The sequence below is a fragment of the Bacillus sp. EB106-06-01-XG163 genome, from assembly GCF_058791615.1.
Map to the genome: position 1 here is coordinate 56,564 of NZ_JBYTDS010000012.1, position 54,798 is coordinate 111,361.

The following is a 54,798-nucleotide window of genomic DNA, read 5'->3' on the forward strand; positions in this document are numbered from 1 at the left end:
CATCTTCATTGCGGCAATATAACTCAAATCCGTCTTCACCGGTATAGCCTGTTCTTGAAAGCAGGACTTGTCGTCCGGCAACGTCCGCCCCATCAATAAATGTAAACGGCTTTAAGGAGGACAAATCACATTCAGTCAGCTTCGTAAGAACCGACTGAGCATTCGGCCCCTGAACAGCAAGCAGTGAAATCCCGTCAGACTGATTCGTCAGCGTGACATCGCCTTCCGCATGTTCCGTCAGCCAGGCGATGTCTTTTTCAATATTAGACGCGTTAATCACGAGCAGATAGCAGCTCTCGCTTTTCTGATAGATCAGCAAGTCATCCACCGTACCGCCGTCAGGATAACACATGGCGGTATAGAGCGCGTTTCCCGGCTTTAAATCGGCAACGTCATTTGTCATCATTTTTTGCAGAAAAGACAGGGCGTCTTTACCGGATACTTCAACTTCCCCCATATGGGACACATCAAACAGGCCCGCTTTTGTGCGGACGGCTTCATGCTCCTCTTTAATAGAAGAAAATTGAACCGGCAGCTCCCATCCTCCAAAATCAATCGTTTTTCCGCCGTATTCTTTATACACGTCATAAAGCGGTGTTCGTTTCAGCATCATCTTCCCCCTTCAGTCATTGGCGCATGGTAAAAACATATAAAAAAGGACAGAGAAACACCTCATGAAAATGAAGGTTTCTCTGTCCCGGCACCTGAAAGTTTACTTTATGAACATATCATAAAGACGTCCCCTTTGGTGGTCTGCTGCTTCTAAGTGCAGACACTCTCCAGAGTTGCGTCGAGCAAGAGTTCTTTTGCCTGAGAGATTCACTCCGCAGTTTGCTCCTTCGGCGCCCGGACGCCCATCTTTCGTCCGAGTCTCTCCCCTTGCTGTCATTCGCTCATATTTACCAATTTTATGGACATACTAAAGCAATATCTTTTAGTGAAATCATTACTTATATCCTACCACCCTCATTTACGTCCGGCAACAAAAATTATGATAAATCAGTTTTTTAAAAGAAAGGCGGTTTTGTTACATATGACAGCAGAGATCATATTTGATGCAAACTGGCCGGGAGAGTTTTCTGAGCGGCTGAAAACGGACGGTCCCTGGTCAAATTGGGAGATGTACAAACTGTCGGCTGAAGTCCAGCAGACCCTTGCCATTCCTGAATTTGAAGGATTGAGGGCTCCTTTATACCTGCCCGATTTCACTCCGCTTCCCCATCAGCTTGAGGTCGCGCAGAAAGTCGTTGAAAAAATGAACGGCAAGGCGATTTTGGCTGATGAAGTGGGGCTCGGAAAAACGGTGGAAGCGGGCCTGATTTTAAAAGAATATATGATTCGCGGGCTGGCCAAAAAAATCCTGATTCTTGTGCCGGCATCACTCGTTTCCCAGTGGGTGAAAGAACTTCAGGAGAAGTTTTTAATACCCGCTGTTGAACAGAAGAAAAGCTATGTGTGGGAACAGTGCGATATCGTCGTTTCTTCTATTGATACGGCCAAACGCTCGCCTCACAAAGACATTGTCCTTTCTATTCCGTATGATCTCGTCATTATTGACGAGGCGCACAAGCTCAAAAACAGCAAAACGAAAAATTATGAATTTGCGAGAAGTCTTGTGAAGAAATACTGCCTGCTTTTGACGGCAACGCCGATTCAAAACCGGATCGAAGAAATCTTCAATTTAGTGTCACTGTTAAAGCCCGGCCATTTAGGAAACGAAAGCGGATTTCAAGAAACCTTCAATCAGAAGGACGGGATTGACGCTCATGAGCATTTGAAAGAGCTCGTCAATAAGGTGATGATCCGCAACACGCGGAGCGACACCGGCCTTACGTGGACGAAGCGCCACGTGGAAACAGTGCCGATCACCTTTTCACCGACGGAACAGGCGCTTTACGATGACATCGTCGCACTGAAAAACGGCACGGAAAAGCCCGCAAGCGCATTTTCCATTATGACGCTGCAAAGAGAATGCTGTTCAAGCAGGGAAGCCGTGTATATGACGCTCAAAAAAATGCTTGACCAAAAAGACAAACAAGCGCCCGCATTCGATGATCAGACGATCGCTAATTTAATGGACCGCATCAATCAAGTCACGCAAAACTCAAAAGCGATTCAAGTTGTTGACTTGATCCAAAAGATTAATGATAAAGTCATTATTTTTACTGAATACAGGGCGACACAGATTTACCTGCAATGGTTCCTTCAGCAGAACGGCATAAGCTCCGTTCCGTTCAGAGGCGGATTTAAACGCGGAAAAAAAGACTGGATGAAGGATCTCTTCCGCGGCAAAGTGCAGGTGCTGATCGCTACAGAAGCCGGAGGCGAAGGGATCAACCTGCAATTCTGCAACCATATTATCAATTATGACCTCCCGTGGAACCCGATGCGGCTTGAACAAAGAATCGGAAGGATTCACAGACTCGGTCAGGAAAGAGATGTCCATATCTACAATATGGCGACAAAACATACGGTGGAAGAGCATATCTTAAAACTTCTGTATGACAAAATTCATTTATTTGAAAATGTCGTCGGAGAATTAGATGACATCTTAACAAAAATCAAAGTGAGCAATTTTGAAGACCATTTGCATGATATTTTATGCCATTCGCTGACAGAGGAAGAAATGAGAATCAAAATGGACAATCTCACCTCTTTTCTGTCGTACGGTACGGAAAAGCCCGCCAGAAAAAAAGGATCTTAATCTAAAAGGAGGAAGCGCGACATGAGACAGCAGGAGGTTCACGAATTTTTACTGCGCTTTTTTGAAGCGAACCACTGTCCGATTACAGAACACGGGCCGGGTTTTATGACGGTTCAGTTGACGGTCGAGATGGACAAACAAATTATGAACCGCCCGTTTTATTGGCATTGGCGTGAAAAAACGGGCGGCGAACCGAACCCGATGAAGATCACGTTCATCACTGATAAAGAAACGGCTCCGGAGGATATGGACGGCGAATTTATTTACTTTGGAGCCCCGCGCCTCTTTCAAATCTTTCAAGCAGTTAAACAAAATGGGAGATTTACAAGAATATATGAGAAAATTGTATCAGCCGGAGCCAGAGTGCCGCTTCAGCCCTGGCTTGGATTAAATGTAGTGATTTCATACCAATCCGACATGAAAAAAGACAGACTTTTGTCTTTAGGCCTGCATCTTGTATCTGGAACAATTATAGAAGGGTTTCAGCAGAAGCTTGCACCGCTTCCGCTGACCTCGCAAATATCAGACTATTGCTTTACCATATCGCCGATGATTAAGCCGGAAAGCGGAATTAAAAGAATGGAGCATTACTTAAAAGACGCTGCCGCCAAAGAGCCGTCAGACTGGGCTGACAGCGCGATCGCCAGATGGAAAAAGGACCTCAGGCTGCTCGATCAGTTTTATGAGCAGACAGAGGAAAAACCTGAGGAATACCATTTGGAAAAACAAGCGCTGAAAGCCTTATATCAGCCGAACATTCACATTCAGATTGAAAACGGCGGTTTATTTTTCCTGCAAAGTAATTTTTCTGGATAAGCGTTATCCATTCGACACCTTTCCCGTTTTTTCTGGAAATTCTATATTATAATAAAAGTATATAGAAAAAATTTCTGGCGTTTCGCATGCGATGAATCACTTCCAGACATGTAAAGATAAGGTCATGGGCGGATTGGCTGAAATACATAAACAAGTATTTTAGGAGGAGAAAATGCATGAAAAATGCAAAAATGGAATTTTCGCAATTAGATAAGGAATGGGTTGAGCTGATATTAGAAGCCCAAAAAGCAAATATCAGCCTAGAAGAAATACGCAAATACCTGCTTTCGCATAAAAAGTCTTCTCAACATATCCAGGCAGCCAGAAGTCATACCGTAAATCCTTTCTGAATGTGCTATAATATCACAAGGAAGGTGATGACATTGATTGGCCAGCGTATTAAACAATACCGAAAAGAAAAAGGCTACTCACTATCAGAACTAGCTGAAAAAGCTGGGGTAGCGAAGTCTTATTTAAGCTCAATAGAACGAAATTTACAGACGAACCCCTCCATTCAATTTCTCGAAAAAGTCTCCGCTGTTCTGGACGTCTCGGTTCATACTTTACTTGATGAAAAACATGAAACCGAATACGATGGTCAATTAGATAGTGAATGGGAGAAATTAGTTCGCGATGCGATGACATCCGGGGTATCAAAAAAACAATTTCGTGAATTTTTAGATTATCAAAAATGGAGAAAAGCGCAAAAAGAGGAGTAGTGCCGCCATATGTGCACAACTCCTCTTTTAACTGTCCGACTTTCGGATTAGTTTTTATCCTCACTGTGAGCCTTTTCATTTTCCTTGACGTAACCGTCTTTATCCGTATGATCTTTCGTAATGGTCAAGCCGTTCCATTGCGTTGCTTCAAAAGAGAATTGAAGAGAAATCGCATTGCCTTGGAACTTGTTTTGCACACTTAATCCGTCCGCAGTTTTTGCGGTGTCATTTTTAAATTGGATTTCCATTCTCACCTGGTCATAATCAGCAGGCGTTTTCGGAACTCCGTCGTACTCAGGAGCTGTTTTGCCGTTAATGGTTGCTACATTGACTTTTCCGCTCTCACTCAGGAATTTCGGATCAATGTGCTTGCTGATCGCTTCGGCAGCTGCTTTATCCTGTTTTGTTGACATTAAGTATAAGTCTTTCAGGCTGGCCGCCTTCAAAATGATATTTTTAGGATAGCCGTTGCCCCCTTCTTTACCGACTGTCAGAACCGTAATTTCAAACTGGCTGAGGAAATCCTCCGCAGATTCATTTCCTTTCTTTGCTCCTTTAAAGTCAGTAAAATTCAAAGCCATCAGCACTTCTTTAATGGCAAGTGAACCGTTGTTTCTGAATTCAAAATCTTTCGTCAATTTATCACCTGGTTTTAAGTTTGACAAATTGACATTGGCTGATTGTTCTTTAGCCGATAAATCAAGTGTTCCTGACGCAAATGTAGCGTCTGTCGACTTCACATCATTAAATGCGGCCCATGTGCCTCCTCCTACTAATGCTAAACCGAGTGCGGCTGAGGCAACGCCCAAGCTTAATTTCTTTTTCATACCCATGTTTGTACTCTCCCCTTACTTTTTATTTTTGTTATCAAATCCTGTCGCCAGGTTGCAACCGTATTCATGTGGAGATGGTTCCCTTTTTCGCATGTTCTTCCAGCGCTTTCGTTTTCCGCTCAATATCGCGGAGGGCGCTGACAATGACTGTTATTGAGTAAATCAAAAGCATGACGCCGGGAACGATTAACAGAATCGCCGTTCCGATCGGCTGGCTGGCCAAATGGATGACATATCCGGCATACGGAAGCTGATATCCCGTATACTGGGCCGCCACTTTTTCAGCTTGAACGGGTGCGGCATCCGGGGCGGCATTATGGTCCCCTTTTGTCTCAAACAGCAGGTTCCCGTCCTTTTTTGTGATCCCGATTATTCTGTGTGTGACGGCTGTTCCGTCATCTTGCGTAAAGGTGATCACATCCCCTTTTTCTAAGTCATTCACGTCAGAAATTTTCTTTACCGCTATGAGCGAACCCGTCTTAAATTCCGGGTCCATTGAACCCGACAGCACGGATTTCAGCGTATAGCCGAAGATGGCCGGCTCACCCCCGGAAGCCCGGGTCGAAATCACCGTTAACGTCAGCACAATAATCAAGCTGAAGATGACGGCATACAAAATATTACTGATCAGTTTCAGCGTTTTTTTCATGTTCTTCCCCGCTTTCTTTTACCGGCTCAGCCGGCTCTTTCTCCGTTTTCTTTAGATCGGAAACGGTCGCCTGTTCCCGGCATTTGACGAGTTTCATCGGTTTTGACCACTCAAATTTTTCTTCGTCCGCCGGATACCCTTCAGGCTTGTAAACCTTGAATGCGTATATGCCCGGCTGCAAAGACCGCTTTGACTCAATTTTATAAATCGTTTTGCTTTTTTTATCAGTAATAAGCCCTTTATCCACAACATTGCCGTTTCGTAAAGGCTGCTGCTGAGAAGCAATTTTATGGAGCTCCCATTTCCAGTCAGAAACAGTCCGCTCTTTTCCCTTATTCTCCAGCTCGGCATAGAGCTGAAGCGGCGCACACACGGTGCCTGACGTATCAGTTTGATTTGTTATATGTAAATCACTTTGATCCCAGCGTTCGTCATAACGGCAATCGTCATCCGTATATTGAAAATCTCCGCACGTTTGAACCCGGAGACTGAAGCTTTTCACATCATTGAAGGAGGAACTTGTATCACCTGTGAACTGAGCACATATCGTCACGGACAGGCAAAAAATGAACGAAAGCCGTAAAAATAGCATCATCCGCCATCTCACCTTGCCCTTTTTTTCCATTCGCAACAATCGGAACATGCCTTACCCCCTGTAAAACTGTTAATAAATATGACAACCGTTCTCTTTAAAGAACTGTATGAACAAAGTATAATCAAGGATTATCGTCTTGAAAAATGTCAAAATCGGTCAAATTGTTCGTTTTTGAGAATGGTATCTTTTAAAAACAGCGTTTTGCTTCAAATTACACACCTTTTTGGAATTTTTTCTAATAAAACGTGAGAAAATAACGAGGTGCCTAGAACAAAATGGAAAGTATATACAGCGAAAGGACGAAGAATGATGATCAAACAAAGTCTGATTTGCCTTTCTCTTCTTGTTTTCGGGGTTTCAGGAACAGCTCAGGCGGAAACGGTGCCTTATTATGCTGTTCACCATAAATCAAAATGGGAAAAGTTAGCAGAAAAGGAAGCTAAAAGAAGATATCCGCTCGCCCAAACGTTATTTATTCAAAAGGTGTGGGATCGGAAAAGAACGGACGAAGCAGTCAAGCAATACCACTTGACATTGCGGGATGGCGAAAAAGAATTTGGCGTGTTTGTTACGATTTCTTTTAATCCCTACAGCCAAAAGGTAAATAAAATTGCCGTCATTGAGGAATACCAATAAGGCCCTCCTGTATCAGGAGGACCTTTCGTGTGATTCACTTTATTTTTTCCGCTGCATCCACAGCTTAAAACTATACGGCAATATTCCGAACCAGTGCTGAGAAGCCGGCACTTTCTTTTCTTTCCGCACTTCTTTTCGCTCTCTCCGTTCCTGTTTCGGCGTATCGAAATATTTAACGAATTGCTCAGTCATATATTTTACATAATCATTTGTTTTCACGGCTCTCACCTCATAGTGCTGTCTTTACTATGAAGTGTTGTCCCGCCGCCTCTTTTTTATACTTCCGTCCATTGAATCAGCTGTTTCTTCTTCTGATCGAACAAAAGGTGAGCCTCCCGTCTCGTTCCTGTCGTGGTTTCCGCCTGAATTGTAACCTGAACCGTTTCCCGCCGATCACTCCCCGTGATGTGAAAAGAAACGGTGCCATACGGAAAACGCTGTGTACCAGTTTGGACCCTTTGTCCCTGTGTCATATGGCGGCTTGACAGCAGCGCGCCGTTTTGGAGCAGGTTCTCTCCGGTCCAGTACTCCCCGGCCTCTTTTGCAAATGTTTTTCGGGTGATGAAATCAGATGTAGTATAGCTGATGACAAGTAAAACTGCGGCAGAAACAAACAGAACCGCGGGATATATAAAACCGTCAGATTTGTACATTTAATCACCTTTAAAAGAGCTGTAAACCGGAATGACCGCCTGATTCTTTTGACCTGCAACGCTTGAAATCTCTAATAAGAGCAGGCCGTTTTTCACATCAGCCGTTAATGATGCCGCGTTTTGCAGGATCGGCACGTGGCCTTTTCCGTTTACTCTTTTCCTTATCATCTTATGATAAATTTCAAAACGCACTTCTTCGCCTCCGGTTTTCCGGCATGCTAACGCCCGTCCGCCGTCTGCCGGCTTCACAGCCTCAGCCTGTTTACATTCGTTCATGATCTGCTGAACGGCAATTTGATGCTCCCGGCTGTCTAATCCGCCGTTATCGGTCCGGTTTGATAAAAACAGATGTAAAATCGGGCCCAAGGTGCCTGATAGGAAAAGACAGACTGCCAAGGAGAACAAAACATTAAGAAGCGTAAAGCCAGTCTGTTTTGAGAATGCTGAGGCACATTTCTTTTTCGCTGCGGTCAGCCGTACACACTTTGTAATACTCACCATCCTCCTTCCACTTCACACCGGGAGACGGCGGCTTTTTTCCGGTCATCATATAAGTGCTGATATGTTTCTGAAGAAGCTGGTACGCTTCATGGCGATCTTCTATTTTCAGACCATCAGTCAGCATGCCCGTCCAGACCGGAATGATAGACGTCATAAGGAACAGCCAAATGGCCATTGCTGATAGTGTTTCAATAGTAGAGAACCCCTTATTTCCGTTTAGCATGGACATTTCCGCTCCCTAAGTAAACTGTGATCTCATAGGTGAACCCGGCGCTCTTCAATTGAATCTTTCCTCCCGAATTCGGATGGCCTTTTTCGTTAAATTCAAGGCTCTCCGGTAAAGTCACAAGTGTAATGTGAAGCGAATCAAAGGAACGCTCGACAATCCTTCCGCCTGACTGCAGTTTGTATTTATGCTCTTTTGGAAGAAAAGTGATTTTTGTTCTTTTATGTTCTGCGATAGCCGTTTCCTGAGCAAGCTGAATATCTTTTTGGAGCTGTTCTGTTTTTTGCCGCACGGCAAGGTGGGTGTAGGCCGGCGGAACCGTCGTGAACAAAACCGTCAGCAGGACGGACGCCAGGCTTAACACAATCAGGCTTTCAAGAAGGGTAAACCCATTTTCTGTCCGCCTGTTATTGTTCAACTGTAACTTCTCCGCCACTAATTAAGATCTGTTTACCATTCGGGCAGGCTGTATTCTTTTTGATATACCCCTCTGATTGTAAATCGTTCATATCCGGCATTTTACCTTCATGATCGATTTCGTACGCCGTCACTTGGGCTTTCACCATATTCTGCAGTCCTTCACAGCCTTTATGCTGAATGCTTTGATTATGTTTTGTAACGTTAGGAATGGTGATTAAAAGCAGAATGGAAACGATAAATAAAACGATCAGCATTTCAATTAAAGTAAATCCATCTTGATTTTTCAGACGAAGCACTCCCTTACATTTGGTTCATCATCTGGTACATCGGCATCAGCATTGACATGTAGACAATTAAAATCATACCGGCCACAACACCGTAAATGACAGGCTGGAGAATGCCGGTATACTTCGCCGCGTTTTGTTCAAGACGCTCCATCATAAACTGGCTGTACGTATAAAGTTCGCGGTGAAGCAGGCCGTTTGCCTGTCCGTGGCTGACTGCAGCCGCAAGGTCTTTTTCATAACACGGATGCCCGGAAAGAGCGGATTCTATGGTTTCTCCGGCTTTCAGACGTGTAATGAGCATCTCTGCTTCTTCACGATAAAAAGGCAGAAAAGATTGTTCTTTAAAAGCTGTTAAGCTGTCATAGATAGAAAGGCCGGATTTCAGAAGACTGCTGAGCTGTAAAGAGAAAAAGTAGCTGTTAAAAAGAACGGCCGCTTTTCCTAAGAGGGGTATTTTCACAACAATCAGCATTTTATCTTGCGGGGATTTTTTTTTACATAAGAACCAAACGTACAAAAACAAGCAGAAAGCGGCGGACAGCGCCAGTGCGCAGGCTTCATGAAAATGCCGAAAAAACGCAAAGATGAAAGCAGTCGTACCGGATGTATTCATATTCATTGATTGATAAATCCCAGCAAACTGCGGAATAATTAAACTTTGCAGAATATAAAACATGACACAGACGGAAGATATTAAAAACATCGGATACCGGAGCATTTTTTTGATTTGATTCGTCTGCATGAGCTTTCTCTGTAATAATTCGCCGCTTTGTTTCATCGCCCCCGGCAATTCCCCGTGTTTCTCCGCGAAATAGCAGATAGAGACGGCTTCTTTATGAAAAGACAGTGCCTCAAGCACTTGGTAAAACGCATCACCTTCCCTCAGCCGGCGGATTCCGTCCGTCAGCTCTGCAAGCTGACGTTTATGCAGCTGGAGTTGCAGCAGTCTGAGCCCTTCAATCAGACTGTATCCTTTTTCCGTCATTTCACCGAGCCTTTTCAAAAAAGCCGCTTGATCCTTCAACGGCCAGGTTCGTTTAATCCGCTTCATGATACACCCACCGATCGTAATTGTCGGTCGTGACATAGCCGAGCGCGATTCCTTTTCTGATCAGCCTGCGGAGCGTCTGATATTGAAAATTGGCGTGCTCTCCCTTTGCTTCCTGAAAGCATTGGGTGAGGTTTTTCCCGTAGAGCAGTTCATAAATGCCCGCACGGCGTGTCTGCCTGTACATCCGGCAGTACACGGAACAGTTTTCCTCTTTGCAGAACGGACATGTTAAATCAACCAGACGCTGAGCGGCAATGGCAATGACGGTTTGTTCAATTTCTGTCATGTTCACGCCGAACTCCAGCAGCCTGTATATGGCGCCCTTAGCATCTCTTGTATGCAGGCTTGAAAGAACGAGGTGTCCCGTCATGGCCGCGCGGACTGCGATTTCAGCCGTCTCGGCATCCCTGATTTCCCCTAAGATGATCATATCGGGATCATGTCTTAAAATCGCTTTTAAACCGGCGGAATATGTGACTCCGGCTTTTTCATTCACCTGAACTTGCAACACATCCTCATCTCTTGTTTCTACGGGGTCTTCAAGCGTGACAATACGCCGGTTGAAATGCCTTTTTGCATAGTTGACAAGCGAGTAAAGAGTGGTCGTTTTTCCAGATCCGGTGGGGCCGGTAAACAGAAGCAGGCCGTGCGAATGCTTCAGAAAGGACAATAGTGCGGCGCCCGCCCCCCGAAATAAGGACAGTTTATCCAGAGGGGGAATCTGCCGCTTAGGCAAAAGCCTGATGACAAGACTTTCATCATTCATTGTCGGCAGGGTTGACATTCTCAAATGAACGGTTTCCGTCGGAAGCGGCAGAGACAATGACCCGTTTTGCGGCTTACGTCTTTCTCCTATATCCATGGCCGATAAAAACTTAAAATGAGAAATTAGCCTTACGCATTCCTCTTTTTTTAAGACTCTTTTTTTCACAAGAGCATGGCCGATGCGAAAATGAATGAAAGCATCCCTTTCTCTCGGCACAATGTGTATATCTGAAGCCCTTGCCGTATAGGCCTCGTTTATGATGTTCCTGCTGTATGTTTCTATATTTTTCACAAGACTTCCCTCCTTCCGCACGTATTGTAAATCAGATACACAAAAGCCGGCAAAGGAGAGATTATGCGTTTTACAGTGTGTAAAACGTAAAAAAATAAAAATAAGCCCCCTGACATTGATTTACCGAATGAAATCCGGAACCATTCGGCCATTTTCAGCCATCAAAAAAAGCAGGCGTATGCCTGCTCTTCTTAGCGTTTCTTTTCTTTCCGCAAATATTTTTTTTGATGCTCCCTCAAAATGTCCCCTGTCCAGCCTTTCTGCCGCAGATAAATATAAATCAGCAGGGTTGATACAATAATGAGCACGATGGAACAAATATACGCATATTTCCAATGAAGCTCCGGCATGTTATCAAAGTTCATCCCCCAGAGAGCTCCAAGCGCCGTCATCGGTGTAAAGAGAGTTGTAAAGATCGTCAAGGCTTTCACAATTTCATTTCCTCTTTGGGAGGTAATGACTTCCTCGGCGTGCAGCAGATTGCTCAGTTCCTGATCAAACTCATTGATATATGTAATTCCTCTTTCCATCTTTTGATGAGCTCTGAGGTAATCTTTCTGCCTGTCATTTTTCGGGAGAAAAGCTTCTTTTAAAGCCATTTCCACTTTTTGAGCCCCCAGTGTAAGGCCTTTCCAAATGAACAGCTCATGGCGCAATTTATGCACATTTTCCAAGATTCCTTTGCTGTTGTCATCATGAATCTGCCATTTCAGCGTCCGCTGCTTGACTTCAAATTCATCCAGTCCGATCAGATAGGAATTCATCAGCTCTCCCAGCAGAACAAAAAAGCCTTCAATCGGATTTTCACAGGTTTGAATCTGCTGTGTGGCATGCTTTTCTTTTACACCGCGCAGCAGCGAAAAATCAAAATTAATCGTAAAAAAGAAGTCTCTCGTAATATAAAAGTGAAATACGGTATGGTTTTTTTCATCATCTAATCCTTGATGATAGATTAAAGAACCGAAAACCGCTTCATTATTCTGATCATTTGTATCTGAGCGCAGAAAGTTTATATGATTTTCATGTTCAAACCACTTTTCGCATTGCGGCCAGTGATTGTGATGGATCATTTTTTTCGCTTCCGTTTTTTCATGCGGACCGAGCTGGTACCACAGCCAGTCCGCTCCCGAATGTACCTTCATCTCTTGTCATCCTCCAGTATCGCTTTCTTGTTTTATTACCGTAAATGAGGCGGGCTAAACCAGGCTCGATGTTTGAGCAGCTTTCTACAGTGGTATTATTCCGAAAAAAGGGAGGTGCAAGCCTTCCTTCGCGGAAGGCGTTACATTGTATATCATCAAACTATCTGCCATCGTACTATTTATTTTATTAACGGCGTGTTTTGTCGCCATAGAGTTTTCAATCGTTAAAGCAAGGCGCTCCCGCATTAATCAGCTCATTGAGGAAAATGTAAAAGGAGCAAAAGCAGCCAAGCATGTCATTACACACCTCGATGAATATTTATCGGCGTGCCAATTGGGCATCACCGTCACCGCTTTGGGGATCGGCTGGCTGGGTGAACCGACAGTCAAAGCAATGCTTCAGCCGTTATTTTTAAAAACCGGAGTTCACGAAGCGGTTGCCCAAGTCCTGTCATTAATCATCGCCTTTCTGCTGGTTACATATGTGAATGTCGTCATCGGCGAACTCGCCCCGAAAAGTTTTGCTATCCAAAAAGCCGAGCGGATTACACTTTTATCTGCCAGACCGATGATTTTGTTTTATAAGTTAATGTTTCCGTTCATCTGGCTGCTCAATCATTCCGCACGCCTGATTACAGCCATGTTCGGCTTGAAGCCTGCTTCCGAACATGAAATGGCTTATACGGAAGAGGAATTGCGGGTGCTCCTTGCCGAAAGCTATCGAAGCGGCATGATCAAAAAAAGCGAGCTGCATTACGTAAATAACATTTTTACATTTGATAAGCGCACTGCCAAAGAAATTATGGTGCCCCGGAATGAAATGGTGAGCCTGCCGTTAGACAGCGGATCGGGACATATGCTCCGGGACATTATCAAAACAAATAAATATACCCGGTATCCCGTAGTAAAAGGAGATAAAGATCATGTAGTCGGCATCATCAATATTAAAGAAGTTTTATTCAGATTCCTGTCAGAAGGAGCGGCGTTTACAAAACACGAACTCAGCCCTTACATCCAGCCGGCGATCCATGTGATTGAGACGATTCCGATTTATCAATTATTCGTTAAAATGCAGCGGGAACACGCCCATATGGCCATTCTCATTGATGAGTACGGCGGAACCGCGGGATTAGTAACGGCGGAAGATATCATTGAAGAGATCGTCGGCGAAATCCGCGACGAATTTGATACGGACGAAACACCTTCCGTTCAAAAGCTTGGGAAGAACCGCTATCTCCTGAACGCCAAATTGCTGATCAGTGACGTCAATGATTTACTCGGAACAGAGATTACGGCTGATCAAGTCGATACACTCGGAGGCTGGTTTCTTACTCAGCATATTGACGCGAAGCCCGGAAGCACCATTGATTTTGAAGGCTACACATTTACGGTAAAAGAAATCGACAGCCATCATATCATTACGATTGAAGCTGACAAAGCTGAATAGCTGAGGGAGAAATCCCTCCCGGCCATTCAGCTTTTTATCATCTTAATGATTCTTTTACGATAAATCCGTTTTTTGCCAGCGCTTTCGCCAGACTCTGCTCCGTTTTCACCTGAGAAAAATCGATGCCGAGCTTCACGACGGTCTGCGCGATTTCCGGCCTGATGCCTGAGATTGTCGTTTCTATGCCAAGAAGTTTTGTGCTGTCAATCACTTTAAAAATCTGATAAGCGACCATCGTATCCACAATCGGCACACCTGATATATCTAAAAATAAATAAGAAAGACGGAGTGAAGAACATTGGTCAAGCACCGATTCCAAAATCATTTTTGCCCGGTAGGTGTCAATTTCGCCGACGAGCGGCAAAATTCCAATACCGTCGGCAATCGGCATAATCGGCGCACTTAGTTCGTTAATCATTTCTTTTTGGGCGTTTAATTGTGTAACCGTCACTTTATAATATTCCTCTGTAAATACTTCAATCATATGGTCAATTGCTTTGTTCAGCTTCTCTCCCCAATGGAATACCGCATTCGCCCCAGGCTTCTCAGACATTGTTTCACAGCACGTCTGTATGCGGTTCCAGACCAATCTCCGGAATTCTTTAAAGCTCGTGACGCTTTCATAGACCGGTACTTCATGGACGGCCCGGTCCCTTGCGAACTGAAGCGCCCATTTTGTCAGCTCCTCTTCCCCGCCGTCTTTTTCCGATAAAATGCCGGCAACGATTTCAATTAACAGACGGTGCTGCATTTCCGCTTTCTGATCATCTGTAGGCCGCCCCGATTTTGGTATGAGCAGCCACTGGCGTGTGATTTCACCTGATTCTTCAATTAAGGTTCGAGATAATGTTTCACTCAAATGTTTCACGGGTCTCCTCCATTCAAATTCCTTTGTATGTATAAATCGGCGCCGGACGCACATACTGTAATTACATCCGATGGGCTATAGCCAAGCGGTAAGGCAATGGACTTTGACTCCGTGATCGTTGGTTCGAATCCAGCTAGCCCAGTCCCGCAACCGCAAAAAACGAAGATTAGCTGATAAATTTTGATCAGCGGATCTTCGTTTTTCTCTTATGATACAGATTGATGTACCGTTTTTTTCTTCGTCAGCTTCATCAGTTCTCCTGGATTGTATCCGATAACGAGCTTATTTCGATCGATCAGAATCGGACGCCGCAGCAGTTTCGGCTTCTCAGTCAAAAGCTTCAGCACTTCATTTACAGTCATTTCTTCAATGTTCAGGTTGAGATTTTTAAATGTTTGACTTCTCGTCGCCAATATTTCATCAATTCCTTCAGTCGTTAATGATAAGATCTGCTTCAATTCATCAATTGTCGGTGTCTCCCTGAATAGATGGCGCTCTTGAAAGTCAACATTGTGGGCTTTTAACCAATGTTTCGTTTTTCGGCATGATGTGCAGCTCGGGTATGAATAAAAAATAAGTTCTTTCATTTTTAAAAATTCCTCCCTCGGATAATCCGTCTCTTTGTTAACATAAGTACCCTGAACTTTTTTTCATTAAACATATTTCAAAAAGATTTTTCGGATCTTTTTCAGAGGGCGGCATAAGATATAAAACACAGGGAAAGACATAAATTCCACAATAAATATAATCATGAAAATGTTTACATTTCGAGTGCCGATCTATTATAATAAACTTCAGATAGACTCTCGGGAGGGGATAAGGAATGAATCGCATGTTCCGGGTGTTAGGATTTTGGACGGGGATATTTGCAGTCATGTTTTTTTTAGGGGGCATGAAAGACGCTTCACTTTTGTTTTTTGGACAGACGATCTTTTTCGTATTTCTTTCTTATTTGAATCTGACTGAGCGGATGTATATTTATATTTTCGGAGCTTACTTAACCGTATTTTTCGCCGGATTTACATATTACTCTATTTTTATTATGACACCGGGCGGCGGAACCCACTGACAGAAAAAGACAGACCGATTATGGTCTGTCTTTTTTCATTTACAGTGAAAAACCATTGATAAACGGGTTTCGCTCCTGCTCTGTCTGAATATCCGTTTCCGGCCCGTGCCCGCTTAACACAAGTGTATATCCGGGAAGCGTGAGCAGTTTTTGATGAATGGAATCAAGCAATACGTCCTGACTTCCGCCGTGTAAATCAGTGCGGCCGATGCCTCCCTGAAAGAGCACATCACCTGAAATCACCAGATCCGCGTCCTTCACATAATAAGAAACGCTTCCCGGTGAATGTCCCGGCGTAAACAATGTCTCCAAATGGAAAGGCCCGATGTCCAATATGCCGTCGCCTTCGATGAGCCGTTCGGCGGGCCGTGCCGTTACGGCGATGCCACGCAATATGCCCGATCCGTTTAAGGAAGAGTCCTCCAGCCACTTTTCTTCATTTTTGTGAAGATATACGGGAACATCCCATCTGTCTCTTACTTCGTCAAGCGCGCCGATATGGTCAAAATGGGCGTGCGTCAGTAAGATGGCCAGCGGCTTCAGATTGTTTTCTTTTATGTAATTGTTGATTTTGTCCGCTTCTCCGCCCGGATCAAAAATAAGACAGGACTGATCCTCACTGACAAGAAAATACGCGTTTGCCTGAATCGGACCGGCCGGCATTCGTCTCCATTTCACTTTCATCACCTCTTTATGTATATGCCCTTATTATGAAGGTTTTCTGCGGAAGATTCAATGAATGCGGCCGGGAAAACGCTATCGACAAACAAAATGAAAACGGTTAAAATGAAATGGAAAGATTTTCAGGTTCCAATGACAAAGGAGGAGCATGATGTTACTTGTTGTAATCTTCGGCCTTGTCGCATTATTAGCTGTATTAGGAGTCCTGCGGGCTGTCAGACAGAGAAATATCCTGGGATTTTTGTTAGCCGCCGCCACGCTGGGCGTGTTTGGCTGGTTTACCGTAATGACCGTTGTAACCAGCGGCTATCCGACTGCACATTAAAAGCCTGTATCCAATGGATACAGGCTTATTTTTTATTGCTGCAAATGTTTGCTGACACTTTTGATTTTGCTCTCCAGTGTCGTTTCTTTATCACGTCTGTCATCAATGCGGATATTTGTCGCCACTCTGTGCAGCCCTTTTTGGAACGGGGCTTCGTGAATGTCCTGAATGACTGCGAATAAGTCGCTCAGCTCACCTTCAATCAAAGTGTTCATCGGCGTGAGCTGAAATTTGATCTTGCCGGCAGCTTTGTAACCCTCCAAAATGTTTTGCACATCCGCTACATACTCACTGACGCTCGGTGTTTTTGTTCCGATCGGAATGATTGTCACATCTGCAATTGCCATTTGGTTCAAACTCCTTTTTCATTTGTTATGATTGGTTCTGTCATGCCTGTTTTCAGTGAAATCAGACGGTCATACGTAAAGCCGTATAAAGCGTATTCCCCGTTCGGAGAGATCTGAATCGGCTCCATTTCCGTGTTTTTGAGCACCGTCCGCTCCCGTTCGTCTCCTAAGTCAAAGCTGATCAGATTGTAAGAGCGGCCTTCAGGCTTGAATATGTAAAACCGCTTGTGTGTCTGATCGTAATCATATTCCATCGGCGCAAAGCTCTGATACTTTTTTTGGAGAGGAAAGCGGTGCGTCACGGATGCCGGCTTTTGGAAAAGGAACTCGCCGTCTCCGTCCGATTGATCCGTTTGTCTGACGGCAATCGTCATGCCCGGGCGGGAATCGGCCCAGATGACGTGATGAAGCACTCTTTTTTCTTTTTTTGTCTGCAAGTCATAAGAATATAAAGGACCCTCTTCCTCCGTTTTTCCTTGCTTGATATATTGGAATTCATCAGTGGAGGTCCAATGGACAAAAGGAGCCTGAACGGGACTCTTTTTTAAAATGCCGTTGTTCATATCGGCCGTATAGGCAGTGAAATCCCATGTTTCAGTAAAAACGGTAATCATCATTTGATACGGGTCATACGGATTCCAAGCCGTCTCCAGTTCATAAGAGTTAAAGGCTTTGTGATAAAGTCTTTTCCCCTGCTTGTTCATAAGCACAAGCTCAGTCTGACCGCTGCTTGTCACCTGTACGAGAATCAGCTGTTTTTTCCGGCTGATCTTTACATTGACAATATTGCCCTTTGTTTCATAGAGCCGTTCGGATTTTCCGCTGAAAAGATCATATTTCATCAGCTGATGATGTGCTGTATACAGGATCGTTCTGTTATCCAGCCATCCTTCCGTTTTCTCCGCTTCCTTTTTACTGAGCGGAACGATTTTCTGTTCTGCCGATTTTGCCGAAACGCCTGTGTCTTGCTGCTGATGAGATGGTTCACAGGCCGCTAAACACAGAACGAATGCGGACAGCAGAACACAAACCAAGTATCTCACCAGCCTTCCCTCCATTCTTTTCTATTGTCCCATATTTGTTTATGTAAACAAATGAGAAATTTCACAGATGTCTCAAAAAACAAGCGACCTCCACAAAATACCTTCCGTCGCTTGATAAATATCAGCAAACTGATGAAAAGGCAAAGGGTTTTTTCCCTTCCCGAGCTCAATGGTATAGCCCTCTTTTCCATACTGCTGTATAAACCAATCCCTAAAACCCGCATGGCTGTCAATGGTTTTAACGCCTTGATAGCGGTTTCCGCTTATCGCTTCAAACTCCCGAATCATCCGGGATGATTGCTCCGGTTCACATTCTTCGTATCCCCAATAAATCTCTTCTCCTTGCGTATGAAGAGCGATCAGCCGGTCAGGCGGCTGCTCCGTTATCAGCCGGTGCATCGCCTGCGCCTCCGGTTCAGTGAGCGGCGCCGTCCCCGGAAAATCACGGTATGAAGGGGCTTTCGGTTTGCGCCTCTGTTCAATATCCCAATTGGATGGGAAATGTTTATTTAAATCCACACCGTTTATATTTGCCTTCCATTCGCGGAAATCCCGGCGGTGTTCATTTAATCGATTAAGAAATTCATTTTTTTCTGATAAATCTTCACATCCGTAAAGTACGAGATCAACACCGTCGGGATTTACGAGCGGAACGAATGACAATGATGTCAGGCTGAATATATCAAGCGCAGAGTGCCCGAAAACGGTTTTATTTTCGCATAATGCCGCGCAATATTCTTTACACCATTTAAGCGCGACCGTGGTGGTGATCCATTCATTGGCATGAAATGAGGCGTTTACATGGACTTTTCTTTCAGCCGTATCCGCACCTATTTTCAGCTCATAAAGCGGCTTTCCCAATACGGAACTGCCGATTTTACGGCACGTGACAAACGGAAAGACATCCGTTATTTTCTCAATTTCTTCATAAACCGATTCGGAGCCGTACACCTTTTCTTCCTTCACCCATTGATCAGCGGAAAGAATCCTTTCACAGTGCCGGATGTATCGCGAAAGCCCGCTCAGCGTCTCAAGCGGCGGACCCTCTGACTGCCCGCTCACGGCAAAGCCGGGACAAAATAATTCATCGTTTTCCGCCGTTTTATCAGCGGCTTTCAACAGTTTTTCATCAATTGAAAGCACCTTTGCAATATCTTTCATATGCTGTTTCAATTCAGGTTTGACACGAATTCCCGCCATGTTCATCCCCCTTTTTTAAAAACTATATGACTGGGGAGATAAAAAAAGAAAGCCGCCCGCGATATGGGCAGGCTGACTTTCTTCAGCAGTTTTGATGTTTGAGCCATTCATTTTTGGCAATCCACGCCCCGCCGATGACTCCGGCGTCATTTCCAAGTGCCGCAATCGAAATATCGGCCGCTTCCGCAGAACGCGGGAACGCGGTGATTTTGAAAGTCTCTTCCACTTTTGACCGCAGGATTTCACCCGCTTTGGAGACGCCTCCGCCGAGCACGATTTTCGTCGGATTCATGGCGCTTGCCAGATTTCCGAGCACGAGGCCTAAATGTTTTGCGACATAATCGACGACTTCAAGCGCTGTCTTATCCTGCTGTTTAGCCGCTTCGAACACGTCACGTGCTGTCAGATCGCGCACTTGTAAGAGCGAAGAGTCGGAAACCGCCGCAAGCTTTTCTTTCGCGATGCGGACGATGCCGGTTGCGGACGCAATCGTTTCGATGCAGCCGGATTTTCCGCAGTTGCACGGAGCTCCTCCTTCCGGAATACTGCAAATATGACCGATTTCTCCGCCGGCCCCGTTTTTGCCGTGAACGATTTCTCCGTTGACGATGATGCCTCCGCCGACTCCGGTTCCGAGCGTCACTAAAATGACATCTTTAGCCCCGTCACCTGCACCCTTCCACATTTCTCCGAGCGCTGCGATATTGGCATCGTTTTCAATGACGGCCGGAATACCCGTTTCCGCCTCGAGATGGTCTTTCAGCGGATAGTTTTTCCACCCCATATTTGTCGTCTCATAGACCATCCCCGTCGTCATTTCCACGGGTCCGGGCGCTCCCATTCCGATCCATTTTACGATCCGTTTCGGCTTGTTCAGTTCTTCCAGCTTCTGGTCAAGCGCTTTGGCGATCGTGACCGTAATTGTGTTTCCTGATTTATCGGTCGGAACTTCCCATTTATGCTGAATTTCACCGTACATGTTGATAAAGGCCAGCTTGATGGTTGTTCCGCCAAGATCAATCCCCGCAAACCATGTATCTTCCATAATAATCTCCTTTTCTTATTAAAATCCTGCTGTGTTATCTGCCTTTGATCCGCTCCGATTCTCTCTGAAGAACTCTGGCGGCTTTTTGCCATAATTCTCTTTCAATCACGTTTGACAAGTACATTTCCTTTAATTCATCTTTCATAAAGTCAATTTCGGCTTGTCTGTCACCGAAATAAACGATATGTCCGAATGACTTAAACAGCTGCTGCACGTCATAAAATGAATTCATCTTCTTCACCATTTCTATTCTTCTTAGTATAAGCGTATTTCATCACTGATCCGGGCGTCAAGCAAAAAACGATTGGAGAAAATATCCTTGTATTATTTTCATAAATTGTATATTCGCAATTGTAAAAAAACACTCATTTATGCGTTTTTCTGTTACAATACTTTCGTGCCCAAAAGCACAAAAGGATTAAAGTTTGATGGGGTGTTGTTTTGAAACAAGAAAAAAGGCTGACGTTCATCTCAGCCATCAGTTTATTTGTCTTGATGTTAGCAGTCATTATTTCCTGCCTGTTTTTCTTTCATACAGAGCCGCATATGCCGCTGTTCTTTTGCGTCATTATTCTGTCTCTGGCAGGTTTGTGGCTCGGTTTCTCGTGGGAGAGTCTTGAGAAAGGAATTGTCAGCGGATTGAAAAACGGTGTGCAGCCGATTATCGTGCTGGCTTTGATCGGTGTGCTGATCGGCGCCTGGATGTACAGCGGCGCCATTCCCACCGTCACCGTTTATGCTTTGTCAATTATACAGCCGAGTCAGCTGCTTTTGACCGCATTATTTTCCTGCATGATTATCAGCACGCTTGTCGGCTCAAGTTTGACAACTGTCAGTACAATCGGCGTCGCGCTGTTAGGGGTAGCAAGCGCGGCGGGAGTTCCGCTCGAATGGACGGCGGGAGCAGTCATTTGCGGGGCTTGTTTCGGTGATAAAATGTCACCGATGTCCGACACAACGAATTTTGCCGCCGGAATCGGCGAAATTCCGATTTTTAAACATATTCGCCATATGATGGGCACTACCGTTCCGGCACTGCTGATCACGATTGTTCTTTTTTATATTCTCGGTTCATCGGTTTCAATAAATGCCGCTTCAACGCAAAATATTGAGGCGGTCATTTCCGGAATAAAAGAGGCCGTGCACGTTACGCCTTGGTCGCTTCTTTCACCTCTGTTGGTGATCATTTTAGCTGTGAGACGGGTTTCCGTGATTCCGGTGCTTACCGCCGGTATTATTTCCGCAGGGCTTCTGACTGCTGTTTTTATTCCTGACAGCAGCATTCAAGGATTTATATCCGCCCTGCAAAGCGGGACGGCGTTTAAAACCGGCGACCAGGCTGTGGCCAGCATTATCAACAGAGGCGGGCTCCAATCGATGATGGGATCAGTCTCTCTGATCATGATCGCCTTTGCGCTCGGCGGCCTGATGGAAAAAACGGGCCTGATCGCGGCGCTGCTTCAAGGATTGATAAAAGGCGTGCATACGAAAGGACGTCTTGTCATGGCGACCGTCTTCTCAAGTATAGGCGTAAACCTTGCGACAGGTGAGCAGTATTTGTCGATCTTAATTCCGGGTCAATCTTATAAACCTTTATATGACAAGCTCAGCATTAAGCGGATTCACCTTGCGCGGTCGCTTGAGGACGGCGGAACATTGATCAACCCGCTGATTCCCTGGGGAGTAAGCGGCGCTTTTATGGCAAGCGCATTAGGGGTTTCCGTCATCGACTACCTGCCGTTTACCTTTTTCCTGTACATTTCTCCTATGATCTCAATTCTGCTTGGTTTCCTGAAAAAAAGCTGACAATACGAGACAACCTGCCGTTTTTTACCGGCAGGTTTTCTTATGCAAAAAATCCCGCTGAAAAACGGGATTTGTTTAAAATGCCTGCTGAATGAATTTGTTTCTGATAAACGGTATTTTTAAAAAGAAATGAATGAATGACCGTCTGATCCCCGGCTGGCTGAGCACGCTGTTCATCAGACGGTAGCGGTTTTGGTAAACGGCTAAAACAGATACGGCGCATAATGAGTAGATCAACAATTTTTTCATCTTATCCCTCCTGCCCCTATCGTTTGTCAAACAGCGAGAATTATTCCGGTGCAAGAAGTTTTTATGCGATTAAGCGATGGTTTCAGATTCAGTCACGATCATATCGACCGGAATATCGTGGGGCATGCGGGGAATGCGGTCTGTCAGCTGGCAGTCAAAGAGAAGCGACACGGTACGGCCTTTATAACCGGAGAGGTACCGATCATAATATCCTCCGCCGTATCCGATTCTGAAGCCTTCCCGGTCAAAAGCCACGCCGGGCACAATCACAAGGTCAATGTCTTTTTGGGCGGCTTTTTCCGTCAGGGTCTCGATCGGTTCACTGAGGCCCGCATATACGGTTTCCAGCTGATCATACGCAGAAAATGTACGGAACTCCATCGCTCCCGTCTGCGGAAAGCATTTTGGGATACAGACTTGTTTTTTCTCTTTCCAGGCCTGTTCAATAATCGGCTGTGTCGGAATTTCCAGGCGTGTCGAGATGGTAACGGCAATCACGCGGGCCTGTTTCCATTCTTTTAAAGAAAACAGCGTTTCACGCATGCTGCGGCATTTTTTTTCCCATTCACTTTCTGTCATGTCAGAAAGCTTTGCTTTGATATCGGTTCTGATTTGTGCTTTCACGTTTCTCAAACCTCCCTGAAAGACAAAAAAGCCAGAACTTTATTGAAAGCTCCAGCTTTTTCCGCTGTTTTAAACAGCTTATTTTGTTTCACGGTGTAACGTAGATTTTTTATCACGTGGGCAATATTTTTTAAATTCAACGCGGTCCGGATTGTTGCGTTTGTTCTTTTTAGAAATATAGTTACGCTCACCACATTCAGTGCAAGCCAAAGTAATATTAACGCGCATTATTTTCCCTCCAAACTAAATATCATTTACTTATTCAGACTTATATATAATACCACTATAATGGACGGAATGCTAGAGTGATTTACATGAAATGTTGTTTAAGTGCAGAAAACATCAGTTTATGCTTCTGATCCTCTGAATGAGCTTGCGTCAGATGAAGGGAAAATATGACGAAACAGGACAAAAAAGGACTTTCTGATACGATATCTATAGAGAAATAACCGTTTGCTCCCCGAATAAAAAAGATTTCCCGACAAAATTCCGTTTTTTTCTCTATTTCCTTTAGAATGGCGGCGTTTTATGGTATAAAAAAGAAGGGCAAATTAATAATAGAAGGTGATGAAACGTGGAAATTGCTATTATTGCGTTGTTTATCGTCAGTATAGCGCTTATTGCATTCTCATATTCTCAAAGAGATCCGATGAAAGACGTGGAACAGGAGCTTGAAACGCTTCAGCTTTCCGCCATGCAGGAAATTTACAAGTTGAAAAAGAAAATGACGGTGCTTGAAGAAGAATTGCTGGAAACCAACCTCGTGATCCGCAAAGCCAAAAGCAGCGGCATTAACCAAAAAATCGCCAAACAAATCATTTCAAAATATAACAACGGAATGTCTGCGGAAGCCATCGCAAAAGCGGAGCACGTGTCTGTCGAGGACGTCAATACCATTATTAAAGATAATGAGAAGGTGCTCGTATGACAAAACGGGGCATTCAGGCTTTTGCAGCAGGCATGATTTTAGCGACGGCCGTCCTCGCCGCTGTCTTCTACTTGACTGACCATGACCAGGCAGCCGCCGTTAAAACCGAAAAAACAGCATTGACAGAAAAAGAAGTAAACAGCTACCTCGACGATCAGCAAAAAGTCTCCGTCAACCGGGATGACTATCAAAAACTGCTTGATTCTAAAGAAAAATCGTTAAACAACGACCAAAACACAGACGCCAAAAAGAAAAAAGTAACATACAAACTGACGATTAAAGACGGAATGAGCACTGCTGATGTGTCATCCATTCTTGAAAAAGAAGGGATTATTCCTTCAGCGAAGGACTTCAATGATTACGTCATTGACGCAGGCTACCATAAAGAAATCCGCGCCGGCCATTTCAAAGTCGACTCAGATATGAGCTTTAAAAAAATCGTCAAAACATTAACCCGCTAAAAAAGCTTGCAGGCATCGTCCATTCAGATGGATACGGCCGGCAGGCTTTTTTAATAGACAGTATAAAACGGACCCAGTCAATGGCCGGGCCCGTTTATTTCATCCGAATTTTCCGGTGATATAATCATGTGTTTTTTGATGATCCGGCTGAGAAAATATTTTGCCCGTATCGCCCCACTCTACCAGTTCGCCCATATAGAAAAACGCGGTTTGATCAGAGACCCTCGCAGCCTGCTGCATGTTGTGCGTCACAATGACGATTGTATACTTTTCTTTCAATGTCAAAATCAGCTCTTCTATTTTCCGCGTGGACACGGGATCAAGAGCGGACGTCGGTTCATCCATCAGAAGGACGTCCGGTTTTGTGGCGAGCGCCCTTGCGATGCACAGCCGCTGCTGCTGACCGCCTGACAGTGAAAGCGCCTGCTGGTGAAGGCGGTCTTTCACTTCATCCCAGAGCGCTGCTGCCTTTAAAGATTCCTCGGCGATTTCAAGCAGTTTCTTTTTATTTTTTTCGCCGTGAATTCTCGGACCGTACACGACATTCTCAAATATTGACTGGGGAAATGGATTGCCTTTTTGAAACACCATACCGATCTGTTTTCTTAATTCTGCCGCATCCGTCTTTTCTTTCAGCAGATTGCGCCCGTTATAGATCATGTCGCCTGTCACTTTGACATTCGGGGTCATTTGCAGCATTAAGTTTAATGTCTTAATAAAAGTGGATTTCCCGCAGCCGGACGGACCGATGATCGCAGTTACCTTCCGCTCCTCAAAACCGATCGTAATGTCTTTTAAAGCCTGGTGGGCTCCGTACCATACGTTCATGCCGTGAATATCAAATAAATTCTGTGTGTGCACCGCTTCCTTCACAAGGCTCACAGTCCTTCCCCCTATCCGAACTTTCCGTTAATGTAGTCATCTGTCTTTTGCGCTTTAGGACTCGTGAAAATTTGTTCTGTCTGCCCGTATTCCACCACTTCCCCGTTTAAAAAGAAAGCCGTTCGGTCAGACACCCTAAGTGCCTGCTGCATGTTATGCGTAACGATAATAATCGAATAATCTTTTTTCAGTTCTGTCAAAAGCGTCTCGATTCTGGCGTTTGAAATAGGGTCCAGAGCTGAGGCCGGTTCATCTAAAAGTAGCACGGCAGGTTTCATCGCAAGCGTACGGGCGATGCAAAGACGCTGCTGCTGGCCGCCTGATAACGAAAGAGCCGATGAATGAAGCCGGTCTTTGACTTCATCCCAAAGCGCCGCCTTCGTTAAGCTTTCCTCGACCGCATCATCCAAAACGGCTTTCCTGCGTTCCCCCGCATACTTCAGCGCATGTGTGATGTTATTGTAAATGGATTTCGGGAACGGATTCGGTTTTTGAAACACCATACCGATCTCCCGTCTGAGAGACACGACATTAATCGCTTCCCCCAAAATATTCAGCCCTTCATAAAGGATCTCTCCCTCGCTTCTTGCAAAAGGGATGGCATCGTTCATTCTGTTAATCTGTCTCAAAAATGTTGATTTCCCGCAGCCGGACGGACCGATCAGAGCCGTCACCGCATGTTTTTCAATATTCATGTTCACATCTTTAACCGCTTGTTTGTCACCGTAATAAATTGATAAATGCTTCACTTCCAAAATTGAAGACTCCGGCGAACGCTTTGTCTGTTCCGCATGTTCCCTGATGATGTGATCAATCATGTTTTCGCCTCTTTCCGATTAATTTGCCGTAAGCTTTTTATAAATGACAGATCCGAGCCATCTTGCACAAAGGTTAAACAAGAGCACCGAAATCACCAGCACCGCCGAGCCGCCGTTTGCAATCGCTTCGGCGTCAGGGATGATTCCCTGCGTATTGACACTCCATATATGAACCGCCAGCGTCTCAGCCGGCCTGAAAATGTTGAAAGGAGATGATTCAGAAAACGGGTTCAAATCCGTAAAATTCAGCCGCGGCGTTGTCAGTCCCGCTGTAAATAACAATGCGGCCGCTTCTCCGAATACTCTTCCTGATGCGAGAATGGCTCCGGTTAAAATCGAAGGAATCGCACTCGGAACCAGCACCGTTTTGACGGTATGCCATCTCGATACGCCTAAAGCGAGAGAAGCTTCTTTCAGCTCCTTAGGAACTGCAGTGAGCGCGCCTTCCGTCACCCGGACCATAACGGGAAGGTTAAAAACCGTTAATGCGAGCGCGCCTCCGATAATCGTGTAACCCCATCCGGTCAGGTTTACAAACATCAGCATGCCGAACATCCCGATGACAATGGACGGAAGCGAAGAAAGCACCTCAATACACGTTCTGATAAAATCAGTGATTTTATTTTGGGGCGCATATTCAGCCATAAAGACGCCGCCCCCCACACCAAGCGGTATCGTGATCAGCATGGTGATAAACAGAATGTAAAAGGAGTTAAAAAGCTGATCCCGTATTCCGCCGCCTGACGCAATGGCGCTCGATTTTGACGTAAGAAAATGCAAGGAGATTTCAGAGACGCCGTGAATAAGAATGTACAAAAACAATCCTGCCAAAATCGCCGCGATTACAGCGGCGCATAACCCGAATACACCGGTGGCCAATTTATCCGTTATTTTCCGGTTCATTACACTTTCCTCCTAGACGACAAGTAGCGTATGAGCAATATAAACAGAAACGACATGATGAGAAGAACGAGCCCCATAGACCATAACGTATTATTTTCAATACTGCCGTATGTGGTATGGCCCATGTTTAACGTAATAATCGTCGTTAATGTTCCCGCCGTATCAAGCAGGCTTTCAGGCAGAAGCTTTGTATTTCCGATAACCATCTGTACGGCGAGTGCTTCTCCGAACGCTCTTGCCATCCCGAGCACGACAGCGGTCAGCAATGTCGGAAACGCCGCCGGGATAAGCACCTTTCTGATTGTCTGCCACCTCGTCGCACCAAGCGCATATGAACCGTCGCGAAGGTGTTTCGGAAGTGATGCAAGCGCATCAGCGGAAATCGATGTAACAGTCGGCAGAATCATTACCGAGAGCACGATCGTCCCCGCCAGAAGGCTGTGACCCGTTCCGCTTGATTTAAAAGAGCCGATAAACGGAACCAATACTGTAAGACCTATGAATCCATAAACGACGGACGGAATGCCGACAAGCAGCTCAATTACCGGCTGCAGCACTTTTTTTCCCCAAGTCGGCGCAATTTCCGTCATAAACACGGCACCCGCAATACCGAGGGGCGCTGCGATCAGAGCCGACAGAACCGTGACCGCAAATGATCCGAAAATAAAAGGCAGCGCGCCGAACTCAGGTTTTGCCTGGGTTGGATTCCAATTCAGACTTGTTAAGAACTCAATCGGGCTTACACCATTTACAAAAAAAGATTGCAGCCCCTTTATGCCGAGAAAAATTGTGATCGCCGCTGATGCCGCAATGATAATCGCGGCACACACAGACACAATCACCCTTCCGCGGACTTCATCCATTTGCCTGTTTTGTTTTGAGCTTATTAAGCGTTCGCTTACAGACTCTTTTTCTCTGTGATTTATCATTTGTTTACACTCCTATAAGGAAGAAGAGGCGGGGAGCCCGCCCTCCCCTCAGCTTTGCTTGCCGTTTGCGTCACGTGTGACTTTCATATCAGAGATCGGAATGTAGCCTTGATCTTTTACGATACTTTTCTGTACTTCATCGCTGTTCATATAGTCAAGAAACGTTTTTGTAAGGCCTGACGCTTCACCTTTCGTATAAGAGTGCTCGTAAGCCCAAATCGGATACTCGCCTGTGACGACGTTTTTCTCTTCCGGTTTGATGCCTCCGATCGATAAAGGCGTTACTTTGTCATCGTTTATATAAGAGAATGCCAGATAACCGATTGCTCCCGGCGTTTCCGCAATGATTTTTTTGACTGTATTGGAGGAATCCTCTGTGATGCCCTCTGCAGGCTCTGCTCCGTCAAGAGCATATTTGACGAACGTAGCGCGCGTTCCTGATGAATCAGGACGGTTCACAAGTGTAATTTTTTGATCTTTACCGCCAAGCTCTTTCCAGTTTTTAATTTTGCCTGTAAAGACGTCTGTCAGCTGTTTTTTGGTTATATCCTTTACGCCCGCACCGGGGTTAACCGCAGCCGCCATCGCCACTACCGCTACTCGGTGGTCTTTTAGGGCTTTCGCATCAATGCCTTCTTTTTCTTCAGCAAAGACATCTGAGTTGCCGATTTGCACTGCCCCTTCAGACACTTGCGAAAGACCTGTTCCTGAACCTCCCGCTTGCACCTGCACATCAGCATCCGGATGTTTTTCCATAAACTTTTCCGCCGCTGCCAGTACTAACGGCTGCATGGCTGATGAACCAGAAATGGTTAAAGAACCTGATGCTTTTTTATCCTCACTTGCAGATTGACTGTCTGTCTTGCCGCTTTCCTTTGCATTTCCGCATGCTGCAGCAACAATCATAACAGCAGCCATCAGAAGCATAAGCATCCATTTGTTTTTTTTCATTTCCTGAATTCCCCCTGCATTTAATGTGTAATTTGTCCTACAGGTCTAGAGTAAAGGGTTCTTGTAAAATGCGTATAAATCAAGTGTTAAGGTTTTGTAAATCCGGATGTTTTTTTGTATAAAAAAAACGCTCACAGATTGTGAGCGTTTTTCTATTAGTTGTTTGTATTGCCGTTTTCAGCGTCTTCCTGAATTTTATCTTCGTTTTTCTGCTTCGTATTATTATCTTCTTGCTTCTTTTTCAGCTCAAAGTATTTGTCCAGAGCTGCTTCCCCGATGTCATTAGTTATTGAATACCTATCATTGTAATTTTCATAAGCCCATGGAACCACTACCGAAATAGCAACTTCAGGATGATCTGCAGGAGCATAAGCCACCAAAGTTGTGTTATAAGTAGAAGCACCAGTTCTTGATTTTATAGGTCCATCATAGAAAGCTTGTGCTGTTCCAGTTTTACCGGCTGGGTGATAACTTTTATTAGCAAAATTTGCTCTCGCAGTCCCTTGAGCTCCATTCATAACAAGTTTAAAACCTTGTTGAACACGTTTAATTTCATTTTCCGTCATATCAAGACGGTTCATCACTTCCGGATTAACAGATTCAACGACTGCCCCGATACCTTTTTTTGAAGGTTTTCTTACTTCTTTCACGACTTGGGGCTTCATACGATAGCCGCCATTAGCAATGGTCGATACATACTGAGCCATTTGAAGCGGAGTGTATGTGTCATATTGGCCAATCGCAAAATCAAGTAAGAAACCTGACTGTCTTTTAGTTCCCACATATCCTGTAGCTTCGTTAGGCAGATCAATTCCTGTTTTTACCCCTAAACCGAATTCACTGAAGTAATAACGAAATTTATCAAATGCGCTGTAATCAAGCGGAAGTGAATGTCCTGATATATATTTACCCTTACCAATTGCAATCGCAGTTTTGAACATATAAACGTTAGATGAACGCTCAAGTGCAGTTAAATCATTTATCGGCCCCATTACACTTACCGATTTTTTAGGAGGGGAGCCTTTAATATTTAAAACTTCATCCGTAAATATATTTCCGATTTTAATAGCACCTGTTTGATAACCTGTTAACAATGTTGCCCCTTTTACAGCTGAGCCCATGTTATAAGAGGAAGTCATTGTTCCTAGTGCATAATCATCAATTTTATATTTGCCGCCTGCTTGTTTAATCTGTTTACCCGCCATTGTAAGCACTTCTCCATTACGGGGATCCATCATTACGACAAATGCTCTGTCAAGCAACTGTGTACTCGGTCTTGCCTTTGCAGCCCTTAAATTTTTCTCAATAATTTTTTCAACGTCTTTTTGCAATTCGGTATCTATAGTGAGCACTAAATCATCCCCGGCTTTACCTTTTGAAACCGTTTCTGTATCTGTTACGTTTCCAGAGGAATCTGTCACATTTCTCACTTTCTCTTTTTGGCCCTGCAGCAGATTTTCATATTGATACTCTAAATAACTTTTTCCTACTCTGTCATTCCTGCTGTAGCCGAGTGACAAATAATGCTCAAGAAGATTTGAAGGGAGTCCCTCATTGGAGCTCGAGACACTGCCGAGAACTGATTTTAACAACCCTTTATTTGGATAAGACCGTTCCCAGTCAGACGTCACGTCAACTCCCGGCAGTTCATCCAAATGTTCGCTGACGACGGCCATTTCTTTTGCCGACACCCCTTCATTTTTGATGTATTGAGGCGTCAGTGAGTAGCCTGAATCCATCTGCCTTTTGATCGCAAGGATCTGCATATCTTTTGAAGTGAGCTCATTCAGCTGTTTGTCTGTGATACGTTTCAGCTGAAGCTGATATAAATCATCGTCAGACAGTTTTTTGTCTTCAGCTTTTTGCTTTTCTTCGGCCGTAATCAGTTTTTTCGCTTCATCAGGCCTCGTTAACATCCAATAGTCTTTTTTATCCCGCTCAGTCACCTTTTTGGTGCTTACCTTAATCATACCCGACAGTTTTTTTGCGATTTTCAAACGCTGCGCCTGGGTGGTTGAGGCTGAACGTGTATATGTAATCGCATTTAATGCTTTATTCGTTACGATGGGATTTAGGTTCCGGTCGTATATTTTCCCTCTCGGAACCGCCGTGCTGACATCAGACTCCTCCTGCTTATTAGCGGCGTTTTTATAATCATCACCCTGAACGATCTGCTTGATGCCAAGCTCGACGATAATCCAAGTGAAAATAAGAAACGCGGCCAAAAACAAAAAATTAAGCCGGATCGGCAGTGATTTTTTCTTTTCTTTGTTTACAGCTATTTTCTTTTTATTTCTCCTCATGACATCACCTTTTCTTATTTACAGAAAGAAATGACACCTTCTGTTCAGGTGCCATTTTTCATTCTAAAGGTTTTTTCGATATTTTTCTACAGATAACCCTTTTATCTTTCTCCTTTTATAAAATTCGGTTCCGCCGCCTGTTTTTGTCGGTCTTCTTCTACTGTTTCATCAGAAGTTTCCGTATCCAGTTTGATGTCTTTTATAAAGTAATAAATCAGCGGATGCCCGGCTCCGAGCAGCACGAGCGCCGCCGGTATTCCCACTTTTTCCTTGAACAATGTAACGATGACAAGGAAACAAAGGATGGAAACGATCCGGCCCGCATTTAAAAATAACTCCCTGAGCACAATGTATTCAATTCTGGCTTTTCTGGCAAGCCGCGCCCGGCCTATCACATCGTATGTAAGCGAGACATACGGCACGAGAAGAACTGGATAGCCGATCGCAATAAACACTCCGTACAAAAGGAGCGTCGTGAAGCTCATTTTAAAAATGATGAGAAACAGGGCGCCGTACAAGATCAATCCGCCGATAAGAATCGCCTTTTTCCGCGCTCTTTTTTTGATGAGCCTTGATGCAAAATAATAGGCAAAAAAAGAAACCGCGGAATTGACGAGACCGAATGTTCCGAGCGCCAGCTCACTGTTTGTCGCAATGAATACAAATACGCTGATTAAAAAAACAAAAATCCCTTCTCTCAAGCCTTGAAAAAAGTGCGCGTTGGTAATCCGGCGCCAATTCAGATTCGTGTGGCGCTCATCAAAAACTTTTTTCAGCATAAACCGGCCTTTCGACTCCCTCCGCTTCAGAAAAAAGCTCATGACCACGGCAAGGGCAAATAAGCCGAGCGACAGGCTGAAAATGATTGTATAACCCGTATTGTTTTCAAGTCTTGAAATGACATATCCGGCCACAATTGGACCGATCATGCCCGCCGATGAAGACAAAATGCCTAAAAACCCGTTAAAAAAATCTCTCGTTTCCGGTTCCGTGATTTCGAAAGTCAGCACATTAAAAGCCAGCCAGTAAAAGCCGTATCCAACTCCGAGCACGGCCCCTATCAAAACGAGACGGGAAGCCGCAGTTTCTCCGGCAAGCAGCACACTTAAATAAAAAGCGGCCAAAAAGATAACGCCGAACCTTAGAATAAACACCCTGTCAATTTTTTTAGCCAGCCGGCCCGCCAGCAGAAAGGTAACCGGCTGCATCGTTACGACCGACAAATTGTATATGGCCAAATCAATAAATTTTCCCGACTGCTTCCACAAATACACGTTGACAAATGTATTTGACAGCGCGATGCCCAATGAGTAAAGGCCGCCAATCGTCAATAACAGCAGCAGCCCTTTATTTATTTCGATGTCGCCGATAATTTTTTTTATTTTGCTCATCATTGACTCCCCTTTACTACACATTAGTTTGTCTCACTCAAACTGAGATATGTAAAAGGAATCAAAGTCAATAAAAAAACAAGGCCTCCCGCGGGAGACCTTGTGATCATTCAACTCAATTATTTTGCTTCGCTGTAAAGACGGGCAACTTCATCCCAGTTCACAACATTCCAGAAAGCTGAAATGTAATCAGGACGGCGGTTTTGGTAGTTCAGGTAGTACGCGTGCTCCCAAACATCAAGACCGAGAACAGGTGTTTTACCTTCTGAAAGCGGTGAATCTTGGTTTGGCGTGCTTGTAATTTCAAGTTTGCCGTTGTTTACAACGAGCCAAGCCCAGCCTGAACCGAAACGGCCTGCAGCTGCTGCGGCGAATTTTTCTTTAAATTGATCGAAGCTTCCGAACGTGCTTTTGATCTCTTCAGCAAGCTCACCAGTCGGTTCGCCTCCGCCGTTCGGAGATAAAAGAGTCCAGAATAAAGAGTGGTTTGCATGTCCGCCGCCATTGTTGCGGACTGCCGTGCGGATGTCCTCCGGCACTGCGTTCAAATCAGCAACAAGCTCATCTACAGATTTCTCTGCAAGCGCTGATCCTTCGATCGCTTTGTTGAGGTTTGTCACGTATGTGTTATGGTGCTTCGTATGGTGAATCGTCATCGTTTCCTTATCGATATGAGGTTCTAAAGCATCATAAGCGTAAGGCAATTCTGGAAGTTTGTAAGCCATAATTTTTTCCTCCTTTAAATATATGTACTGAAATGCCGCTTAACGCGAACTTTTCTAATCTCAATGTAACAAAAGAAAGCGTGGTAATCAATGAAAAAGCTCACAATCCGGCGATTCCAGCAGACATATTACACTTTATCCGTTCACGGCCGAAATTAAACCTTTCTAAAGCACCGTCCATAAGAAATACCCGATCATAAAGAGCTGAATGACGCCTTTTGCCGCCACGCTTGTTAAAAAGCCGATTAACGAGCCGAGCCCCACTTTTGCCGCGGACTTGATATCCTTTTGATGAACAAACACCTCAGCGCAGAGAGCACCGATAAACGGGCCTAATATAATGCCTGCCACGGGAATAACGAAGGGTCCGATCAATAATCCGATCGTGCTTCCCCAGATTGCCGCCCTGCTTCCTCCGTACCTTTTAACGCCAAGTAAATTTGACACATAGTCAGCTGCGAATAAAACGGCCGCAAATACCGCCTCAATGAGCCAAAACAGGTAAGAATAAGGACTGAAGGAAAACAAAAATCCGTAGAGAAGAAAACCGGCCACAATAAAAATAACGCTTGGAATCACCGGATATACAAGCCCGATAAAAGCAATGACGAAGACCGCAATGATAATCAGCCAATACAAAACACTCATGAAAAAAACACCCTCCTTTGTTTTGCGGGCGATCACCGCTTCCCGCTTTATCTTATTATGTATGATTCCTTATCACCGCTTTAAATACTCTCACTTGTGTTCATCCCCTGTGAACGATACAATAAGCAACATATACCAGTTTAGGCTAGGAAGTGAAGATGTTGAACATATTTACGGCTTTATTGAAAAGTACATACTCTCCGGCGGATATTGCAAAAACACGTTTTCAGGGGATAGGAAAAGCGATCCTTTATGTATTTTTGCTGTCTGTCCTTTTTACGCTGCCAAGCGCTTATTACCTTTCCTCAGGCACCGTAAACTCAATGAACGGTTTCAAAACCGTGTTAAAGAAAGATTTCCCTGATTTCAGCATTTCAAACGGAGAATTGCAGACGAAAGCATCCGCCTCTAAGGAAACGGAAGCGAACGGGTTCGTCATCGTGTTTGATCCGACAGATGCTTACGGCGCGAAACAAATAGCGGCGAAACAAAATGCGATCGGCATTTTGAAAAATAAAATGGTGCTTGCTGTAGACGGACAGGCGACAGAAATGAATTATTCGCTGATGCCAGCTGATATCACAAAAAAAGAAATCATATCAGCATTAAACCAAAATAAAACAATGATCGTCACTGTCCTGTCCATTTTGCTGTTCATCATGACAGCGGCCGGAAAATTCATTGAAGTATCATTTCTCGCCGTCATCGGCCTGATATTGAAAAATGCGCAAAGAAAGACATTGAATTACCAGCAGCTCTGGAAGCTTTCGGCTTATTCCATTACACTTTCGACCATATTCTTTACGATCATGCGCGCGCTTGTTATTACGGTGCCGAGTGAATTTTTAGTGAATTGGTTTGTAAACTTTATCATCCTTTTCCTCGTCTTAAAAGAGATACCGCGAAGTAAAACAGCTGTGTAACAAAGACTGCCCCCGGCGGTCTTCTTTTTTGTCATGAACAAAATGGGACAAGCATACAATGAAGTAAAAATGTATGCGGGAGGCGGTTGGAATGAAGCGGCTTACTTTTGTATTCGGCAGTTTATTTGTGATATTCATTATCTTTTACGATCTTAAAATCGGCACGATCCCTTCTCAAGACCTTCCAGCATACGCAGCGGCGGCACAGCCAGCCCGACAGGAATCTTCATACAGAACGGTTACGGTCAAAAAAGGCGATACGGTGATGTCGATAGTCGGCGCACATAAAGCGCCAGATGATATTGCACAAGATTTTGAAGCGCTGAATCCGAATGTAAAAGCAAATGCCATTCAGGCAGGCACCGCTTATAAATTCCCCGTCTACCGCAATTAAACGTTAATTTCTTGTCAGTTCGGCAAATACACTGTTACAATATAACATGTAAATAGAAGTTGCCTGACATGTAAAAGGCTCAGCCTGCAAAAGCGGTAACTACAATTAAGGAGCGATTGACAAGTGAGTGAAATCACACATCGTACAAAAACGCGTCCCGTCAAAGTGGGACCTTTAACAATAGGCGGAAATAACGAAGTCGTCATTCAGAGTATGACGACGACCAAAACACACGACGTAGAAGCAACAGTTGCGGAAATCAACCGTTTAGCCGAAGCCGGCTGCCAAATTGTCCGGGTGGCATGTCCGGACGAACGCGCCGCTAACGCGATTGCCGACATCAAAAAACAAATTTCCATCCCTCTCGTTGTCGATATTCATTTTGACTACAAGCTTGCATTAAAAGCAATTGAGGGCGGGGCCGACAAAATCAGAATCAACCCGGGAAACATCGGCCGCCGCGAAAAAGTGGAAGCCGTCGTAAAAGCAGCGAAAGAAAAAGGAATTCCGATCCGGATCGGCGTAAACGCGGGTTCTTTGGAAAAACGCATTTTAGAAAAATACGGCTATCCGACTGCTGACGGAATGGTTGAGAGTGCGCTTCATCATATCAAAATCCTGGAAGACCTTGACTTTCACGACATCATCGTCAGCATGAAAGCGTCTGACGTCAATCTAGCCATAGAAGCATACGAAAAAGCATCAAAAGCATTTGATTATCCGCTCCACCTCGGAATTACAGAATCGGGCACGCTGTTTGCCGGAACGGTAAAAAGCGCGGCCGGACTCGGAGCGATTTTAAGCAAAGGAATCGGAAACACGCTCCGGATCTCTCTGAGCGCCGACCCGGTTGAAGAAGTAAAAGTAGCCAGAGAACTGCTGAAATCATTCGGTCTTGCTTCAAACGCGGCTACGCTTATTTCATGCCCGACATGCGGACGGATCGAAATTGATCTCATCAGCATCGCAAATGAAGTGGAAGAATACATTTCTAAAGTCAAAGCGCCGATTAAAGTAGCCGTTCTCGGATGTGCCGTTAACGGACCGGGCGAAGCAAGAGAAGCTGATATCGGGATTGCCGGCGCGCGCGGCGAAGGACTTCTTTTCCGCAAAGGCCAAATCGTCCGCAAAGTCCCTGAAGAAACCATGGTCGAAGAGCTGAAAAAAGAAATCGACAAGCTGGCAGAAGAACACTACGCAAAGCTTGAAGCGGAAAAAGCAAAAGCAGAACAAGAAACACAAAAAGCTTGACGGATATTCCGCCAAGCTTTTTTTGCGTTGTGTTAAAAAAACGGTGTAATGAAGATGCCGAGCACAAGGGAAACAATACCGATTCCCATCGCCCATCCGCCTAAAGCGCCTGCTCCTCTTCTTCTGGCGATATAGCCGACGATAATGCCGCATGCCCCTAATAAAACAGGGAGCACAAACAGGGAAATGATAGAAATAGCCAATGCTGCATACCCTATCCCCCGGCCTTCACTTACTCCGTCCCGATTATCATCACGGTCTGCTGCCCGGTCAGAAGCACGATATGGCTCTGAAATTTCGGCCGCTGTTTCTTCTGAATAAACATCACGCGTGATATCGGTTCCTTCCGATCCATGATCCACATAGTAGTCGTTGCCTTTTCGATTTTCGTAATCGTATGCCACCTTCAATTCCCCCTTTTTCTTTTATGAAAGGAGCTTTTTTAGTTTCCGCGTTTTTTACGGATTCATGTTTGCTAAACTTTTCTGGTATTGTTAATTGTTTATGTTACACTTGAAGGGATGAATTTATAGGAGTGTGGACATGTTACGGTTAGGTATAGATATTGACGGCACAGTTACGGCACAGGATACATTTGTCCCTTATTTAAACCGCTCATTTCATCTTTCCATTACCTTGGATGATATGACTGATTATGATCTGACGAAGCTTTTGAACATTACAGACGAGGAATTTTGGGAATGGATGAACGTTCATGAAGCAGCCATATATAAAGAAGCGAAGCTCGCGGAATTTGCCAAGCAGGCACTGGACGGACTGAAAGAAGAGCACCGTCTGATCTACATTACGGCAAGACGCGGCCACTTAGAAGATGTTACACTGGACTGGTTTGCAAACCGGGACATTCATTACGATCACATTGAGCTTGTCGGAGGCCATCACAAAGTGGAAGCCGTCAAAAAACACGGCATTGATTTATTTTTCGAAGATCACCACGGCAATGCGACAATGATCGCAAAAGAAGCAGGCATTCCGGTTATCCTTTTTAACTCCCCATATAATCAGCTCCCCATCGATTCCAATATTATCAGGGTGCAGAATTGGCTTGAAGCCGTCGCCTGGATTAATAAAAACAAACACAGCTTTCAGCATGTTAAAAGCTGAAAAAAACCTCCTGTATAAGCAGGAGGTTTTTTATCGGCACGCCGGACAGGTGCCGTAAATTTCAAACTTATGGCCGCTGATTTCATACCCTTCCAAATCATCGTGCAGCTTATCCATCGGACAGGACTCAATTTCCTTCGTTTTCCCGCAGGTTAAACAGATAAAATGGTGATGATGATGGGTATAAGAGCATGTAAAACGGAACAGTTTTTCTCCGGAAAGCTCCGTCGTTTCCAAAATGCCGAGTTCTTCATATAACGAAAGATTTCTGTATATGGTATCAAAGCTCAGACCCGGATAGTCGTCATTTAATGCGGCAAGCACGTTTTTGGCGGTCAGATATTTATCAGAATCAGCAAAAAGCTGCAGCATGTCTTCTCGCTTACTCGTATATTTATACCCTTTTTCTTTCAGCAGGTTCAACGCTTCTTGTACGTTCATGAGGACCTCCCCTTTACAACACGGTATCGCTCCAAAAAGAAAATGGCAGCTGTCTGAACAGCAGGCCATTTTCTTATGATGTATCAAATTATACCTATAAAATGATGAAAAGTAAATGAAAGCCTAGTGAATCGCGGTTTTGAACTTACCGCCCCTCGTTTCATGGGTATTCATGATCGTAATAAAGGCGTTTTTATCAATTTCAAACACAATGGATTTCAATTTAGTCACTTCAAGCCTTGTCACGACCGCGTAAATGACTTCTTTGGTTTCATCCGTATATCCGCCTTTTCCCTGAAGCTTGGTGGTTCCCCGTCCAAGCCGGTGCAATATTGCATCTGAGATCTCAGCATATTGCTCTGCAACAATAATGACCGCTTTTGTTTCATCAAGCCCCTGGATGACCGCGTCAATCGTTTTCATGGCAATATAATAAGTCATGAAAGAATACATTGCCTGCTCCGGACCGAACACAAAACCGGCCCAAATGAAAATAAACACATTGATGAGCATAACGAATTCCCCGACTGAAAAGGGCAGCTTTTTCGTGAGAAGGATACCGAGGATTTCAGTACCGTCCATCGAGCCTCCGTTTCGGATGACAAGGCCTACCCCGAAACCGAGCAAAAGCCCCCCGAATACCGTCGCCAAAATAGGCTGGGTCGTAATGGCCTCCACATGGTGCAATGAGGATTCAATCAGCGCTAAACCGACGATTCCGATAACAGTAGAGATGAGAAATGTTTTTCCGATATATTTATATCCGAAAATCATAAATGGAATGTTGAGTAACACAACGAATAAGGCAAAATTGAGGAGGGGATTGGACATAAAGAGGTGGTCTAAAATTAATGAAACACCGATAATGCCTCCGTCGATAAAATTATTAGGGACCAGAAACAATTCAATACTTACGGCGGCTGAACCCGCCCCGATCAGAATCATAATGACCCTGAAGATAAAGTGTAAAAATGATTCTCTTTTATGCTGTTTATTTGGGGTCATAAAATCTCCTTTCCTATAATAACTATTTTAAACAGTAAGCAACTTTATTTTACCATTAAAAGCTGTAACATTTTAATGATCTGCTCAATACATTATGTCTAAAGAGGTGAAAGTATCGATGATTTTAATACAAAGAATTATTTTGCAGCGGCTCAATCAAGTCACTGCGGACGATCTGCTGAAATATTCCAAGCAATACGGGATCAGCATTACAAGAAGTCAAGCGGCTGAGGTAGCGGCTCTGATGCACGGAAAAAACATCAATATTTTTGATGAACAGGAGCGGCTGCGGCTGCTGAAAAAAGTGGAAACGATAACTTCAAAAGAAACGGCGCGAAAAGTTGACGAACTTTTCAATCAATTCTCAGGGTAAAAAAGGAGGGACACCCGCCCCTCCTTTCTTATTGAGCTGATATTTTTTCAAGAAGCTCCTTATCAAACTGCTTTTCTTTCAGCATTTCGATTTCAAAACGGTACGGCGGCTTCTTATTTTTCTTGTCTTCGCCTACATACGGTGTTTCGAGGATTTTCGGAATATCGGCAAGCTGCTCGTGATGAACGATGTACTGCAGAGCGTCAAAACCGATCTCTCCGAACCCGATATTTTCATGGCGGTCTTTCCGGGCGCCTTTGATATTTTTACTGTCATTCACATGAAGGACTTTTATCCGATCGATGCCGACGATTTTATCAAACTCGTTAAGAACACCGTCAAAATCATTAGCGACATCATACCCGGCGTCATGGGTGTGGCAAGTGTCAAAGCAGACGGATAGATGTTCATTATGCGTGACTCCCGCAATGATCTCGGCCAGCTCTTCAAAGCTTCTCCCGCATTCTGATCCTTTGCCCGCCATTGTTTCCAGCGCAATCTGCACGTTTTGCTCGGGAACAATCACTTCGTTTAAACCATCAATAATTTTTTTGATGCCCGTCTCAGCCCCGGCTCCGACATGCGCTCCTGGATGAAGCACGATCTGTTTCGCGCCGATCGCTGCCGTTCTTTCAATTTCAGAACGCAGAAAATCAACGCCCAGCTCAAACGTTGCCGGATTTGTCGTATTTCCGATGTTAATAATGTACGGCGCATGCACGACAATCTCGTCGATGCCGTTTTCCTTCATATGGGCGCGTCCCGCTTCGATATTCAAGTCTTCAATTTTTTTGCGGCGCGTGTTTTGGGGAGCGCCCGTATAGATCATAAATGTATTCGCCCCGTACGAAACAGCTTCCTTGCTTGCGGCAAGGAGCATATGTTTTCCGCTCATTGAGACGTGTGAACCTATTTTCAGCAACCCGATTCCCCTACTTTCCTTTGTTAGATTTGTTTCTTCTCTGCTTTCTCTTTATCTTTTCCATTTCGTAGCTCATTTTCTTTTTATAGCCCGGCTTCACTTTTTTCGGTTTTTTCACGAGGCGCTTCGCCATTTGGTCGGCCTCATTCTCCGATTTTTTGCGTTTTTTGCGGCGGTGGCGGTCATCGCCTTTCTTCCATTCGCCGTTTACAAGCTCCGCATAGTCAAACACAATGCCCATCTTTTCGAGTCTTACGAGCGCATCTTCGTCAGAAAGCTCATAAATGGTCAGTGCTTGGCCTGATGAACCCGCGCGTGCGGTTCTCCCGACGCGGTGAACATAAAAATCCAGATCGTCCGGAAGCTCATAGTTGATGACGTGGCTTACGCCTTTAATGTCAATTCCTCTTGCCGCAAGGTCTGTCGCAATGACATAAGTGAATTCCAGATCATTAATCTGCTTCATTACCTTCTTACGCTCACGCGGCGTTAATCCCCCGTGCAGAAGACCGATCCTCATGCCCTTTTCAGTCAGGTATTTCGCAATATGGTCAGCCGTGTTTTTCGTATTTGCAAACACAATGCCCAGATAAGGGTTCAGATGAGACATCATATCAAAAAGCAGTTTGTCTTTATCACGCTGTTTAGAAGGAACCAAAACATGTTCAATCTTTTCGGCTGTGATTCTTTTCGGCTCAACATGCGCGTACTTCGGATTTTCCATATACTTTTTCAAAAACGGCTTCAGCTTTTCCGGAATCGTAGCTGAGAACACAAGCATCTGAAGTTCTTCCGGCATACGCGATCCGATGTAATCAACGTCTTCTAAAAAGCCCATGTCAAGCATCAGATCAGCTTCGTCAATGACGAGAGACTGCGCTTTATAGACGTTCAATGCCTGCGCCTTAATCAGATCCGCGATCCGGCCCGGCGTTCCGACGACGAGATGAGGCTGTGTTTTCAGCTTATCAATTGATTTTTGCTTGTCCGTCCCGCCGATGAAGCATTTTGTCCGGATCGGCTCATCTTCCGCACCCTGTGTGATTTTGAGCGCTTCCTGATGAATCTGATTGGCAAGCTCTCTCGTCGGCGCCGTAATAACAGCCTGTACCGTATCAGAACCCGGATCAATCCGATTCAAAATTGGCAATAAATAGGCGTGGGTTTTCCCCGTCCCCGTCTGGGACTGCCCGATCACGCTTTCGTTTTTCAGTACAGCAGGTATCAGACGCTTTTGAATATCTGTCGGTTCATAAAAACCAAGGCGGTGAACTGCATCTATAATAAACGGTTTTAAGTTGTATCCATCAAATTTAGTTTCTTTCATTTTTCCCAGCTCCTTAAAGCGGCACATTCTGTGTCCATCATCACATTATAACCGATTTTACTTAAAAACACCATGTCTTGGGGGAATCCTGTTTTCGAGACAGAAAAGCAAATGCCCCCTCCGATGCATATTGTAATAGCAGAGAGACAGAAAGGAGGTACAAGTATGTTTCCACAGCAGCCGATGAGAAATATGGCGCAGCAGGGCCGGCCGTTTATGAATCCGCGTATGATGATGGGAGGAAGACCGTCATTGCCGGGACGGCAGCTGATGCAGCAGGGACGGCAGCTTTTCCCTCAGCAGCAGATTGCCGGAGCGGGCCTGAGAAACGCAGGCACGGGCGGCGGAGGGGGCTTAAAAGGTATGCTTTCCCGTTTTTTACCCGGTTCAGGAGGAGGAAGCGCTGCCGCGTCGGCACCGGCGGCGGCCAGCGGAGGAGCAGGTGCAGGACTGCAGGGAATACAGAACCTGGCAAGTCCGGCATCCCTGTCGAGCATGCTCGGCAACGTTCAGAAGGTGCTCGGCGTGGCGCAGCAGGTTACGCCGATGATCCAGCAGTACGGTCCTTTAGTACGGAGTCTGCCCGCCATGATGAAGCTTTACAGCCAATTAAGCAGCAGTGATGACGAGAATGAATCTGACGAGACGAAAGAAACAGACGAACAGGACAAAAAGGATGAAGCTGAAAAAACAGATGAAACAGAAGATGAAAACAAATCAGACGCCTCATCCAAAACATCAAAGAAGACGTCTGAAAAAGCATCCGCTTCAAAAGAAAAAGACGCCGCACAGGCAGACTCAGCGGAACAGCCGCGTCCAAAAAGAACATCGGGCAGATCAAAGCCGAAATTATATATTTAACATTCTTTGATATCTCACGAAAGATTAGCTATAATGAGATCAGAAGAATGCAAGATTTGAGCCGTTTAACTACGGCTTTTTATATTGCCTCTACACTCACTTTTGATAGGAGGACATCTACATTGGACGTTATCAAAATATCGCCGCGCGGCTACTGTTACGGCGTTGTTGATGCCATGGTCATAGCCAAAAACGCGTCACTCGATAAAACACTGCCAAGACCTATATATATACTCGGAATGATTGTTCATAATAAGCATGTCACAGATGCGTTTGAGGAAGACGGCATTTACACGCTTGACGGCACAAACCGTCTGGAGATTTTAAAGCAGGTGGAAAAAGGAACCGTTATTTTCACGGCTCACGGGGTATCTCCGGAAGTAAGAAAAGCCGCTGAGGAAAAAGGGCTTGTTACGATTGACGCCACATGCCCGGACGTCACGAAAACACATGACTTAATCCGAAAAGTAAAAGCTGAAGGTTATCACGTCATATACATCGGTAAAAAAGGCCACCCCGAGCCTGAAGGAGCCGTCGGCGTCGCTCCTGAAATCGTTCATCTCGTTGAAACAGAGGAAGACGTGAGAAATCTCGATATTCAGGCTGAGAAATTAATCGTTACAAACCAAACGACAATGTCCCAGTGGGACGTCCACGATATTATGGAATCAGTCAAAGAAAAGTACCCGTACGTGGAATACCATCAGGAAATCTGCCTGGCCACACAGGTTCGTCAAGAAGCTGTATCAGAGCAGGCAAAAAAAGCGGACTTAACCATTGTTGTCGGTGATCCGAAAAGCAATAACTCCAACAGACTGGCGCAAGTGTCAGAAGAAATCGCCGGAACAAAAGCCTACCGAATCGGAGACATCAGTGAACTGAAGCTCGAATGGCTGAAAGACGTCAATACCGTCGCCGTTACCGCAGGCGCATCAACACCGACACCGATTACAAAGGAAGTCATCCGCTTTTTAGAGCAGTTTGACCACAACGATGAATCGACATGGCAGCTTGAACACAGTGTGCCGCTTAAAAAAATCCTTCCGAAAGTAAAAATAAAAAACTGAGGCCCGGGGCCTCAGTTTTTTTATAAGAAAGTAAATGGGTTTGTATCTGTTTCGGAAGCGAAAATGCGCACATCATAGTTTTTCTCCCCGGCCATTGCCGTAAGCTTCTCAGCCGTGCCTTTTCTCATGATCTTTTCAGCATAATGCCCCGGGTCCACGACGTTTAATCCCATCATCATCGCATCATGCGCTACATGGAAATAAAGATCGCCCGTCACGTAAACATCTGCACCCTTCCGCTTTGCCTGATAAATATATTTATTTCCGTCACCGCCAAGAACCGCGACTTTTTTCACCTTGCTGTTTCGCTCTCCGACCATCCGGACTCCGTTAACGTCAAACTTTTCTTTCACAAACAGCGCAAACTCTTCAAGCGTCATGTCTTGCTGAAGTTTTCCGATGCGGCCGAGCCCTTTTTCAAGCGGAGACTGCTCCACTGGATAAATATCATATGCCACCTCTTCATACGGATGGCTTTTTTTCAGCGCTTTTACGACGGTTTTCTCCATACTTGCCGGAAAAACGGTCTCAAGTCTCACTTCATGGACGAGCTCCAGTTCTCCCGTCTGTCCGATAAACGGTTCTGCCCCGTCCAGCGGCTTAAAGCTGCCGATTCCCTCAGAGGAGAACGCGCAATGGCTGTAATTGCCGATATGTCCCGCTCCGGCGTTGCCAAGTGCGGTTCTTACAGCTTCTTCATAGTCTTTCGGAACATAGACGGCAAGCTTTTTCAGCGGGTCCGAATATGTCGGGACAAGCACTTCTGTGTCTGTCAGGCCGAGAGCTTCGGCAAGCAGATCATTCACACCGCCGTCCGCCACATCAAGATTCGTATGAGCCGCATATACGGCAATATCATGCTTTATACATTTCTCAATCAGTCTTCCGCCAGGCTGATCAGTGGTGATCTGTTTAAGCGGCCGAAAAATCGGCGGATGGTGGGCGATAATTAAGTCAACTTTTTTCTCAATGGCTTCATCTACCGTTTGTTCCAGAACATCCAGTGTCACCATGACATTTTTCACCGGCTTATTCAATGTACCGATCTGCAGGCCGATTTTATCTCCTTCCACCGCAAAAGCCTTCGGTGAAAATTGTTCAAACAGCTGGATGATTTCCTGTCCGTTTACATGTTTAGGCATGTCCGATTACCTCCTTCAGCAGAGAAATCCGCTCTTTCAATTCAGCTAATTTTTCATGACTTTCATGCTTTGCGCTGCGGCTGATCTGTTCATAAATTTGTTCAGTATGCTTAAGTTCCTGGCTCCATTTCCGAAGAAACACTTCATTCCTCTCTTTTAATAAAAACGGACCCGCAAGCATTCCGGCAGCCATCGGCACGTCCCGATACGGCGCATCACGGTCGCCAGTTTCCGCAACGAGGATTTCATAACACTTTCCGTCTTCTTCGAGAATCACTTCATCAATCAGTTCATAGCCTTCCTGATACAGCCACTCTCTTATATGAACGGCATGAATATTCGGCTGCAGAATCAGCCGTTCACGCCCCGTCAATTTCGTTTTTCCGGACTCCAAAATATGAGCGATCAGCGCTCCGCCCATGCCAGCGATTGTAATGGCGCCGGCTTCTCCTTTTTCAAGGACGCTCAGCCCGTCACCTTTCCTTACGGAGATAAGAGTGCTTAAGTCCAGTTTTTCCACCTGCTGTTTGGCGGATAGAAACGGTCCGTCTGTAATTTCACCGGCGATTGCCCGGCTTGCCAAATGATTCAAAACGGCATAGCAAGGAAGATACGCGTGGTCCGACCCGATATCAGCAACCAGGGCACCCGGAGGGATATATTCCGCCACAGACTGCAATCTTTTAGATAACTTCATTTCATTCACAATATCACAACTTTTCTCAGGTTCTTTTTCCTTTACTATCATATAAAAAAACCGCCCGGAATCCAAGCGGCGGATAGAGTTTTTCATATGTCTTTTATATAGGGACCGGTAAAGCTTTATTTAATGTCAGAAACCCATTTTGCCATGTCATCCAGCTTTTCGGCCGGCACAAGGCCCGCGGGCATCCCGTTGCCGCCTTTTTCAATTTTTGTTTTAATCTCAGCGACATCTTTTCTTTTGCCGACGCCTTTTAAGTTCGGCCCTGACACACCTTCATAGTTTTCCCCGTGACAGGTGATGCAGTTCGCTTTATAAATCTCTTCAGGTGAAGCGTTTGCAGTTTCCTTCTCGGCATTTTTGCTTTCACCGCCGCTTGCGATCTGATGCGCATCTCCATTGCCTTTTACAGCTAAAAAGAAAGTCAGCCCTATTCCCAGCACTGCAATGAGCAAAAAAGGAATCAGCGGATTCCACTTCATATCTCCATCCCCCTTTTTCATTCTCCCCCTATGTAAACACTTCTAATTCTAACTTATTTTTACAAAAAGTAAATGGTCTTACTCAGCAATTTCATTGATTTCACAATTTATACAAAAAGTAAAAATAACTGTTTTGTTTATCACAAAATTATCTTTATTCTATTGTATAATGAATTGTATACGCTTACAATAAAGAATATAAATAAACTTATCTCATTTTCCCCCTTTCAGACATGCCGCATTTTTTCCAAACTCATTTGCAAAACATATGCTTATCCAGTAAAATAAAGGTATATTATCCATATATCTTATACATAAAAAAGAACGGATCAAAAAGACCCGTTCCATTCTATTCGAGAAAATCCTTCAGACGTTTGCTTCTGCTCGGATGTCTCAATTTGCGAAGCGCTTTTGCTTCAATTTGGCGAATACGCTCTCTCGTTACTCCAAACACTTTGCCTACTTCTTCCAAAGTTCTTGTGCGTCCGTCATCCAGACCGAAACGGAGACGCAGCACGTTTTCTTCACGATCTGTCAACGTATCCAGCACATCTTCCAGCTGTTCTTTTAAAAGCTCATATGCCGCATGATCCGACGGAGATGTCGCTTCCTGGTCTTCGATGAAATCACCGAGATGTGAGTCGTCCTCTTCACCGATCGGCGTTTCTAAAGAAACAGGCTCTTGAGCAATTTTTAATATTTCACGGACTTTTTCAGGCGTAAGATCCATGTCTTCAGCAATCTCTTCCGGTGTCGGCTCTCTGCCAAGATCCTGAAGAAGCTGACGCTGCACCCGGATTAATTTGTTGATGGTTTCCACCATGTGAACCGGGATACGGATTGTTCTCGCCTGGTCAGCGATGGCGCGTGTAATCGCCTGTCTGATCCACCAAGTCGCATACGTACTGAATTTATATCCTTTACGGTAGTCAAACTTCTCGACGGCTTTCATGAGACCCATGTTTCCTTCTTGGATCAAGTCTAAGAAAAGCATGCCGCGGCCGACATACCGTTTAGCAATGCTGACAACTAAACGAAGGTTTGCTTCAGCCAGTCTGCGTTTAGATTCCTCGTCACCCTCTTCAATTTTTTGAGCGTAGGTGATTTCTTCTTTAGCAGAAAGAAGATTTACCCGTCCGATTTCCTTAAGGTACATGCGGACTGGATCATTGATCTTTACGCCAGGCGGTACGCTGAGGTCATTAAGGTCAAATTCTTCTTCGGCTTTGGCAAGCTGTTGAATATTAGGATCTTCCGTTTCTTCATTTTCACTAATTAATTCAACACCTTGTTCTCCTAAAAATTCATAATACTCATCCATTTGGTCTGATTCAATTTCAAAGCTGGACATGCGTTCAGCAATTTCTTCATATGTTAAAACGCCACGTTTTTTTCCAGTTTCAGTAAGCTGCTCTTTTACCTGGTCTAATGTAAGTTCTGTTTCTGTTTCGTGGGTTTGTTTATCAGCCATTATGGATCCCTCCTTCCAAAGCTTGCAACGAATTCTAAAAGCGGTATGTTTCTTATCCGACCCGGAAGCCTTCTCTCTTTTTCAGCATGCAGGGCTGCGGATAATAAATGACAATTCATGATGAGGTTAAGCGATCTATTTGCTCCTCCGCAAGGAATCATTGCCAATCAGAACGCAAGCCTCTTTGTGGTGTTACTTTAATGATCGGTTCAATGCAACAATTTCTTGAGCCAGAGACGCAGCTTTCACGAAGTCTTTCTGCCTCTCCGCATCCGCTCTTTCTGCTTCTTTTTCCTTTATCATTGACCATTTTCGGTGATCCAACACTTTTTTTACGTAATCGGATAACTCGGCCTCTGAGAGCTCCTCGTTTACTTGGAGCATCCCTATATCTGAAAGCAGCTGGCTGATTTCCTCATCCTGCATTCTCGCCATAAGATGCTGCGGCGTCATGTCAGCGCCCTCTTCATAAATAGCGTACAGGTATGCTGCCAGCGCACGATGTCCGTCAATGTTAAATTCAAAGCCGACACGCTCAATCACTTTCTTTATGACGTTTCGGTCTCTCAGCATATGAGCGAGCAGAAGTCTTTCCGCGTTCTCATAGGCGGGACGGAGACGGCGCCGTTTCGCTTTTGTCGTCACCCGGGCCCGTCTTGTCTGCGGTTCGGCGTTTTTGTCGCCGGGGGCGTTTTGTCTGGCGTAGATGGAAAGCTGTTCAGTCAAAGATTCTACCGAAAGAGAAAATTCTGAGGCGAGCTGCTTCACATACATTTCCTGCTCAAGCGACCCGGAAAGAGCGCTGATTTCTTTCAGCACTTCTTTCATGTAAGCGAGCCGGTCTCCTTCGTCAGATAAGTTTTTCCCTTTGCGGAAATACTGCATTTTAAAAGCCATGACCGTAACGCTTGCATCAATGATATCGGTCCGGAATTTTTCTCCGCCCCGGGTTCTGATATAATCATCAGGATCAAGCCCGTCAGGCAGCATGCTTACTCTTACCTTACAATCGGCTTTCTGGAGCAGGCCGGCCGCTTTCAGCGTAGCTTCGTACCCGGCTTTATCCGAATCGTAGCAGAGAATGACCTCCTGAACATTTCTCCTGAGGATTTTCACATGTTCTTCGGTGAGCGACGTCCCCATTGTGGCGATACTTTCTTTTACGCCTGAGCTGACGGCGGATATGACGTCAGCGAAGCCTTCAAACAGAACGGCTCTCTCCTCTTTCCTGATCGGCAGGCGCGCCTTATGAAAGTTATACAGCAGCTTAGATTTATGAAACAGCGGCGTTTCCGGGCTGTTCATATATTTCGGCTGCTGGCTTCCGAGCGCCCTTCCTGAAAAAGCCGCCACGGCTCCGTGGTGATCATGAATGGGAAACATAATTCTGTTTCTGAAACGGTCAAAATACCCGCTGCCGTCTTCCCTTCTGATCAGCAGACCCGCTTTTTCCATCAGTTCTTCCTCAAAACCGCGCTTTTTCAAGAATTTCGTCATGAAATCCCAGGAATCCAGCGCGTAGCCGATTTCAAACTCATCTATGAGCTCTTTCGTAAAACCCCTTGATAAAAGGTAATCTAACGCTTCCTGGCCTTCCTTTGTATTTATTAGCAAATGATGGTAAAATTTCTTCAGAAGCTCGTGGGCTTCCGCCATCTTCTGCTCTCCGGAAGATTCCGGCCTGGATGCAGAGTGAATCGTTATATCATCAGGGAAATCAATCTGATATTTATCCGCAAGGTGAGAAACAGCTTCCGTAAATGAATAACCTTCCATCTGCCGTAAGAAAGAGAAAACGTTCCCGCCCGCACCGCATCCGAAGCAATGAAAGATCTGCTTATCGCTGGAGACGGAAAACGAGGGCGTGTTTTCCCCGTGAAACGGACAGAGCCCAAAGTAGTTGCGGCCTTGCTTTTTCAATTGGACATAATCACCTATGACTTCAACAATGTCTGCTGACTGCTGCACCTGATTAACTACTTCATCTGGTATGCGGTTTCCCATCTTATAACACTCCGTCGTACATTATTCGATGTTTTGATTTGAAATCCCTTCATCATTCGACAGGATTTTTTTAAGCAGGGTAACAAATCGATTCCGATCTTCTTTATTTAATTTTTTAGGTCCTTTGGAATGAATGCCGCTTCTTCTCATTTTGCCTGACATATGACGGCTCATCAGAGCGAAGTCAATCGTGTCTTCAGTATAAGAACGGCCCCTTTCCGATAAGACGGCAATATTTCTGTTCAGCAAAAGAGAGGCTAAACCGATATCCTGCGTGACTACGACGTCTCCCGATCTCACATGGTTTGCGATATATAAGTCTGCCGCTTCTTTATGAGGATCAACGTATACCCAGTTCTCGTCTTTGCTTCTGGAAAGCTGGTAGTGTTCAAATGATGCGACGAAAATAACCCGAACGCTGTATTGCGATGCAATGAGCATTATTTCCTCTTTTACGGGGCATGCGTCTGCATCGACAAAAATCGTCTTTTCTTTTTCATTTAGAAGACTAATTCTCCATCCCTCCATCAATCTCCTGCATAAAAACAAGCGAAATCGCATATGCTCCATGACTGCGGATCTATTTTGAGCTTTGTCGAAAAATTTCCGGGAGTTATTCTTGACATCTTACCCATAATAGTTTATTCGTATCACACGAAGCTTAAACCTAAAAATAAACATTTTATCACAATTTTTTATTATAATACAAACTTCGCAAAGATGCCATCCTTTTTGTTTATTCCCTATTTGCATACCCAAAAACCCAGGATAAAGCGTCCTGAGTTATCGGCCCTTTGTTTTGAGATGATGAATGATGTTCGCTGTTTCCTCGACCGCTTTATTCGAAACGTCAACGACTTGGCAGCCGATCCGGTCCACGATTTTCTCAAAATACTCCAGCTCTTCTTTAATTCTGTTGATATTGGCGTAAATGGCTTTGTCATTTAAGCCGAGAGATTTTAAACGTTCTTTTCGTATATGGTTCAGTTTATCAGGGCTGATTTTTAAGCCGATGCATTTTTTCGGATCAACGCTGAACAGTTCTTCCGGCGGATCGACCTCAGGAACGATCGGCACATTGGCCACTTTCAGACGCTTATGGGCAAGATATTGTGATAATGGGGTTTTAGACGTTCTGGATACTCCGAGCAGGATGATATCGGCTTTTAAAATGCCTCTTGGATCTCTGCCATCGTCATATTTGACGGCAAACTCGATCGCCTCGACCTTTTTGAAATAATCTTCATCAAGCTGGCGGACGCGGCCCGGTTCATATTTAGCGGTCAGACCGTAAGCCGATTCCATTTTATCGATGAGCGGACCGATAATATCGTAATACAGCACATTCGCTTTTTCCGCTTGTTCAACCAGGTATTTGCGCATTTCAGGAACAACGAGCGTAAAACAAATAATGCCGCCGTCCGCTTTGGCGAGAGACACGACTTCATTAATGGTGCCGATATCTTCCACATAAGGTATTCTTCTGATATGCGTATCATCGGCTGAGCCGTTAAACTGGCTGAGCGAGGCTTTTACAACGAGTTCGGCGGTTTCTCCGACTGAGTCTGATACTACATAAATGATGCGATTGTCCATGTTATCCCCCCGTTAGTTTTCAAGCTTATATGATTTCATTTTCTGATAAACTGACAAGTATCTTAGTCATATTCGTTTTGGTAAACCGGCCGATGACCTCAAAGCCTTTATCCGTATCTTTAATAACGGGCAGGGCATCGATCTGTTTTTCAATTAAATACTTGGCGATGTCCATCACATAATCGTCACGCCGGCAGACGGCGATATTCGGCATTCTTGTCATGATAATATGAACCGGTATTGAGGCAAGTTCCTGCTGGCCGATGCTCGCCCGCAGCAAATCTTTGCGTGACAGCACACCGACTAAGACAGCATCACGATCTACGACAAATAACGTGCCGACATCTTCTAAAAACATGGTGCAGATGGCATCGTATACCGAGACATTCTCATTGATGACAACAGGGATCGATTGAAAATCTTTCACTTGCAGCTTTTTCAGTTTATCCGCAAGCAGCTGATTTCCCGTTTTCCCCGTATAAAAATAACCGACCCGCGGACGGGCCTCTAAGAAGCCTGACATGGTGAGTATGGCCAAGTCCGGCCGCAGCGTGGCCCTCGTTAAATTGAGCTGTTCTGCGATATGCTCTCCGGTAATCGGGCCGTTTTCCTTTACAATCTGTAAAATTTGTTCTTGCCGTTTATTTAATTCGATCGTACTCACCACCTTTATGGAAGGGTTTCTTTATCTATGTTTTCATTCTGTGATGTTTATGTAAAAGGGGAAAAGACGATTGCCGATCACACAGCAACCGTCTTTTTCTTTATTTTACAATAAGATGATTCATATTAGCAAAAGACTTGATTACATCTGCAAGAGCGGTCATTTGCGCTAAACGGTTGGTTTTTAATGCTTCATCGTCCGCATTTACCATCGTGTGATTAAAGTAGTCTTCAATCGGCTCCTTTAATCCGCTGAGCACGGCAAGCGCCTGTTCATAGTTTTTGGAGGCAAAGCTTTCCGCGACACTGTCTTTTGTTTTTTGATAAGCGTCAAACAGCTTTTTCTCCTGTTCATTTTCAAACAGATCCGGATTGATATCGCGGCTCTCGCCTTTTTTGCTGATGGAGATGACCCGGCCGAGTGATTCAGCCGTTTCTTTAAATCCGGGTGTGCCGAGGTGCTTCTCAAGCACTCTTGCTTTATGAACGGCTGCATACGGCTCAAGCTCTGTGCTGTCCAGAACGGCTTCGATAACGTCATGACGGATGTCTTCAGCGTTTAAGACGTATTTCAGACGCTGTGTAAAGAAATCGAGGAGCTCATTTTCTTTTTCCGTTTCTGTCAATGACAGCAGCTCTTTAAAAGAAATGCCCCAGTTGCGGTCGATCAGAATGGAAACGATGCCGCTTGCCTGACGGCGCAATCCGTACGGGTCCTGAGAACCTGTCGGAATCACGTCAATGCTGAAGAAGGAAGCAATCGTGTCCAGTTTATCAGCTAACGCTACAACCGCGCCGGTGAAGGTTGAAGGCACTTCTCCCCCGGCCGCTCTCGGCATATAGTGCTCATTGACAGCGGCAGCGACGGCTTCATCTTCACCGAGCATGCGCGCATATTTTTCTCCCATCACGCCCTGAAGCTCAGGGAACTCATAGATCATATGTGTAACCAGGTCAAATTTAGAAATCTCTGCGGCGCGCTTCACAAGGTTTTGCGTCTGTTCATCCGCTTTCAGGCGGACGGCAAGTTTGCCCGCAATGGCGGCCACTCTTCTTACTTTATCTCCAAGGGAGCCGAGCTCTTCATGGAAAACGATATTTTCCAGTTTCTTCACGTTTTCATCAATGTTCAGCTTTTGGTCTTCTTTGTAGAAGAACGCAGCATCTGAAAGCCTTGCTCTCAGCACTTTCTCGTTTCCGCGAGCAACATTTTCAATTGCATGGCTGTTCCCGTTTCTTACCGTAATAAAATGAGGCAGCAGATTCCCGTTTTCATCTTTTACCGGGAAGTAGCGCTGATGCTCTTTCATTGTTGTTACAAGTACTTCTTCAGGGATAGAAAGAAACTCGGATTCAAAAGATCCGTAAAGCGCCGTCGGGTATTCCACCAGATGGTTGACTTCGTTCAGCAGGTCCTCATCGATCGGAATGTTCCATTTCTTCTCGGCCGCAAGCGCGTCCAGCTGGCTTTGGATCATTTGTTTGCGTTCTTTCGGGTCAGCAATGACGCTTTGTTCTTTCAGCAGCTTTTCGTATGATGACGGTGCATCAACAGATACTTCTTGGCCGAGAAAGCGGTGTCCCTGCGTGTTCCGGCCCGTCTCGACATTTGTGATTTCAAACGGAATGACGTCTTTCCCAAAGAGAGCGATAATCCATTTGATCGGACGGATATAGCGCAGATCCTGCGTGCCCCAGCGCATGTTTTTCGGAAAATGCATTCCGGCAATCAAATTTTCCAGCTGCGGTAAAAGTGTCTTCGTCTCTTGTCCCGCCTGGAATTTTTGAACGAAGACATATTCCGTGCCGTTTACATCTTTTATATACAGATCATCCACTCCGGCGCCTTGGCCTTTTGAAAATCCGATAGCGGCTTTTGTCCAGTTTCCGTCAGCATCCAGAGCGATTTTTTTCGCAGGGCCTTTTGCTTCTTCCTGAATATCAGCCTGTTTTTCTGCTACGTCTTTTATATATACTGCCAGACGTCTCGGCGTATTAAAAAGTTTCACTTCGCCATGGGCGATATTTTTTTCAGCCAGCCAGTCGGTCAGCTTTTCACCGAGCTGCACCATGCTGTCATGTAAAAACCGCGCCGGCATTTCCTCGAGTCCGATCTCTAAAAGCAAGTCTTGTTTACTCATGGGAAGAGCCCTCCTCTTTAAGCATTGGGAACCCTAATTTTTCCCGTTCTTCATAATACGTTTTTGCCACTTTTCTCGCTAAGTTGCGGACACGGCCGATATAACCCGTCCGCTCCGTCACCGAGATCGCGCCTTTTGCATCGAGCAGATTAAATGTATGAGAGCATTTCAGCACATAATCATAGGCCGGATGCACGAGCCCGTTATCCATTTGTCTGATCGCTTCTTTTTCATAGGTGCTGAACAAATGGAAAAGCATATCCACGTCAGATGTTTCAAAAGTATAAACGGAATGCTCATATTCAGCCATCATAAATAAATCTTTCACAGTAAATCCTGACGTCCATTCAAGATCAAAGACGTTTTCTTTATCCTGAATATATGACGCGAGACGTTCAATACCATACGTGATCTCAACGGATACCGGTTTACATTCAATTCCGCCCACCTGCTGGAAGTATGTAAACTGAGTAATTTCCATCCCGTCAAGCCATACTTCCCAGCCGAGACCTGCACAGCCTAAAGACGGGTTTTCCCAGTTGTCTTCTACGAAACGGATATCATGTTCAAGCGGGTCAATGCCGAGCGCACGCAATGAATCAAGGTAAAGCTCTTGAATGTTATCAGGCGACGGCTTGATAATGACTTGGAATTGATGATGCTGATAGAGCCTGTTCGGGTTTTCACCGTACCGTCCGTCCGCAGGCCGTCTGGACGGCTCAACGTAAGCCACTCTCCACGGTTCCGGCCCGATGCTTCGTAAAAATGTATACGGGCTCATTGTGCCTGCGCCTTTCTCCACATCATACGACTGCATGAGCACACAGCCTTCATTCGACCAGTGCTTCTGCAAGGTTAAAATCATATCTTGAATGTTCATTTCAAGCACCTCCACTTTCTCCATTCTTTTACAAGTGCGGCGGCAACCAAAAAACTCCCGTCTCTATGCTTGCCGGCCGCAAACATAGGGACGAG

66 protein-coding genes, 1 tRNA gene and 1 riboswitch (1 of these 68 running past the window's edge) are annotated in these 54,798 nt (G+C 45.0%); of the genes, 19 read left to right on the top strand and 48 right to left on the bottom strand.

From position 1 onward, the window contains the following. Window positions 1-610 carry the 5' portion of a glycine cleavage system aminomethyltransferase GcvT gene (gcvT, locus tag AC3WTF_RS14405; RefSeq protein WP_025284994.1) on the bottom strand. Its footprint begins 491 nt before the window's first position, so only the first 610 of its 1,101 coding nucleotides appear in the window; its start codon is at window positions 608-610; its stop codon lies off the left edge, out of view. A 178-nt stretch (window positions 611-788) separates the two neighbouring features. Continuing rightward, window positions 789-889, bottom strand: a riboswitch (glycine riboswitch). A 144-nt stretch (window positions 890-1,033) separates the two neighbouring features. On the opposite strand from gcvT, the gene AC3WTF_RS14410 reads away from it, so the two are divergent. The 4 genes from AC3WTF_RS14410 to sinR all read left to right on the top strand — a co-directional run bounded on the left by AC3WTF_RS14410 (window position 1,034) and on the right by sinR (window position 4,239). Beyond that, window positions 1,034-2,704 (top strand): DEAD/DEAH box helicase, encoded by a 1,671-nt coding sequence (locus AC3WTF_RS14410; RefSeq protein WP_007408331.1) that lies wholly within the window; start codon window positions 1,034-1,036, stop codon window positions 2,702-2,704. A 21-nt stretch (window positions 2,705-2,725) separates the two neighbouring features. Continuing rightward, the gene (locus AC3WTF_RS14415) at window positions 2,726-3,520 is read left to right on the top strand and encodes a YqhG family protein (protein WP_007408330.1); all 795 of its coding nucleotides are present in this window, start codon (window positions 2,726-2,728) and stop codon (window positions 3,518-3,520) included. A gap of 176 nt (window positions 3,521-3,696) precedes the next feature. Further along, entirely contained in the window at window positions 3,697-3,870 is a 174-nt protein-coding gene (sinI, locus tag AC3WTF_RS14420; RefSeq protein WP_003153105.1) for an anti-repressor SinI, read from the top strand. A 33-nt stretch (window positions 3,871-3,903) separates the two neighbouring features. Continuing rightward, a complete protein-coding gene (sinR, locus tag AC3WTF_RS14425) occupies window positions 3,904-4,239 on the top strand; it encodes a transcriptional regulator SinR (RefSeq protein ID WP_003153104.1) in 336 nt (111 codons plus the stop codon). Between the two features lie 47 nt (window positions 4,240-4,286). Here sinR and tasA read toward each other — a convergent pair whose 3' ends face one another. The 3 genes from tasA to tapA form a co-directional block, all read right to left on the bottom strand. Further along, the gene (tasA, locus tag AC3WTF_RS14430; protein ID WP_007408329.1) at window positions 4,287-5,072 is read right to left on the bottom strand and encodes a biofilm matrix protein TasA; all 786 of its coding nucleotides are present in this window, start codon (window positions 5,070-5,072) and stop codon (window positions 4,287-4,289) included. 64 nt (window positions 5,073-5,136) lie between these two features. Beyond that, window positions 5,137-5,721 carry a signal peptidase I SipW gene (sipW, locus tag AC3WTF_RS14435; protein WP_015240205.1) on the bottom strand — a complete coding sequence of 195 codons (585 nt, stop codon included), beginning with the start codon at window positions 5,719-5,721 and terminating at the stop codon, window positions 5,137-5,139. Further along, window positions 5,693-6,364, bottom strand: a complete 672-nt coding sequence (gene tapA / locus AC3WTF_RS14440) for an amyloid fiber anchoring/assembly protein TapA (protein WP_047935952.1) — start codon at window positions 6,362-6,364, stop codon at window positions 5,693-5,695. The genes sipW and tapA overlap by 29 nt, the downstream gene beginning before the upstream one ends. Window positions 6,365-6,622: 258 nt before the next feature. Between tapA and AC3WTF_RS14445 the strand changes: the two genes are divergently transcribed. After that, window positions 6,623-6,952 carry a DUF3889 domain-containing protein gene (locus AC3WTF_RS14445; protein WP_047935954.1) on the top strand — a complete coding sequence of 110 codons (330 nt, stop codon included), beginning with the start codon at window positions 6,623-6,625 and terminating at the stop codon, window positions 6,950-6,952. Between the two features lie 39 nt (window positions 6,953-6,991). Here the strand turns inward: AC3WTF_RS14445 and AC3WTF_RS14450 are convergent, their stop codons facing one another. The 9 genes from AC3WTF_RS14450 to AC3WTF_RS14490 form a co-directional block, all read right to left on the bottom strand. Continuing rightward, complete coding sequence (locus AC3WTF_RS14450; RefSeq protein WP_003153093.1) at window positions 6,992-7,171, bottom strand: YqzE family protein; 180 nt, start codon at window positions 7,169-7,171, stop codon at window positions 6,992-6,994. A gap of 56 nt (window positions 7,172-7,227) precedes the next feature. Further along, window positions 7,228-7,605, bottom strand: a complete 378-nt coding sequence (gene comGG / locus AC3WTF_RS14455) for a competence type IV pilus minor pilin ComGG (protein WP_032866434.1) — start codon at window positions 7,603-7,605, stop codon at window positions 7,228-7,230. Further along, window positions 7,606-8,106 (bottom strand): competence type IV pilus minor pilin ComGF, encoded by a 501-nt coding sequence (gene comGF, locus AC3WTF_RS14460; RefSeq protein WP_257645080.1) that lies wholly within the window; start codon window positions 8,104-8,106, stop codon window positions 7,606-7,608. Continuing rightward, complete coding sequence (gene comGE, locus AC3WTF_RS14465) at window positions 8,015-8,329, bottom strand: competence type IV pilus minor pilin ComGE (RefSeq protein ID WP_007408323.1); 315 nt, start codon at window positions 8,327-8,329, stop codon at window positions 8,015-8,017. The genes comGF and comGE overlap by 92 nt, the downstream gene beginning before the upstream one ends. Further along, a complete protein-coding gene (comGD, locus tag AC3WTF_RS14470; protein WP_012117983.1) occupies window positions 8,313-8,750 on the bottom strand; it encodes a competence type IV pilus minor pilin ComGD in 438 nt (145 codons plus the stop codon). The genes comGE and comGD overlap by 17 nt, the downstream gene beginning before the upstream one ends. Continuing rightward, a complete protein-coding gene (gene comGC, locus AC3WTF_RS14475; protein WP_003153087.1) occupies window positions 8,740-9,048 on the bottom strand; it encodes a competence type IV pilus major pilin ComGC in 309 nt (102 codons plus the stop codon). Before comGC ends, comGD begins: the two co-directional genes overlap by 11 nt. Window positions 9,049-9,052: 4 nt before the next feature. Next, window positions 9,053-10,090, bottom strand: coding sequence for a competence type IV pilus assembly protein ComGB (comGB, locus tag AC3WTF_RS14480; protein ID WP_032866436.1), 1,038 nt, complete (start codon window positions 10,088-10,090; stop codon window positions 9,053-9,055). Then, window positions 10,077-11,147 (bottom strand): competence type IV pilus ATPase ComGA, encoded by a 1,071-nt coding sequence (gene comGA / locus AC3WTF_RS14485; RefSeq protein WP_012117985.1) that lies wholly within the window; start codon window positions 11,145-11,147, stop codon window positions 10,077-10,079. Before comGA ends, comGB begins: the two co-directional genes overlap by 14 nt. A gap of 191 nt (window positions 11,148-11,338) precedes the next feature. After that, window positions 11,339-12,289, bottom strand: a complete 951-nt coding sequence (locus AC3WTF_RS14490) for a magnesium transporter CorA family protein (protein ID WP_015417820.1) — start codon at window positions 12,287-12,289, stop codon at window positions 11,339-11,341. 145 nt (window positions 12,290-12,434) lie between these two features. Between AC3WTF_RS14490 and AC3WTF_RS14495 the strand changes: the two genes are divergently transcribed. After that, entirely contained in the window at window positions 12,435-13,736 is a 1,302-nt protein-coding gene (locus AC3WTF_RS14495; RefSeq protein WP_020956081.1) for a hemolysin family protein, read from the top strand. 37 nt (window positions 13,737-13,773) lie between these two features. Here AC3WTF_RS14495 and AC3WTF_RS14500 read toward each other — a convergent pair whose 3' ends face one another. Next, window positions 13,774-14,604, bottom strand: coding sequence for an STAS domain-containing protein (locus tag AC3WTF_RS14500; RefSeq protein ID WP_015240214.1), 831 nt, complete (start codon window positions 14,602-14,604; stop codon window positions 13,774-13,776). Between the two features lie 71 nt (window positions 14,605-14,675). Here AC3WTF_RS14500 and AC3WTF_RS14505 point away from each other — a divergent pair. After that, window positions 14,676-14,746: transfer RNA gene (locus AC3WTF_RS14505), tRNA-Gln, on the top strand. 64 nt (window positions 14,747-14,810) lie between these two features. Here AC3WTF_RS14505 and AC3WTF_RS14510 read toward each other — a convergent pair. Further along, window positions 14,811-15,191: a Spx/MgsR family RNA polymerase-binding regulatory protein gene (locus AC3WTF_RS14510; protein WP_003153079.1), complete on the bottom strand. Its 381-nt coding sequence runs from the start codon at window positions 15,189-15,191 to the stop codon at window positions 14,811-14,813. A 236-nt stretch (window positions 15,192-15,427) separates the two neighbouring features. Between AC3WTF_RS14510 and AC3WTF_RS14515 the strand changes: the two genes are divergently transcribed. Continuing rightward, window positions 15,428-15,673 (top strand): DUF2626 domain-containing protein, encoded by a 246-nt coding sequence (locus tag AC3WTF_RS14515; RefSeq protein WP_003153078.1) that lies wholly within the window; start codon window positions 15,428-15,430, stop codon window positions 15,671-15,673. A 39-nt stretch (window positions 15,674-15,712) separates the two neighbouring features. On the opposite strand, the gene AC3WTF_RS14520 is transcribed toward AC3WTF_RS14515, so the two are convergent. Continuing rightward, on the bottom strand, window positions 15,713-16,351 hold the full coding sequence (locus AC3WTF_RS14520; protein WP_012117988.1) for an MBL fold metallo-hydrolase: 639 nt from the start codon (window positions 16,349-16,351) through the stop codon (window positions 15,713-15,715). A 154-nt stretch (window positions 16,352-16,505) separates the two neighbouring features. Here AC3WTF_RS14520 and AC3WTF_RS14525 point away from each other — a divergent pair, with 154 nt between their 5' ends. Beyond that, the gene (locus AC3WTF_RS14525; RefSeq protein WP_003153076.1) at window positions 16,506-16,679 is read left to right on the top strand and encodes a DUF2759 domain-containing protein; all 174 of its coding nucleotides are present in this window, start codon (window positions 16,506-16,508) and stop codon (window positions 16,677-16,679) included. Between the two features lie 32 nt (window positions 16,680-16,711). On the opposite strand, the gene AC3WTF_RS14530 is transcribed toward AC3WTF_RS14525, so the two are convergent. The 5 genes from AC3WTF_RS14530 to AC3WTF_RS14550 form a co-directional block, all read right to left on the bottom strand. Beyond that, complete coding sequence (locus tag AC3WTF_RS14530; RefSeq protein WP_003153073.1) at window positions 16,712-17,026, bottom strand: MTH1187 family thiamine-binding protein; 315 nt, start codon at window positions 17,024-17,026, stop codon at window positions 16,712-16,714. Between the two features lie 5 nt (window positions 17,027-17,031). Beyond that, on the bottom strand, window positions 17,032-18,069 hold the full coding sequence (locus tag AC3WTF_RS14535; protein ID WP_020956082.1) for a YqgU-like beta propeller domain-containing protein: 1,038 nt from the start codon (window positions 18,067-18,069) through the stop codon (window positions 17,032-17,034). A 72-nt stretch (window positions 18,070-18,141) separates the two neighbouring features. Beyond that, complete coding sequence (locus tag AC3WTF_RS14540; RefSeq protein WP_277506499.1) at window positions 18,142-19,269, bottom strand: M14 family metallopeptidase; 1,128 nt, start codon at window positions 19,267-19,269, stop codon at window positions 18,142-18,144. Window positions 19,270-19,351: 82 nt separating this feature from the next. Further along, entirely contained in the window at window positions 19,352-20,314 is a 963-nt protein-coding gene (glcK, locus tag AC3WTF_RS14545) for a glucose kinase GlcK (RefSeq protein ID WP_003153068.1), read from the bottom strand. Window positions 20,315-20,348: 34 nt separating this feature from the next. Continuing rightward, a complete protein-coding gene (locus AC3WTF_RS14550) occupies window positions 20,349-20,558 on the bottom strand; it encodes a YqgQ family protein (protein ID WP_020956084.1) in 210 nt (69 codons plus the stop codon). Window positions 20,559-20,755: 197 nt separating this feature from the next. Here AC3WTF_RS14550 and nhaC point away from each other — a divergent pair, with 197 nt between their 5' ends. Next, the gene (nhaC, locus tag AC3WTF_RS14555; RefSeq protein ID WP_076984004.1) at window positions 20,756-22,120 is read left to right on the top strand and encodes a Na+/H+ antiporter NhaC; all 1,365 of its coding nucleotides are present in this window, start codon (window positions 20,756-20,758) and stop codon (window positions 22,118-22,120) included. Window positions 22,121-22,195: 75 nt separating this feature from the next. On the opposite strand, the gene yqgO is transcribed toward nhaC, so the two are convergent. From yqgO to rpmG, 3 genes are all read right to left on the bottom strand, one after another. Then, window positions 22,196-22,369 carry a protein YqgO gene (gene yqgO / locus AC3WTF_RS14560; RefSeq protein ID WP_007408311.1) on the bottom strand — a complete coding sequence of 58 codons (174 nt, stop codon included), beginning with the start codon at window positions 22,367-22,369 and terminating at the stop codon, window positions 22,196-22,198. A gap of 69 nt (window positions 22,370-22,438) precedes the next feature. After that, window positions 22,439-22,993: a 5-formyltetrahydrofolate cyclo-ligase gene (locus AC3WTF_RS14565; protein WP_061582068.1), complete on the bottom strand. Its 555-nt coding sequence runs from the start codon at window positions 22,991-22,993 to the stop codon at window positions 22,439-22,441. A 78-nt stretch (window positions 22,994-23,071) separates the two neighbouring features. After that, window positions 23,072-23,221 (bottom strand): 50S ribosomal protein L33, encoded by a 150-nt coding sequence (gene rpmG, locus AC3WTF_RS14570; RefSeq protein WP_003153056.1) that lies wholly within the window; start codon window positions 23,219-23,221, stop codon window positions 23,072-23,074. A gap of 346 nt (window positions 23,222-23,567) precedes the next feature. Between rpmG and AC3WTF_RS14575 the strand changes: the two genes are divergently transcribed. Further along, window positions 23,568-23,921 (top strand): hypothetical protein, encoded by a 354-nt coding sequence (locus AC3WTF_RS14575; RefSeq protein ID WP_003153047.1) that lies wholly within the window; start codon window positions 23,568-23,570, stop codon window positions 23,919-23,921. Next, a complete protein-coding gene (locus tag AC3WTF_RS14580) occupies window positions 23,918-24,382 on the top strand; it encodes an endolytic transglycosylase MltG (protein WP_007408308.1) in 465 nt (154 codons plus the stop codon). The genes AC3WTF_RS14575 and AC3WTF_RS14580 overlap by 4 nt, the downstream gene beginning before the upstream one ends. A 99-nt stretch (window positions 24,383-24,481) precedes the next feature. Here AC3WTF_RS14580 and pstB (AC3WTF_RS14585) read toward each other — a convergent pair whose 3' ends face one another. The 9 genes from pstB (AC3WTF_RS14585) to AC3WTF_RS14625 form a co-directional block, all read right to left on the bottom strand. Further along, window positions 24,482-25,264, bottom strand: coding sequence for a phosphate ABC transporter ATP-binding protein PstB (gene pstB, locus AC3WTF_RS14585; protein ID WP_047935957.1), 783 nt, complete (start codon window positions 25,262-25,264; stop codon window positions 24,482-24,484). 11 nt (window positions 25,265-25,275) lie between these two features. Next, entirely contained in the window at window positions 25,276-26,082 is an 807-nt protein-coding gene (gene pstB, locus AC3WTF_RS14590) for a phosphate ABC transporter ATP-binding protein PstB (protein WP_047935958.1), read from the bottom strand. Between the two features lie 18 nt (window positions 26,083-26,100). Next, a complete protein-coding gene (pstA, locus tag AC3WTF_RS14595) occupies window positions 26,101-26,985 on the bottom strand; it encodes a phosphate ABC transporter permease PstA (RefSeq protein WP_015240223.1) in 885 nt (294 codons plus the stop codon). Further along, window positions 26,985-27,914: a phosphate ABC transporter permease subunit PstC gene (gene pstC / locus AC3WTF_RS14600; RefSeq protein ID WP_012117997.1), complete on the bottom strand. Its 930-nt coding sequence runs from the start codon at window positions 27,912-27,914 to the stop codon at window positions 26,985-26,987. Before pstC ends, pstA begins: the two co-directional genes overlap by 1 nt. Before the next feature lie 48 nt (window positions 27,915-27,962). After that, window positions 27,963-28,865 carry a phosphate ABC transporter substrate-binding protein gene (locus AC3WTF_RS14605; RefSeq protein ID WP_012117998.1) on the bottom strand — a complete coding sequence of 301 codons (903 nt, stop codon included), beginning with the start codon at window positions 28,863-28,865 and terminating at the stop codon, window positions 27,963-27,965. A gap of 155 nt (window positions 28,866-29,020) precedes the next feature. After that, on the bottom strand, window positions 29,021-31,168 hold the full coding sequence (locus AC3WTF_RS14610) for a peptidoglycan D,D-transpeptidase FtsI family protein (protein WP_007408303.1): 2,148 nt from the start codon (window positions 31,166-31,168) through the stop codon (window positions 29,021-29,023). A 101-nt stretch (window positions 31,169-31,269) separates the two neighbouring features. Then, window positions 31,270-32,559 carry an MFS transporter gene (locus tag AC3WTF_RS14615; RefSeq protein WP_012118002.1) on the bottom strand — a complete coding sequence of 430 codons (1,290 nt, stop codon included), beginning with the start codon at window positions 32,557-32,559 and terminating at the stop codon, window positions 31,270-31,272. Window positions 32,560-32,678: 119 nt separating this feature from the next. Then, the gene (gene sodA, locus AC3WTF_RS14620) at window positions 32,679-33,284 is read right to left on the bottom strand and encodes a superoxide dismutase SodA (RefSeq protein WP_003153025.1); all 606 of its coding nucleotides are present in this window, start codon (window positions 33,282-33,284) and stop codon (window positions 32,679-32,681) included. Between the two features lie 165 nt (window positions 33,285-33,449). Further along, window positions 33,450-33,932 (bottom strand): DUF456 domain-containing protein, encoded by a 483-nt coding sequence (locus tag AC3WTF_RS14625; RefSeq protein ID WP_015240226.1) that lies wholly within the window; start codon window positions 33,930-33,932, stop codon window positions 33,450-33,452. A 158-nt stretch (window positions 33,933-34,090) separates the two neighbouring features. On the opposite strand from AC3WTF_RS14625, the gene AC3WTF_RS14630 reads away from it, so the two are divergent. The 3 genes from AC3WTF_RS14630 to ispG all read left to right on the top strand — a co-directional run bounded on the left by AC3WTF_RS14630 (window position 34,091) and on the right by ispG (window position 36,500). Continuing rightward, a complete protein-coding gene (locus tag AC3WTF_RS14630; RefSeq protein WP_020954234.1) occupies window positions 34,091-34,855 on the top strand; it encodes a DUF1189 domain-containing protein in 765 nt (254 codons plus the stop codon). A gap of 91 nt (window positions 34,856-34,946) precedes the next feature. Beyond that, window positions 34,947-35,249 (top strand): LysM peptidoglycan-binding domain-containing protein, encoded by a 303-nt coding sequence (locus tag AC3WTF_RS14635; protein WP_007408299.1) that lies wholly within the window; start codon window positions 34,947-34,949, stop codon window positions 35,247-35,249. Between the two features lie 132 nt (window positions 35,250-35,381). Further along, window positions 35,382-36,500: a flavodoxin-dependent (E)-4-hydroxy-3-methylbut-2-enyl-diphosphate synthase gene (ispG, locus tag AC3WTF_RS14640; protein WP_169510269.1), complete on the top strand. Its 1,119-nt coding sequence runs from the start codon at window positions 35,382-35,384 to the stop codon at window positions 36,498-36,500. A gap of 32 nt (window positions 36,501-36,532) precedes the next feature. Here the strand turns inward: ispG and AC3WTF_RS14645 are convergent, their stop codons facing one another. After that, window positions 36,533-36,910, bottom strand: coding sequence for a DUF308 domain-containing protein (locus AC3WTF_RS14645; RefSeq protein WP_087920773.1), 378 nt, complete (start codon window positions 36,908-36,910; stop codon window positions 36,533-36,535). Window positions 36,911-37,043: 133 nt separating this feature from the next. Between AC3WTF_RS14645 and AC3WTF_RS14650 the strand changes: the two genes are divergently transcribed. Then, the gene (locus AC3WTF_RS14650) at window positions 37,044-37,625 is read left to right on the top strand and encodes a nucleotidase (protein WP_007408297.1); all 582 of its coding nucleotides are present in this window, start codon (window positions 37,044-37,046) and stop codon (window positions 37,623-37,625) included. A gap of 30 nt (window positions 37,626-37,655) precedes the next feature. Here AC3WTF_RS14650 and zur read toward each other — a convergent pair whose 3' ends face one another. Further along, window positions 37,656-38,066: a zinc uptake transcriptional repressor Zur gene (zur, locus tag AC3WTF_RS14655; RefSeq protein ID WP_003153018.1), complete on the bottom strand. Its 411-nt coding sequence runs from the start codon at window positions 38,064-38,066 to the stop codon at window positions 37,656-37,658. Between the two features lie 123 nt (window positions 38,067-38,189). Further along, complete coding sequence (locus tag AC3WTF_RS14660; RefSeq protein ID WP_007408296.1) at window positions 38,190-39,071, bottom strand: YitT family protein; 882 nt, start codon at window positions 39,069-39,071, stop codon at window positions 38,190-38,192. A gap of 118 nt (window positions 39,072-39,189) precedes the next feature. On the opposite strand from AC3WTF_RS14660, the gene AC3WTF_RS14665 reads away from it, so the two are divergent. Continuing rightward, on the top strand, window positions 39,190-39,444 hold the full coding sequence (locus AC3WTF_RS14665; protein WP_003153013.1) for a DUF2624 domain-containing protein: 255 nt from the start codon (window positions 39,190-39,192) through the stop codon (window positions 39,442-39,444). A gap of 28 nt (window positions 39,445-39,472) precedes the next feature. Here the strand turns inward: AC3WTF_RS14665 and AC3WTF_RS14670 are convergent, their stop codons facing one another. Beyond that, on the bottom strand, window positions 39,473-40,366 hold the full coding sequence (locus tag AC3WTF_RS14670; protein WP_061046614.1) for a deoxyribonuclease IV: 894 nt from the start codon (window positions 40,364-40,366) through the stop codon (window positions 39,473-39,475). Window positions 40,367-40,376: 10 nt separating this feature from the next. Beyond that, complete coding sequence (locus AC3WTF_RS14675) at window positions 40,377-41,693, bottom strand: DEAD/DEAH box helicase (RefSeq protein ID WP_003153010.1); 1,317 nt, start codon at window positions 41,691-41,693, stop codon at window positions 40,377-40,379. Window positions 41,694-41,858: 165 nt separating this feature from the next. On the opposite strand from AC3WTF_RS14675, the gene vrrA reads away from it, so the two are divergent. Both vrrA and AC3WTF_RS14685 read left to right on the top strand, forming a co-directional pair. Then, a complete protein-coding gene (vrrA, locus tag AC3WTF_RS14680; protein ID WP_012118006.1) occupies window positions 41,859-42,554 on the top strand; it encodes a VrrA/YqfQ family protein in 696 nt (231 codons plus the stop codon). Window positions 42,555-42,676: 122 nt separating this feature from the next. Further along, window positions 42,677-43,621, top strand: coding sequence for a 4-hydroxy-3-methylbut-2-enyl diphosphate reductase (locus AC3WTF_RS14685; RefSeq protein WP_012118007.1), 945 nt, complete (start codon window positions 42,677-42,679; stop codon window positions 43,619-43,621). 20 nt (window positions 43,622-43,641) lie between these two features. Here the strand turns inward: AC3WTF_RS14685 and AC3WTF_RS14690 are convergent, their stop codons facing one another. From AC3WTF_RS14690 to glyQ, 10 genes are all read right to left on the bottom strand, one after another. Further along, the gene (locus AC3WTF_RS14690; protein WP_015240228.1) at window positions 43,642-44,763 is read right to left on the bottom strand and encodes a Nif3-like dinuclear metal center hexameric protein; all 1,122 of its coding nucleotides are present in this window, start codon (window positions 44,761-44,763) and stop codon (window positions 43,642-43,644) included. Continuing rightward, window positions 44,756-45,460: a tRNA (adenine(22)-N(1))-methyltransferase gene (locus tag AC3WTF_RS14695; RefSeq protein WP_032866478.1), complete on the bottom strand. Its 705-nt coding sequence runs from the start codon at window positions 45,458-45,460 to the stop codon at window positions 44,756-44,758. Before AC3WTF_RS14695 ends, AC3WTF_RS14690 begins: the two co-directional genes overlap by 8 nt. A gap of 125 nt (window positions 45,461-45,585) precedes the next feature. Further along, a complete protein-coding gene (gene cccA, locus AC3WTF_RS14700; protein ID WP_003152999.1) occupies window positions 45,586-45,948 on the bottom strand; it encodes a cytochrome c550 in 363 nt (120 codons plus the stop codon). A gap of 349 nt (window positions 45,949-46,297) precedes the next feature. Continuing rightward, complete coding sequence (gene rpoD / locus AC3WTF_RS14705; protein ID WP_003152998.1) at window positions 46,298-47,419, bottom strand: RNA polymerase sigma factor RpoD; 1,122 nt, start codon at window positions 47,417-47,419, stop codon at window positions 46,298-46,300. A 192-nt stretch (window positions 47,420-47,611) separates the two neighbouring features. Then, window positions 47,612-49,423, bottom strand: a complete 1,812-nt coding sequence (dnaG, locus tag AC3WTF_RS14710; RefSeq protein ID WP_492314288.1) for a DNA primase — start codon at window positions 49,421-49,423, stop codon at window positions 47,612-47,614. Window positions 49,424-49,444: 21 nt separating this feature from the next. Next, complete coding sequence (locus AC3WTF_RS14715; protein ID WP_007408289.1) at window positions 49,445-49,951, bottom strand: YaiI/YqxD family protein; 507 nt, start codon at window positions 49,949-49,951, stop codon at window positions 49,445-49,447. Window positions 49,952-50,206: 255 nt separating this feature from the next. After that, window positions 50,207-51,019: a pyruvate, water dikinase regulatory protein gene (locus tag AC3WTF_RS14720; protein ID WP_003152991.1), complete on the bottom strand. Its 813-nt coding sequence runs from the start codon at window positions 51,017-51,019 to the stop codon at window positions 50,207-50,209. Between the two features lie 25 nt (window positions 51,020-51,044). Beyond that, window positions 51,045-51,683, bottom strand: coding sequence for a transcriptional regulator CcpN (gene ccpN, locus AC3WTF_RS14725; protein WP_003152989.1), 639 nt, complete (start codon window positions 51,681-51,683; stop codon window positions 51,045-51,047). A gap of 100 nt (window positions 51,684-51,783) precedes the next feature. Then, window positions 51,784-53,823, bottom strand: a complete 2,040-nt coding sequence (gene glyS / locus AC3WTF_RS14730) for a glycine--tRNA ligase subunit beta (protein ID WP_047935962.1) — start codon at window positions 53,821-53,823, stop codon at window positions 51,784-51,786. Then, window positions 53,816-54,703, bottom strand: a complete 888-nt coding sequence (glyQ, locus tag AC3WTF_RS14735) for a glycine--tRNA ligase subunit alpha (protein WP_003152984.1) — start codon at window positions 54,701-54,703, stop codon at window positions 53,816-53,818. Before glyQ ends, glyS begins: the two co-directional genes overlap by 8 nt. Between the last annotated feature and the right edge of the window lie 95 nt (window positions 54,704-54,798).

Coding starts and splice junctions, on each gene's coding strand:
- AC3WTF_RS14410 (WP_007408331.1), top strand. CDS start 1,034: ATGACAGCAGAGATCATATTTGATGCAAACTGGCCGGGAGAGTTTTCT.
- AC3WTF_RS14415 (WP_007408330.1), top strand. CDS start 2,726: ATGAGACAGCAGGAGGTTCACGAATTTTTACTGCGCTTTTTTGAAGCG.
- sinI (WP_003153105.1), top strand. CDS start 3,697: ATGAAAAATGCAAAAATGGAATTTTCGCAATTAGATAAGGAATGGGTT.
- tasA (WP_007408329.1), bottom strand. CDS start 5,072: ATGGGTATGAAAAAGAAATTAAGCTTGGGCGTTGCCTCAGCCGCACTC.
- sipW (WP_015240205.1), bottom strand. CDS start 5,721: ATGAAAAAAACGCTGAAACTGATCAGTAATATTTTGTATGCCGTCATC.
- tapA (WP_047935952.1), bottom strand. CDS start 6,364: ATGTTCCGATTGTTGCGAATGGAAAAAAAGGGCAAGGTGAGATGGCGG.
- AC3WTF_RS14445 (WP_047935954.1), top strand. CDS start 6,623: ATGATGATCAAACAAAGTCTGATTTGCCTTTCTCTTCTTGTTTTCGGG.
- comGG (WP_032866434.1), bottom strand. CDS start 7,605: ATGTACAAATCTGACGGTTTTATATATCCCGCGGTTCTGTTTGTTTCT.
- comGF (WP_257645080.1), bottom strand. CDS start 8,106: ATGGTGAGTATTACAAAGTGTGTACGGCTGACCGCAGCGAAAAAGAAA.
- comGE (WP_007408323.1), bottom strand. CDS start 8,329: ATGCTAAACGGAAATAAGGGGTTCTCTACTATTGAAACACTATCAGCA.
- comGB (WP_032866436.1), bottom strand. CDS start 10,090: ATGAAGCGGATTAAACGAACCTGGCCGTTGAAGGATCAAGCGGCTTTT.
- AC3WTF_RS14490 (WP_015417820.1), bottom strand. CDS start 12,289: ATGAAGGTACATTCGGGAGCGGACTGGCTGTGGTACCAGCTCGGTCCG.
- AC3WTF_RS14510 (WP_003153079.1), bottom strand. CDS start 15,191: ATGAAAGAACTTATTTTTTATTCATACCCGAGCTGCACATCATGCCGA.
- AC3WTF_RS14515 (WP_003153078.1), top strand. CDS start 15,428: ATGAATCGCATGTTCCGGGTGTTAGGATTTTGGACGGGGATATTTGCA.
- AC3WTF_RS14525 (WP_003153076.1), top strand. CDS start 16,506: ATGTTACTTGTTGTAATCTTCGGCCTTGTCGCATTATTAGCTGTATTA.
- AC3WTF_RS14530 (WP_003153073.1), bottom strand. CDS start 17,026: ATGGCAATTGCAGATGTGACAATCATTCCGATCGGAACAAAAACACCG.
- AC3WTF_RS14540 (WP_277506499.1), bottom strand. CDS start 19,269: ATGGCGGGAATTCGTGTCAAACCTGAATTGAAACAGCATATGAAAGAT.
- glcK (WP_003153068.1), bottom strand. CDS start 20,314: ATGGAAGATACATGGTTTGCGGGGATTGATCTTGGCGGAACAACCATC.
- AC3WTF_RS14550 (WP_020956084.1), bottom strand. CDS start 20,558: ATGGTGAAGAAGATGAATTCATTTTATGACGTGCAGCAGCTGTTTAAG.
- yqgO (WP_007408311.1), bottom strand. CDS start 22,369: ATGAAAAAATTGTTGATCTACTCATTATGCGCCGTATCTGTTTTAGCC.
- rpmG (WP_003153056.1), bottom strand. CDS start 23,221: ATGCGCGTTAATATTACTTTGGCTTGCACTGAATGTGGTGAGCGTAAC.
- AC3WTF_RS14580 (WP_007408308.1), top strand. CDS start 23,918: ATGACAAAACGGGGCATTCAGGCTTTTGCAGCAGGCATGATTTTAGCG.
- pstB (WP_047935958.1), bottom strand. CDS start 26,082: ATGATTGATCACATCATCAGGGAACATGCGGAACAGACAAAGCGTTCG.
- pstA (WP_015240223.1), bottom strand. CDS start 26,985: ATGAACCGGAAAATAACGGATAAATTGGCCACCGGTGTATTCGGGTTA.
- pstC (WP_012117997.1), bottom strand. CDS start 27,914: ATGATAAATCACAGAGAAAAAGAGTCTGTAAGCGAACGCTTAATAAGC.
- AC3WTF_RS14605 (WP_012117998.1), bottom strand. CDS start 28,865: ATGAAAAAAAACAAATGGATGCTTATGCTTCTGATGGCTGCTGTTATG.
- AC3WTF_RS14610 (WP_007408303.1), bottom strand. CDS start 31,168: ATGAGGAGAAATAAAAAGAAAATAGCTGTAAACAAAGAAAAGAAAAAA.
- AC3WTF_RS14615 (WP_012118002.1), bottom strand. CDS start 32,559: ATGAGCAAAATAAAAAAAATTATCGGCGACATCGAAATAAATAAAGGG.
- sodA (WP_003153025.1), bottom strand. CDS start 33,284: ATGGCTTACAAACTTCCAGAATTGCCTTACGCTTATGATGCTTTAGAA.
- AC3WTF_RS14625 (WP_015240226.1), bottom strand. CDS start 33,932: ATGAGTGTTTTGTATTGGCTGATTATCATTGCGGTCTTCGTCATTGCT.
- AC3WTF_RS14630 (WP_020954234.1), top strand. CDS start 34,091: ATGTTGAACATATTTACGGCTTTATTGAAAAGTACATACTCTCCGGCG.
- AC3WTF_RS14635 (WP_007408299.1), top strand. CDS start 34,947: ATGAAGCGGCTTACTTTTGTATTCGGCAGTTTATTTGTGATATTCATT.
- AC3WTF_RS14650 (WP_007408297.1), top strand. CDS start 37,044: ATGTTACGGTTAGGTATAGATATTGACGGCACAGTTACGGCACAGGAT.
- zur (WP_003153018.1), bottom strand. CDS start 38,066: ATGAACGTACAAGAAGCGTTGAACCTGCTGAAAGAAAAAGGGTATAAA.
- AC3WTF_RS14660 (WP_007408296.1), bottom strand. CDS start 39,071: ATGACCCCAAATAAACAGCATAAAAGAGAATCATTTTTACACTTTATC.
- AC3WTF_RS14665 (WP_003153013.1), top strand. CDS start 39,190: ATGATTTTAATACAAAGAATTATTTTGCAGCGGCTCAATCAAGTCACT.
- AC3WTF_RS14675 (WP_003153010.1), bottom strand. CDS start 41,693: ATGAAAGAAACTAAATTTGATGGATACAACTTAAAACCGTTTATTATA.
- vrrA (WP_012118006.1), top strand. CDS start 41,859: ATGTTTCCACAGCAGCCGATGAGAAATATGGCGCAGCAGGGCCGGCCG.
- AC3WTF_RS14690 (WP_015240228.1), bottom strand. CDS start 44,763: ATGCCTAAACATGTAAACGGACAGGAAATCATCCAGCTGTTTGAACAA.
- AC3WTF_RS14695 (WP_032866478.1), bottom strand. CDS start 45,460: ATGAAGTTATCTAAAAGATTGCAGTCTGTGGCGGAATATATCCCTCCG.
- cccA (WP_003152999.1), bottom strand. CDS start 45,948: ATGAAGTGGAATCCGCTGATTCCTTTTTTGCTCATTGCAGTGCTGGGA.
- rpoD (WP_003152998.1), bottom strand. CDS start 47,419: ATGGCTGATAAACAAACCCACGAAACAGAAACAGAACTTACATTAGAC.
- dnaG (WP_492314288.1), bottom strand. CDS start 49,423: ATGGGAAACCGCATACCAGATGAAGTAGTTAATCAGGTGCAGCAGTCA.
- AC3WTF_RS14715 (WP_007408289.1), bottom strand. CDS start 49,951: ATGGAGGGATGGAGAATTAGTCTTCTAAATGAAAAAGAAAAGACGATT.
- AC3WTF_RS14720 (WP_003152991.1), bottom strand. CDS start 51,019: ATGGACAATCGCATCATTTATGTAGTATCAGACTCAGTCGGAGAAACC.
- glyS (WP_047935962.1), bottom strand. CDS start 53,823: ATGAGTAAACAAGACTTGCTTTTAGAGATCGGACTCGAGGAAATGCCG.
- glyQ (WP_003152984.1), bottom strand. CDS start 54,703: ATGAACATTCAAGATATGATTTTAACCTTGCAGAAGCACTGGTCGAAT.